A 57236-nucleotide genomic window follows, 5' to 3' on the forward strand; every position below is an offset into this window, starting at 1 on the left:
CTCCGCTGGATCGCTTCATTCAAAAGTCGCTTTCGACAAGCGTGAAGATGATGACGATGACATGGGCAATACGGTTTCGAGCTGGAAAGAACAATTTCAGATCCGAGCCGAGTTCATCCACCTTCGCGGGTCTGAAGCGGTTATGGCCGGTCGCCTTCAGGGCAAGCACACACAGGTTATCCGCGTTCGTGTATCCAGCAATACGAGGCTGATCACAACCGATTTCCGGCTTCGCGACACTCGCAGGAACATCGCTTTCAACATTCGCGATATTGAATGGGAAACCAACCGCCAGTTCATATCGCTCACATGCGAAAGCGGCGTAGCTACGGGGTGATGTCATGGTTGAAGGATTAGATCGCCTTAAGCGAAAGCTGACAAAAACTATTCCGCAGGCTGTGTTCGACGTGACGATTAAGGCCATGGAACAGGGCGCTAGTGATGTTGTCGCGATGATGCGCCGTCTTGCACCAAAAGACAGTGGTGCGCTTGCACAGTCCATCAACTGGACGTGGGGAGATGCGCCGAAGGGTGCAATGGTACTCGGTAAGTCATCCCCAACGCGTGACGGATTGATCATCACAATCTACGCAGGTGATCAAACCACGATGGTTGGTGAACGCGAGCAGTTTCAGCTTGCCAGACTGCAAGAGTTTGGAACCCAGCACATGCAAGCTCATCCGTACTTTTTCCCATCTTGGAGAACTTTGCGGAAGAGGGTGCGCAGCCGGGTCACAAGACAAATGCGAAAAGCTGTGAGGGATGCCGCAAAGTGAATGTTTCTGAAGAGCTCCAGCGATTTCTATATGCTCAACTTCGAACGGTCCCAGAGGTCGCGACGCTTGCTGAGGGGCGGGTTTACGACCGGGTGCCCAGTCAAAACGGGCGGGTTACGGCACAATTTCCATATGTTTCATTTGGGCCCGTGAATGTGATTGACGACTTCGCCGATTGTATTGATGGCGAAACTCACACGATTCAACTTGATGTGTGGTCGCGAGAAGTCGGACAGGTTGAGTGCAAAAACATAGTTGATGGTATCCGTAAAGCTTTGAACCGCTCACAGCCTGAATTGGCTGAAAGCGCGGTTGTTGCCGTGAATATACCGATCTGCCAGATCGTCCGCGATCCAGACGGACTGACAACGCATGGCATCATTCAAGTTGAAATTATGGTCGAGGTGGCGTGATGGCTTGGGCAATATTTAAAGTGGAATGCAACTGGTCGCGTCCGCGCAGCCGCTATTCGTTCAACGCCAAGGCATCGGCAGAACCGCAAGAGCGTCCTCAAGACTTCATTGATTACTGCGTATCAAAGGGCTGGGCCGAAGCGGTCACAAGCCCGACACGCGACGAGAAACGCGCCCTCAAGGGCCGTAAACGGGCGATCTAGCCCAATCACCTGAAACCGGGCCTAAAGCCCTATTAAGGCTGGCGCATTGCTGGCCCGTTTTCTCATGGAGAATTATCATGGCCGTTAAGCCTACTACCGCCGAGTTCCAGCATCTGGTTGTTGAAATTGAAACAGATACGCCGGGAACTTTTTCGAAGATTTGCGGCATCACACAGCGCGGTATCAATCGTCAGCACAACATGCAGACCACTGAAGTCCCTGCCGATTGTGAGGATGAAAGCCTACCAGCAGTTGTTGAACGTGCTGTGCAGTCATCTGAAGTCACGATATCGGGCACTGGCGTATGGGCCAGCCAGAGCCACGAAATGATGCTTGACTGGTGGTATTCCGGGTCGAAAAAGACGATCCGCGTTGAGCACGTCAATGCTGCTGTCGGGGATACGGGATATGAAACCGGGTCAGCTATCCTCGTGAACCTCAACAACGCTGTTGAAAAAGGCCAGAAGGTATCGGCTGAAATCGAAATCCAGTTCGACGGCCTGCCAACGCGTACCGCTAAGGCCGCTTAATGGCAAAGGCTCTCACATGGGCTGGCGGAGAACATGATTTTGAACTCCGCCTTGAACACCTTCGCGCCCTGCAAGATAAATGCGATGCAGGGCCGCAATGGATCCTGATGCGGCTCACATCTAAGCAATGGTTCATTGATGATGTGATCCAGCCTATCCGCCTCGGCCTTGAAGGTGGAGGCATGGAAAAGGAAGCCGCCCGCAAGCTTGTCCAGAAATTCGTTGAGGATCGTCCACTTACATTGTCGGTGCTGACTGCGCAGGCCGTGTTGATGGTTGCACTCTTTGGCGATGAGGATGATCAGCCGGGGGAGCGACAGGCGGGGGCGAAGAAGACCCGAACCCGCTCCCGCGTGGCAAATGGAAATTCAACCGCTTCTACCAATGGGCTGGAATAATCAATCGCGACATCGGCAAGATGACGGTTTGGGAATTCCGCTGTGCGGTTGAAGGCTTCAAAGCCGCCAATGCGACCGAAGAAAAAGCCGCTCCGGGTATGAGCGACGATCAACTTGCAGAACTTGGAATTGAGGGATTCTGATGGCAACTGACGTTGAACGCCTTGTCGTGGCTATGGAAGCCCGGACTGCGGCTTTTGAGAAGGCGCTCAACCGCTCTTACAGTCAGGCGGCAAAGCAATCTAATCAGATTGAACGTCGCTTTCGCGATATGAATAAGAATATCGAAAGCGTGTTCTCTCGCGGCGGCATTAGTTCTGCGATCAAGAAAGACCTTGAAGCGTCCGTTGCGGCTGTATCGACGGCTGAAGCAAAGCTTAGCCAGTCCACAACATCCATGAAAGGGATGATGACCGGACTGGCTGGCATATTTGCAGCCCGCGAACTGCTCACAATGGCTGATAGTTGGTCTGACGTTTCCGCCCGTGTCGGTATCGCCGTGGGCGAAATGTCAGAAGCTCCAGCGGTTATGGAGCGTTTGTATAATCTTGCGCAGGACACCTATTCAGGTTTTCAGCAGACAGCAGAAAGCTTCATTGCCAACAGCACAGCTCTCAAAGAGCTTGGCTACAACACCAATCAGCAGCTTGATTACACCGAAGCGCTTAACAACGCCCTTGTTGTGTCGGGTGCAAAGGGTGATCGTGCAACCAGTGTTACAAACGCGCTGTCAAAGGCTATGGCGGCTGGCAAGCTGTCAGGTGATGGCCTCAATACCATCATCGAAACAGGCGGTCGTGTAGCTGAGGTTCTGGCGGCTGAGCTTGGCGTTGGTGTTAATGCGCTGCGCGATGTCGGTGCGCAGGGCAAGATTACCTCGCAGGTCATTTACAGTGCACTGACAAAACGAATGGAGCAGCTTGCCGATCAGGCTGGCTCTATGCCCGCAACAATTGGAGATGCATTACAGCAGATCCAGAACGCGGCGCTAAAGTCTGTCGGTGCACTCGATCAGACTGGAAAGGTATCAGAAAAGCTCTCAGGTCTGCTGGGTGGAGTTGCCAAGAATATGGACACCGTTGCCGTCGCAGGTGTCGTAATGGCAGCGGCTTTCGGTGCACGTCAGATTGGGAATGCATCAACAGATCTTACTAAGTATGCAAAATCCTCTATCGATGCAGCCAAGGCTTCACGCATTGCAGCGCTTGAAGCGGCGCAGTCAGCACGTGACGTTGCATTGCAGGAACATGCAGTTGCTACAGCGCGGTTGCGAAGCGCGGAAGCCGCAATGGCCGGCATTCGTACAAATGGGCTTGTTACCGCATCTTATCGAAACGTCAGCCGTGAATTGTTGGCAGCTCGCATGACCATGAGCGCTGCGAATGCACAGTTGTCCGTCGCTGATAGTTCGCTCGTAAAGAACGTTGCATCAATTACGCCTGCGGCTACCGCAGCTAACGCAGCAATTCGCGGGCTTTCAGGGGCAATGACTGCGCTTGGTGGCCCGGTTGGGGTTGGGCTACTGGCCTTGACTGGCATCATGTATGCGATTTCTACGCGCTCACAGGAAGCTGAGGACCGCGCAAATCGTTATGCTGAAGCCATCCGCAAGGCTGGTGAAGATACAGATTATGCCGGACTTGGTATCGAAAAGACCGCTGAAAAGCTCTTCGCGCTATCAAACAGCCTTACTGAAGCTCAGAAGGCAATTCGTGTTGATGAGGCAACCGCAAACGTCGAAAAGTCTGTTGCGGCGCTGGAAGAGGCTTTCAACTCTGCCGGTCGCGGGATCGCAGGTCTAAGCACCTATCTCTCATCCGTTTATGGTGAAATGGGTGATCTGGTTGAGCGTTTCAAAGACGGCGAAATTTCAGTCGAGGATTTCAACTCTGAACTGGATCGTTTGTCTGGCATAGACCCGAATGTCACTGCTGTTGTCGCGCGTATGCAGCAAATTGCATCAGAAGCCGCTGCTGCGCGTGGCGAAGTCAATGCCCTTGGTCTGGCACTTTCCAGTCTCGGCGGCAAAGGTGGTCGCGTTGGGAAAGAAACCGATGCGGAACGCGAAGCGCGTGAAGCTGGTGTTCGTCAGTCACAGGTTAACTTCAATGAGCGCTTTGGTGATTTTGAGGAAACCAAGAAAAGCTTAGAAGCGCAGGCTAAGGCTATCGAAGATGCCGCGAAAAAAGCGGCTGGTGGCGGTAAGGGCCGCAAAGGTGGTGGCGGACGTTCAAAGAAAGATCGTCCAGATGATTTGCAGCGTGAAATCGAGCAGATCAAAGACCGCACAGCAGCTATTCAGGCTGAAACCGAAGCTCAGGCGGGTATTAATCCGCTCATTGATGATTACGATTATGCAATCACCAAAGCCCGTGCCACGCAAGAACTGCTCAATGCTGCCAAGAAAGCCGGGATTGAAATCACTCCAGCCTTGAAAGAGCAAATCGAAGGTCTGGCAGAAGGTTATGCCAACGCCACGGTTCAAGCCAATAAGCTCGCGGAAAGTCAGGATCAGGCGCGAGAGGCCGCTGACTTCTTCAAAGGCTCAATAATGGATGCTTTTCAGTCGATGATACCGGCGATTGAAACCGGCAATTCGGCGCTTGATAAGTTCCTGAATACGCTGATTGAGGCTGTATTGCAGGCAACCTTGCTTGGCAAAGGTCCACTGGCTGGCATCTTTGGCGGCGGTGGGTCGGGGATATTTGGCGGTATCGGCAAGCTGCTTGGCTTCGACAAAGGCGGCTACACTGGTTCTGGTGGCAAATACGAACCGGCTGGCGTTGTTCATAAGGGCGAATATGTCTTTGACCAAGATGCTGTTCGTGCAGCTGGTGGACCTGCCGCTCTCGATGCAATGCGACGTGGTCTGAAAGGCTATGCCAACGGTGGTTATGTCGGGCCACTGCCGACTTCAAACGCACCGATAGCACCCGGCATTAAGGGTATGCGAGGGCAGGGTTCGAATGAGACTATTCGCATAATGCTTCAAGACGATAGTGGAAGAATGGCGTCAATTGCCGATCAGCGGATTAAAACAGCGTCGGGTGCAATTGTTCAGGTTTCGGTTCAGCAAAGCACTCGGACCGTTCAGCAGGCCTTGCCGTCAATGATGGCTGATGCACAAGCGAGAAAAATGTAATGGCACCAATTCTATGGCCGCGCTCTGTGCTTAAGCCTAAGCGCGATCCTTTTAATATTGCGCCGCGCACATTGGCCGGACCTGCGAGCGTATCAGGTGTGTCGCAGGTCTCAGCGTCGGATGCAGGCATCTGGAAGGCAACTTTTGCAGATATCATCATAAAGCGCGGAACGGCTTCAATCTTAGCGTTTCGCGCTATTTCCACCATGCTAGAGGGCAGGTTGCATCCCATTCTTGTTCCAAGGTGCTGCGCCTATCAGCCTTTCGATCCAGACTGGAAAGACTTGCTTAATAGGGTTCCTCATTCGGATACCAGCCCGTTTAGTGATGGTGGCTTGTATCGATCTCGCGCAATCGACATTCGCCTGACAAGCAACATCCCGCTGCGAGGAACAACCGCAAACATTGCCATTGTTGCGGCGGGTCAATTGCAGCCTGGACAAGATTTCTCAGTCGGTGAGCGCATGTACCGTATTCGCACCGTGCAGATGACCGGACCGAATACAGCAACCATCACTTTTCGACCTCCAGCGCGTGAAGCTGTGAGCGCAGGAACGGAAATGGAATTTGACCGCCCTGTCTGTCGCATGCGCCTTGCAACTGATGCTGAGATGGATCTGGACTTAGACCTTGTTGCGCCGTGGTCTTACCCGACTGTGAATTTCATTGAGGATGTATGATGTCTTTTTTCACGTCACAGCAATTGGCTGAGTTCTCAAAAAGTGAGGTTCGGCTTGATATGCTTGTCGAGTTCCGCTTTGCGTCTGAGACAATGCGGGTATGGAACGGCAATACTAAACTGCCAGCTGGCGGCAATATCTATGAGCCGATGTATGGCTATGGTTCGATTGATGGTATCGGCATGGGGTCATCAACAGCCGCAGAAAGCGTGTCGTTTCAATTAAGTGGCTTGCCGGATGCGACACTGAACTTTCTCGCCATGGCGCTCGACGCCAACGATGAGGTTGATCAGCGGATTGTTGTGGTTTCTATCCAGTTGTTCGATACCGAATGGCAACCACTTGGTAACCCTGCGCCGATCTGGTGGGGCTTCATGCAGCCGCCGCGCATTAGCCGTTCAGAAATGCAGGGAATTGAAGGCGCAATTCAGTCGATCTCAATGACCGCAGAGAATGCATTCTTCAATCGGTCACGGCCTGCTTATGGCCGGTACACTGACCGGGATCAACAAGCCAGATCGAACGGGGATAAGTTCTTTCAGTTCGTCGGTTCGTTGCTGTTCAAAAGCTTCAAATATCCCGATTATTAGGGCCAGTTCATGCAGATTGCAGAGTTTGTAGCAGCCGAGGCGCAAAAGCCTTTCCGGTGGGGTGAGACTGACTGCGCTTCAACGGCAGATAGATGGATTAGCCTAAAGATGGGGAAATCACCCTTGGCGCAGGCTGGGTTGGTTTACCGCGATGAATACGACGCCACATCCCTTCTGATCGAGCGTGGCAGTTTCCCCGTTGTCGTGAACCGGGCGATGAGGGTGGTCGGCCTTGAAAAGAGCGAAGAACCAAAGACCGGCGATGTCGGTCTCATCATTCATAACAGAAAATTATGCCTCGCCATTCATGCTGAAACATTCTGGTTCTCGCGGGATGAGAGCGGGCTGATCGGCGCACCACTTGATGCAATCTGGAAAGCTTGGAGAATTGAATGCCCGTAGCTCTTTCCGGTTTGATTGCAACAATAGTTGGAACTGGCGCAGTTGGTGCCGCTTTGCAAACTGGTCTCGCGGCACTGACTATGTTCGCATCAACCACATTAGGCGGCTTGGCGCTCTCTCTCGGTCTGTCCTATCTCGCTTCATCGCTGTTCCGCCCATCGCAGCCGAAGCCTGAAGATGTTCAACAGCAGGTGCGCCAGCCGACAGCGCCGCGCATTCGACATTACGGTCGCGTGAAAATGTCTGGCACTTGGGCATTTGCGGAAACCAAGAGCGGCAATTTTTATAAGGTGTTAGCGTTAGGGCAGGGGCCGTTTGATGCAATTGAAGAGTTTTGGATTGATGACGTAAAGCTTGATCTTCGTCCAGACGGTACGCCTGTTCCACCAAACAAATACCGTGAAGGGACGACAGGTAAGGCACTATTACGGGTTGAAGGGCGCTTAGGCTTTAGCACTGAAACTGCGTATCCTGAATTGGTTTCTCAGTTCCCGGAATGGACGGCTCAGCATCGTGGCGACAACGTAGCTTCAATGTTAGCCGTTCAATATGCTGTGGGACAAGAATACTACCTGAACCTATTCCCAAACGGCATAAATACAAATTACCGCGTTGTTGCACGAACATCGCGGGTGAAAAACCCTGAAACTGGGGTAACCGAATGGAATGATCGAGCTGCTGCGGTCATCAGGGACTACATGATGCACCGTGATGGTATGCGTTTGCCCGAAAGCCTTTTAAGCACACCATTAGCTCAAGCTGGATGGGTAACGGCCTACTATCGTTCGAGTGAGCCAATAGCTATAGCCGCAGGCGGGACAGAGCCTCGTTATCGTCTGTGGGGTTCATATCAGCTCAATGAGCGTCCAGCGGACGTTTTGGGGCGGATGCTTGCATGCTGTGACGGTAGATTGGTTCCAACACCAGACGGCGGCTTAACGCTTGATATTGGCGCATGGTCTGAGCCTTCAGTAGTCTTGAATGCTGATGCTATTACTGGCTTTTCCGAGGTTGGCCGTGGTCGTGATGTGATGACATCAGCCAACACGATCCGCGCAACATTCCTTGATCCAAGTCAAGATTACCAGTCCACTGATGCCGATCCATGGGCTGATGAGGGTGACGTTTCCGAGCGCGGCGAGGAAGCCAAAGACGTTCAGTTCAATATGGCCCCGTCGCACAGTCAAGCACGGCGTTTGATGAAACTAGAATGGTTTCGAGCAAATCCGAATTGGGTTGGCACATTCAACACAAACCTGATGGGCCTTGCTGCATTTGGGGAACGATTTGTCCGCATACAGTACCCATTTTTTGGCATCAACAGCGTGTTTGAAGTCCTTGATTTCAAGTTTATTCTTGGTGAGGGCGGTATTCTCCAAGGCGCGACCATACAAGTACAGTCTATGCCACAGACAGCTTATCAGTGGGATACCTCGCAGGAAGGAACCGCGCCTGTATCGGACAGTAGTAATGTTGGAGACGATCTCCCCGTCCCAGCCGCACCAGCTGTCATCATTCAATCTGGACCCGTTGCAGAACTTAGCTTCCCGCCATCCAGCAATCTTATCTTAAGCTATATGGTTCGGTGGAAAAAGACGTCAGACGCTGATTGGACCGTAGTGGGGCCGCTCGACAATAACGCCGAGAGTTACACCACGCCAACTCTTTCAGCAGCAACCGAATATCAATTCCAGTTAGCGATGCGTACCGAAAAGGGACGTGTAGGCGCTTATTCGCCAAGCACAGTCCGAACAACGCCCTGATCAATCAAACAATCTAGATAATTTCCCCTGCTCTGGCGGGGTTATTTGCCATGGAGCAAACGCATGACCGTTCGTACAATTGATGACATTTTCCGCGATTTCACTATTGATGGCGTCCCGTCTTCCGGCCCTTTCAACCCATACAAACCAGACATCCGCGACACGCTCAAGGCTTTGCTAGAGGGTGTAAGCACCTTTCCTGATAACCGTGTTATTCGCTTGAACAATGCTAATTCGGGTACGCCTAATAACATTGTTGTAACGGCATCCGTTGCTATCCCAGCAGCAGCATATCAAGTTCTTTACATCCTGAATGTGACGCAAGAGAACACTGGAGCCGTTACGGTTTCAGGCGCGATCAATAAAACGCTCGTTACCAACACGAGCAGGCCAATCGAACCCGGTTATTTGCAGCCCGGAATGGCGCTGCTTTGCATAGACACAGGCACAGATTTACGTCTTCTGTCGTATGGTGATGCAGAGGCAATACTTGCTGCCGCCGAGGACGCTGCGGAAAGAGCAGAAGCAGCTGCTGCGGGTCTTAATCTTCCCGTCATTCAGCCTGGAGATGCTGGAAAGTCTCTTATCGTCAATGATGATGAAAATGGGTATGAGCTGGGTGCCGCAACTGCCGGTTATTATGACAGCAAACTAGCCGTTGAAGGCTCAAATATTCCAGACGGAACGAACTTCATTCATACTGCTGGGTACTACTCAGCTGGTGATGGCGGTCCCGCCTTGTATGTAAGGGCGGCTTCTGAGCCAGCGCACGAGGGTAAAGTTCAATCAGTAGATGGCGCTTGGTGGGCATTGGCTACTGAATATGTCACGCCGAACATGTTTGGCGCACGATGTAATGGGGTGGATGATGATGCACCTGCCATAAATGCAGCGTGGGCATATGCTACAGCCCTAGGACTTGTAGGCGCGCCTCTCCAGCTTGTGTCCAAAAAGGTGTACTACGCTGGGACTTCCATTCAATTAGGCCCGATAAGCGAAAAGCAGCGTATTCTTGAAGGTAACGGTGCAGAAATTAAGTGCCTATCCAATTTCGTCGGCTATCTGTTCGACAGTGATAATTCAGATGGAGTATGGGCCTGGCGTGTTGAATTGCGTAATTTTACTGCCGATGGCATCTACGCAAGCAGTTCGCCTAACTTCATGCGCCTTCGTCACGTAAACGGCCTGTGTCTTGATCACGTCTACATTCAGTCCTTTAATCTCGGAATAGCTGTTAATTCAAGCTATGCGGTAGCACTTCGCAATGTAACATTCAGATACATGAAGCAGCATGTTCTATGGATTTCGTCGTCAAGTATGCAATTGAAACTTATCGATGTGAGGGCTTATTCGACACAGGATGGGGCTGATACTCCAGCCAATCCCGCCATAATTCTTACGGCTAGCAATGCGAATATCATAATGATCGGCTGCGACTTTGAGGGTGGTAAAGGACCTTTCCTCTACAGCAATCAAACGATAAGGCAGCTTTCAATAACAGACAGCTATATAGAAGGATTTGTTGGCAATCCTCTGGATTTTCAAGCGGATGTTACAGCGTTTACATTTGAGGGTAATTGGCTCGGGTATAATACCGGCACTCAAAATTGGACCAATATCAAGTCAGGTCGCATTTCGGGTAATGTTTTTGCGCAGCAGCAGTTTTCAATCGGTGGCGGGAATAGAGATGTATTCGAAGGCAATAACGCTTTCATAGATGGTTCAAATATATTTTCGTTCCGAGTATGGGGGGCCAGCTTGGCAAGCGGGGCAACACCTCTTGACCTGCCCGGTTATAAGCGGACGCCTGAAGGTGTAACCTATTTATCAGGAAGAATATCAAGAACTGCAAGCGGCAACTTGTTTACCTTGCCTGATGGGTACCGTCCAAAGGTAGACACATCGATCCCCACATATGTCGAGGGTGGATTTGCGCAAGCCGTAATAGATGTGTCGTCAACAACAGGTGTGGTGTCCGTACGATATTCATCTGGCGGCGGAAATCTCCGCTTAGACGGCATGTCTTTCTTAAGCTGATGGTCTAGACCTTCGTTCCACCCGGTGTGGGCGGGGGGCACCGTCACATACAACTCACCAGCAATAATATTGTTACAACACGCGCAGTTAGCAACTAAATCAGACTAATGACTCTTGCATGCAACATGGTTATTTCATCTTTAATTAACGATAGTTCAGTCTGTACCTCTATTGGAAACTGAGCCGTTCTTAGGTATTCTGGGTGGCTTGAGCCCGTTTGTCTCAGATGTTGAATTTTTTTGGCTAATTCATCATATGCAATTTGTATCGCTTCTATCGTGAAGGGACGGGTGGTATATTCCATAATTGATCCTTGAGGGCGTACGCAATAAACGTATCCTAACGCCACAGATCGAATCAAACAAGTGTCTGTTATCCAACGCAAAGCTCCGTGCCGTCAGACTGGGGTGTGTTTTTATTAAAGGTCAGATATGCCCGCAGAAAAGTTTATAATGCCGTTGCCTGGACAGTTTGATAAGCGTCATTATGACAATTATAATCAATCGCATCCCTATGTGTGTACTCCTCAGTGGAATTTTGGGGTAAACGCGGAAGCTCGGATCATCAATGACATTTTCAATGATGGACTGACATCCGACATTATATGGCAGCCGGATACATACCATTCAGCTAAAGCATATGCGGATGCCATAGACGCAAAGCGCGTCATCGATATCGGGTGTGGCAGCGCCCTTAAACTCAAAAGTCTGTTTTCCGACACCGATTCTGAAGTGTTTGCGGTGGATTTCAAAGGATCACTGGCTGCGGCCATTCAAAATTACGCGGAAGCATCTCATGTCGAGTGCGATCTTACGTCATGGAGTGAAGTTCTTAATGTTGCGAAGAAATTTCGTGATGATGTTCCAACAGTCATAATTTGTGCGGACGTTATTGAGCATATACCAGACCCTAGACCGCTTCTGGCCTTTATAAGACTATTACTGTCCGGGAACCTTAAGAGCAGGTGCTATTTGTCGACGCCCGACAGATCCCGCTTGGGGTATCAATCGTTGTCAGCTAAGCCGGCCAATCCGGCACATGTCAGAGAATGGACTGTCGGAGAACTTCGCAATCTCTTGATGGCGTCCGGTTTTCACGTTGAAAATATCGGAAATATTAGCGCGAATGAACATGACGGGGTGGCCAGAACTATACTTGCGGACATTTCATTTGACGCGAAATTCTATGCTGGGACACTAGCGCGCTATGGGATTAATTCCGTCGATGTAACGTCTGTGATGATCACAACGGAGTATCCTGGTCTGGTAGCTAGCGGAGGGATAGGCACCTTTGTGGCGGATTGGCATCGTTCAACCAAGGGTTCTGCTGTTCTAGCGTCTTTTGACTTCGAGAAGGAAAAAACTCAGAACGGCGACGTCGTTTTGAGCCCGTCTGATGTCATCGACATATCAGAGATTGGAGAAATAGATACTGCTGATGTGTTGCTGCAGGCCGCCACCCAATTTCTGTTTCTGTGCCCAGATCTGAGAGAGATACACTTTCAAGAATACTTGGGTATAGGGATGCGTATCGCGCAAGCCAAACGCGCGGGAATACTTCCTGATACACTTACAATCGTCGCGCATTGTCACGGCAATCAACATTATCTCGAAAATGCCAATCAAACATGGATGGGGGCTGATTCTCAGATATATGCGGTAAGGGAAAAAATTAGCATTGAACTTGCTGATTTTGTCGTATTCCCTTCGGAGTTTTTGAGGACATTTTACGTTCAGTCTGGCATCCAGATTGACGATAGCAAAATTATAATCTGCCCCTATCGATATACGAATATCAATGTTGATAGTTCTCCGTTCGACAATGTGAAGCGCATTGTATTCGTCGGAAAGTTTACCCCGATGAAGGGGTTCGATTTATTTTGTGCATCTTTGGATGATAGTTTCTGCAAGGAACTAAAGGCAAAGGGCATTGAAGAAATAACTCTAATTGGACGCGGCCCCGATACGGGATATGAGAACGAGGGGGACCTCAAGCGCCATTTCGTGCTGAGGGTTCATACTGACTTTGATCATGCGCAATTGGTTTCCTACATTCAGGAGCACCGATCCGACAGTTTGTTTGTTCAACCTTATCGCGGTGATAATTTCCCACTCGCTGTTTATGATGTCGTTGGTAATGGCGGTGTGCTTCTGGCCGGGAACGCAGGAGGCATCCCGGAGATGTTCCAAGATAAAGACTGGCGCGAGTGTCTGGCAGACCTCTCACCGGATTCGCTTCGCTACAAACTTCGAGAAATTTTGGATTGGGACAACAAAAAGAAAGCGCGAATCCGCGATGCACTCATAGAAGATTTGAGGCGCGGGAACCTCATCTCCGAAAATAAACGATATACACAGATTGCCGGTAAACCTGTTGACCTCCTTAGTTCAACGGTGATGATCCCATTCTATAACACCGAGATTTCTGAATTCATCGAATTGCTGAAGGCTCTCAATCAACAGTCACTTCGCCCGAGCGAGGTGATCATCGTCAATGATGCGTCTAATTATAAGAGCCAAACCGATATGGCAGAAGCCGTCGAGAGGCATCTCGATATTCCGTTCAGGATTATTGATCACGCGTATAATTGCGGCTTGGCAGGGGCGAGAAATACCGCATTGTCCGCTTGCACAACCGATTTGATATTGAATGCTGATTCCGACGATATTCCCCTCAACGATTGGGTGAAGACAATCGTTACAGCAATGAGCAGTAACCCTCATGCTGCAGCAGCTGTACCCTATCTGGCTGCCTTTGACGCTGGGACGGATTTCAACAAATCGCTGTTTAAAGGACAATATATCTATCGGCCAATGGGCGACGGTTTCGTGACATCGCAAACCCAAAATGATCTTGGCCACGCAAATTCTGGTTATAGGGTCAGTCATGCACGAGGGATGGGCGGCTGGAACGCTGGTTCGAAGGCAAAGTATGAGGATTGGGCGTTCTTTCTCAATATTTTGGCAAACGGTCTACGAATAGCAATTATTCCGACCGTCACCTGCCTATATCGCGTCCGCAAAAATTCCATGGCGCGAACATATTCAGAATGGCCTGGACAGGTACGTCTTTATCAGACTACCAACGGATTATCTCGTTTCGAAACACTCCAACTTCAGAGATATTGTCGATCTGAATCCAGTTTCGGTGGCGTCCGGTCAAGCGTAGGTATCGAACGCGTAATGGAATTGCAGAAAAAAATCGAAGCCTTCGAGCGCCGAAAAGTAATTCGTATTGTGAATGCGATGTCTGCGCGAGTACAGAGATTACCCATTCTACATAAGCTTCTACGCAGATTAAGACGTCTGATAGGCTCGCTGCGGTTTTGATGTTGGCTCTAGCTGCGCCGTTAATCTTGACGGCGCAGCTTCAAGTGTCAACGACAGACACACGTCGCTCTTAGTGACTCACTGTGCTGTTAACCCCGTAGTTGATACATTTTAAAGCATTGATGATAGCTTCTCGGACTCGCGAGTACGCAAATCGCTAACACTGGTATTCAGTTGTCCATCAATTCTCACTGCCGCCTCGCCATAAAGCAGCGGCAGTCATCTAATAGGTCCATCCAATGTTTGGAGAAAGAACCAGAACAAGATTTCTGTCTATGATTGTGGTTACAGGAATTTCTTGGCGCGCATGTAAATCAGTTTCAATTTTTTTGCAGAGATCTTGATCGCATGCGCGAGTATATAATCCGAATTGTTTGTACAAGTAGTTCCTAAGGTGCCTATTACTGTGTAGGAACTTTGTGATGTGGTTCTCTGTGTAGTCACCAAAAACGATAATATTATCGTATGAACCATTATTCGCAGCCGCTGCTTGCACCAAAGTTTCGCCAAGCGAATTAGCATAAGGAAAAGTACGGTATATATCCTCCAGGCGAGCTGAACGAGAATTAACGGCTAGTAACAAAACAGAGAACGCCAAAGCATACGATAGAAAAATGAACCGTTTTGAACGGATGATGAAAAGCACAGGTGTGATTAGTGAGACCCATAACCAAAGCGAGGTTCTAGAAGGTAAGTCCAATCCTTGCAGGATAGAGGCGGACGCCTCCATAGCTATTACCAACGCTGATAATAACAATACGTATAGGCATTTCCGTACATTTATTTTAGAAAACAAGCATATTGCATATGCTATGATGGAAATTAATATTACTGGCCAGTATTTTAGTGAGTCATTCCAGAATTTTACATATCGAGTGATATTTTGGTGCAGATTGCCATCTGGGTAAAGAGGGGTGGGATGACGCCAGCCAGCGACGTTGATACCAAAATTATCATGAAAGTACCAGTTCAGAGTGAATATAATGAATATTCCGAGCGTATAAGAAGATACATATACTATAACTGTATATAAAAATTCTTTTTTATTATTTATTAGATTTGCACCAAATGCGATTAAAATCATTGGTGCATAGGCTGGATATGTAAGGAGGGAAGCTATAACAGCCCCGCCGAGAACAATGTAACGGGCGCTGTTATGATGTAAAAAATAAAGTACAGCGGCGCAGGCTGCCGTTATCAATATGCTGCTGCTTTGCGTTACAGGCCAGAGCGAAAGTTCCCCGGCAGGAGGCGAGAAAAAAAACATCAAAGCGGCTATTAAGGAAAGACGTCCCATATATAGTCGAGATATGGATGCACACATCCAGATCGTAAGTGCAACAAACAAATAGTAAGCTGAATTTATGTTCAGATGAACGGTTAGCAACGACCACGGGTAGTTCAGCCATCTCCCCTCAGTAGATGCCTTACTCCAAGGGCTTTCGAAGCCTTGGTCGAAATTCGACGGAATTAGCCAATCGAAGTCATCGTGAGAGATAAAAGGTTCCGAGAACTGGCCAAAAACGGCGAAGAACCCGCATACAATTAGGGCAAAGATCAGTAAGCGCGCGGCTGTTTCGGATTGAATGGTTTTAATCTCGGTGATCTGCGTATGCATCAGAGGAGTTTGCCTGTATAATTATCAAATAAGTTCAGCGTCTGAAAATGAAAATCAGCCCAGCGACGACGACGACAGATATCACTAATGCTGATCCTATCGAAAAGATCACCCACGGATGGAATGCGTCAGAAAAATCGAGCATCGTATCCAGCAAAAAGTGCTTCCTACTTACACACGTTCAGGAAGAACTTGCGCGATTTTAAAAATCCAATCAGCCCGAACGAAATAACAGCGATGCCAAATATTGATATAGCAACATTGAACAAAAACATATCCCTACCCCATTGTTGACGCGAGCTAATTAACCCGAACCGCTAAGGTATTTCAAGTCGCCGCCCACTGAGGCCGATTTTAATGCCGAAAGGCTAAAAGAAAACCCCGGAAGACGGTAGGTCAGGCCGGGGTAATGCGCACCGGATGACGAGCGGGGGGGGCGGTGCGCAATAAAAAGTTAGCGGATCATCAGAATATGTGAAGCCGCTTTGTCATAACAATATCTTAAAAGAGGAAACACAATGGACAGAACCGTACCAGCTGGCGCGGCGCTTCTGCTTGATTTCGTGCGTCTCATCGAGACCGGCAAAACCGACCGCTCCTCTTACGATGTGATCTACGGTCACAACGAAGGAAAAATATCGAAGAAAGTCACTTCGATGTCGATTGATGAGCTTATCGGAATCCAGCCGACCTTTACAAAACGATTCAAGTCATCGGCTGCTGGTGGGTATCAGTTCATGCGCAATACTCTGCGCGACCTGAAGGCGGAATTGCGATTGCGCGGCGGGCAGATCATGGATCCCGACCTGCAGGATCGTCTCGGTTATCATCTGGCTATTCGTCGCGGCTACAATGATTTCATCTCAGGCAATATCAGTCGTACTGAGTTCGGGCGGAGGCTCGCGCAGGAATGGGCTTCATTTCCTGTCCTTGCTCCGACGAAGGGCGCGCATCGTGCATTGGAGCGTGGTGAAACCTTCTATTCTGGCGACAAGCTCAATAAGGCACTTGTTACGCCTCAGCGCATGGAAGCAATTCTTGATCAGGTAAAGTCTGCTGCCAATTCGACGTCAGCAAGTGATGCCGTTGTCGTTGTAGAAAAAGTGCCAATCGTTGCGGATCCGGGTGAGCTTGGCTCGCCGCCCACAAAATCTAAAACGGTTATCGGCAATGCATTGACCGCCATAGGCATGGCAGTAACGGGTATTGGCGCTTTCCTTGGCGGTCTGGATTGGCGTGTACAGCTGTTCATCTGCGCTTTGGTTGGTGGCTTTGCTGTTTATGCAATCAAGCGCCGCTTCGATCTCTTTAAGGCTGTCAAAGATCTTTCCAATGAGTTTGCCTGATGGTGACAATCTGGAAGGTCATTCCTGCCTGGCTAAAATACCTTATCGCCGGAATCGCCGCAGCCTGCATCGTTGCGGGTGGCGGCTACCTGTTCGGTAAGCGTGAAGGTCGGCACGAAATCAAAATCGAGCAACTGCAATCTGACATCAATGCTGAACGTGAAAGGACGAAGGACGATGCGAAGCTCCGTTCTCTGTCGAACTATGATTTTTGTGTCTTGTCTCTTCGGCGTCGCGGCATGCAACCCACAGACTGTGAGCCACTGCGCGGGGTGGCGGCAGAATAATCTCAGTGCGGCCGGATTGGTTGCTCTTACCACGGTGGATCGGGCAGGGGCCGAACGCGTCGAGGGCAATGATGAAAACGGAAAACAGCGGGGGTGCTGGAAGTGAGCTCAACCATGCCTGAGACAGATGCTGATCTTCGTGCCCGTGTAGTAGGGCTTGAACAAGCAACCCAAACAAATAATCAGCGACTGGCCACGCTTGAAACTTGGCAGCGCCAGCGTGAGATTGACAGCGCTCGAAATGATGAAAAATGGGTCGCAATGGAAGCTCGTATTGATACGCGCTTTTCCGGGCTGGAAGGATCCGTGCAAAGCATTATGTCTTCGCTGTCTCGTATTAATTGGATGATTATTGGCGGGTTGGTTGCGGCTTTTGTCGCATTTGTGGTTGGCGGCGGCTTGAAGTCACTCTGACCTACAAATTTCCAATCTGCGATTAATCGCAAACTCTCAAATCGACCCCGCTTCGGCGGGGTTTTTTGTTATCCGCAGTTGGGCAAATATATTAAAAAGCATAATCAAATCATGTGGGCCATTTCTGTCCCACTTTTCTGCAAGCGTTTGAATTGGCTCGCTTTCCGTAGAACCTCCGGGACTCCGAACCTTTCGCATTATTCGTCGGGATCTGTTCCGGTGTAGCCAAGATACATCCCAGCCGAAACAGCCTTGATTGCCTTCGCTGTTTCTTCTGCTGACCAGCCAGATGCAACCGCGTCATCGATGAGATCGCGTATGCCTGGTACGCCGGTGTCAGCTATAGCTGCGGCAGCATCTGCCTCAGATGTACCTGATAGTGCTGCTTGCTCGATCAAGTCCGCGATGCCCTGCGAGACTGCTTCCTGACAATCCAGATCCCGATCTGGATAGTTGCCGGACTGTTTCGGTTTCAACATGATGCTCTCCCTTTTAAGGAGAGCAGTTAGCGCGCTCTTAACCTTCGTCCAGCCATGGCGTCTACGCCCTCTTGTCGATGCTCAAGGCAAAACCAAAGTTGCCCGTATTTCGTTTTAAAGCCATACGTTCCCCATGCCTTGCAGTCCTTAGCATCGCACCAATGCTCCCACTTGCCCACGGGCTTGGAAAAGCGGCCATTATCTGTTCCGTATCCGCTCATGCTAAACCACCGACAAAGCCGCTCATTTCTTTAAGACGCACCATGGATAGGCGCATATTGCCTTTACAGCCGCGTCCTTTGCAGCGTGCCATGCTCTCAATCTGATCGAGATAGAGTTGCGAGCGATCAACTGTCTCGCAGAGCAATAATTTATCGGTGTAGGCCAGCCGGTTACATTTTCGGCAAATCAGTTCCAGCTTTTGATCTTCTGCCAGATCACCGACTTTGATGTGGGTTTTCCAGTTTCCCATCACCAGAAGTCCTCGGCTGATGGAATGCGGGTATAGCTGATCTTTCCGCCAACGTTTCCACCTGCTGGTGGTTTCCATTCCCCCATGCTGACGATTGTGCCTGAATATTTGCTGTTGAGCTTGTCGACAGCGCCGTTTGCGCGTTCCCACTTCTGACGAAGCTTGTCATCATTGTTGAGCAAATCGATCTGGCGCTCGTCAGATGGCGATAAATCATACAGTGTGACGCCAACACGGAAGATTGTTGTTCCGCGCGGAAACTCTAGGCGGACACGATTCCAAAGTGCGTTAAGGCCCGCCAGAATTGCTTGATCGTCATTAACGACGGATAGCCCTTGTTTGCCAAGCCATGAACCGTCATGGATCGATAGCCAGAGCCACAAACCTCCGGCATAAAAGTTTTCGCGGCGCAGGCGGCGTGCGGCTTTTGTCAACAAGAGACGGGAAATTTCGTATGCGCCATCAATCTTGCGGGATTCTGGCGGCAGCACGCGCCCGTGGCCAAACATGCCTCGTTGTTGCTCTGGCGCTTGGATGTCATATCCATGCAGAGCATACCAAAGCCGCTCACCGTTCACGTTGTTCCAGATCTTGCGCATATGCTTCGGTTGAAGGGCATATAGCTGCTCTGTGGTGTAGACGCGGTTTTTATAAAGCCGCTGCGCCAAGCTCGATCCGATGCCGGGAATATCTTCCATCTGGATTTTCAGGAGCGGCGCTGGCATCAATGCGGGATGCCAGATCGCAAGGCCGTTGCCATAGCTGCCATGACGCTTGCTTTCGTCTTTCCCAGCCTTGCACGCGATCTTGGCCAGCTGGCGGTTCGCGGCAAATCCTATTGAGCTGGTGATATATGGCCCGATGTTGTCAGCAATAGCCGCTTTAATGCGCTTGGACAGCAATTCAGGATCTCGCTTGCCGCTATCATCCAGCACGCACGTCAGTTCATCAATGCTCTTAGCCGTATCAATCGCGATGACGGTCTCTATCTCGCAGAGCAAGGCGTTGTGTGCGCGTCGGTAAAGATCTGGGTTCTGGGGCACGAGAATGAGATCCGGACAAACCCGCAGCGCGTCCTTAATTGGCATCACATTCTTCACGCCCATCGCTTTCGCCTCTTTTGAGCAGGCAATCACGGCAGTTCTATTGGTGCCTTCAAATGGAACAACACCGACTGGCCGACCTCGCAGACGCTTGTCGCACTGTTGCTCGACTGACGCAAAAAAGCCGTCAAAGTCGAGGTACAGCCGTTCTATAGTCTCAGGCAGGCGCATTTCAAACTCCAGAAAACAGGGCGCACGAAACCTGTCCTGAGTACATAGATACTAAGGAACATATTCCGCGCTGTAGGGGAATGTTCCTAAAATGTTCTCATTCGAAGAAAGAGTCAATCCAGCTTTTTCTGACGGTGAAAATGCGGTGGAAATCCAGTTGATAAGCTGTGGAGCATGCCCCGCCGTGACGAGATTTATGCTGGGGTGAAAAATTTTAACTATGCGCCATTTGGAACCCTATCGGGGCTGCTTAAAGTTGGAACCTTCATCGCAAATTCAGTAAATCTTACAGCCTTCTAAGCCGGTGCTTGACGATTCTTTGCAATTCCTGACCGTATATCGCGTGGGTTGGGCTTTAAAACGCATTAAAAGCGCCACTTAACGGGTGACTATTTGTGATACACAGATAACGATTTATACGGCTAACTAATTGAAAAGACTATGTCAGAATATGGTGCGGTTGCACGCCGACCGCACCACCATTCTTATCAGTATAAACCTTTGAGTATAAACATTACAGTTTTACTCATGTTTTGGGTTTCAAGCTTGTTTGCAGCGTTAAAGCCATGTAGCCATGCGCAAATACCGCAGGAAATGCAGAAAGCTGAACGCAGAAAGCTGAACAATGACCGCCTTCGTTAAAGCCGTAGCTCAAGCTGAAAGTGCAATGCGTGCGCTCTTTCCAGAGACACCTTTGCAGCTCAATGACTATCTTTCGCGAAAGTACGGCGCGGAAATTTGGCTCAAGCGCGAAGACCTCACCCCAGTCCGTTCCTATAAGATACGCGGAGCCTTCAACTTCATTTCACGTGCCGTAAAGACCGCTGATGAACATGCTGTGTTCGTATGCGCCTCAGCTGGCAATCACGCACAAGGTTTTGCCTTTGCCTGCCGCCATTTTGGCCGCAAGGGCGTGGTCTTCATGCCTGTCACGACACCGCAGCAGAAAATCGATAAAACGCGCGCCTTCGGTGCAGAGTTTATTGAGATCAAACTCATCGGTGACATTTTTGATGTTTGTTACGCGGCATCTAAAGAGTTTGCTGAAGCCCAGAAAGGTGTGATGGTTCCACCTTTCGACCATTCGGGAATCATCGAAGGGCAGGCGACTGTTGCCCTCGAAATCGAGCGGCAGTTGCCCGATGGTAAGAAACCTGATTTTGTTTTCCTGCCTGTTGGCGGCGGCGGCCTATCGGCGGGCGTAACCCAGTATTTTACAGCCCTTGGCTGGAAGACTGCTTATCGCTTTGTTGAACCACAGGGGGCTGCAAGTCTGAAAGGCAGTCTTGAAGCAGGTAAAAGGATCAAGCTTTCTCAGGTCGATAACTTTGTCGATGGCGCAGCCGTTGCAGAGCTTGGGAAGGAAAACTTTAAGATTCTCAAAGACTTCGATAAAAACGTTGTCATCACAGTTCCGGAAAATCGTCTGTGCTCAACGATTATCGAGATGCTCAACATCGAGGGTGTTGTTCTGGAGCCTGCCGGTGCGCTTGGCATTGATGCATTGAAGGATTTCAAGAAAAGCGAGATCAAAGGCAAACGTATTGTCATCGTCGTATCGGGTGGTAACTTTGATTTTGAACGCCTGCCAGACGTTAAGGAACGGGCACTTCGCTATGAAGGCTTGAAGAAATACTTCATTTTCCGTTTCCCTCAGCGTCCTGGCGCTTTGCGGTCTTTCCTTGATCTTCTTGGACCTGAAGATGACGTTGCACGGTTTGAGTATCTGAAAAAGTCGGCACGCAATTTTGGTTCCGTGCTGATCGGCATTGAAACCAAGGATGCGGGCAACTTCAAGATTCTGGAAAAGAAGTTTGTGGAAGCAGGCTGGGCCTATCAGGATATCACTGACAATCAGGTGCTTGCTGATTTCATCATCTGATACGCCACTGCGACATAATTCATTTGCTTTTTTGGGAAAAACACCCCATATGGCGGCCTAGGCGCATGGGCTGATCTATTTCAGCCTTCCCGGAATCGGACTCGTTGCGTCTCGCCTCTTGCAATCAGAATGGTCTGAGAGCAGGGGAGACCCGGCTGGTTTCGGGCACGGCAGCGCAAGTCGACCGGTTTTTTTCCGGCGTCCCGTCGTATCATCCCAAGATTACCCTTCGGCAAGTTGCGCTTGTCCGAAATTTTAAAGCGGACTGCTGTTAAGCGGTGCCGCCGAAAGAGATTGAATTGACTATCGAAACTATTGGCGAAAACACTGGCGGCTTTGCCGCTTTGGGTGTCACTGGCGTATTGCTCAAGGGCGTTGAAGCTGCTGGCATGACCGAACCAAAGCCTATTCAGACACAGGCTATTCCGCATCAGCTGGAAGGCCGTGATATTCTGGGTATTGCACAGACTGGCTCTGGCAAAACCGCAGCATTCAGCCTGCCTATCCTTCAGAAGATCATTGCACTTGGCGACAAGCGCAAAGGCAAAACAGCACGCGCACTGATCCTTGCGCCAACCCGTGAATTGGCTGTGCAGATCGAAGAAACGATCCGCGTCGTGGCCAAGCAAGCACATATTTCGACAGCGCTTGTTCTCGGCGGCGTGTCGCGTTTGAGCCAGATCAAGCGGATGCAGGGCGGCGTTGACGTTCTCATCGCAACGCCAGGTCGTTTGACTGATCTCGTGCGCGAAAACTGCATTGACCTCTCGGAAACCCGCTGGCTGGTTCTCGATGAAGCCGACCGTATGCTCGACATGGGCTTCATCAATGATGTGAAGCGCATTGCCAAGGGCACACACAAGAACCGTCAGACCGCACTTTTCTCGGCAACAATGCCAAAGGAAATCGCAACGCTCGCACAGAGCCTGCTGCGCGATCCTATCAGGGTAGAAGTTGCCCCACAGGGCACAACGGCTGCTGAAATTACGCAGGTTGTGCATCCGGTACCAACCAAAGACAAGCGTCGTCTTCTCTCTGGCCTGTTGTCGGATCAGACTCTGAAGTCGGTCATCGTCTTCACACGTACGAAGCATGGCGCAGATGCGGTTGTTCGCCATCTGGAACGCGATGGTTTTAACGTAGCAGCCATCCATGGCAACAAATCGCAGAATGCCCGCCAGCGTGCGCTGAATGGCTTCCGCGACGGTACATTGCGCATTCTGGTTGCAACCGACATTGCAGCACGCGGTATCGACGTTCCGGGCATCAGCCATGTCGTCAATTACGACCTGCCAGACGAACCGGAAACCTATGTGCACCGTATTGGCCGTACTGGCCGTAATGGCGCGAGCGGTGCTTCGATCACCCTCTATGATCAGGCGACGGAAGATACAAAGCTGCGGGCAGTCGAACGCGTCACACGCACGAAGCTGACGATCAAGGAAGCTCCCGTTAAACTTGCACCAGCACCGGTTGCAAAGTTCGATGATGCAGACAAGCCTCGGTCAGACCGCAAGCCCGGTTCGCACGGTGTACCTCAGAAGCATCGCCGTCCAGCAAATAAGATGGCGAAGTCTGGCGAAAACCGCTCAAATTCGGCCCCGAAATCTGCGGGGGAAGAAGGCGCTGCACAACCAAAGCGTCCATTCCATCGCAACAAGCGTCGCCCCGGTAGCAATGGCGGCGGTCAGCGCGCAGCATAATAAGCTTTCCGCACTATGTTTCTTTAAAACCGCCCTTAACGGGGCGGTTTTTTCGTTATGGACCTCGTTAAGGGTTTGTAATTGCAAAACCAGATGGAAAATTATTTCAGACTTGCTTGAAGATAAGCATGCTTCCTCATAGTTTTCTCTCAACAAAGAGGAATGGAAGCCATGTTCAATTCGGTACTCGACGCTATCGGTCATACACCGCTGATCCGTTTGAAGAAGGCCTCAGAGCTCACAGGCTGCGAAATTTACGGCAAAGCTGAATTTCTTAATCCCGGTCAGTCAGTTAAGGACCGTGCAGCTCTTTACATCATCCGTGATGCTGAAAAGCGCGGACTGTTAAAACCCGGTGGCGTCATCGTTGAGGGAACAGCCGGTAATACTGGTATTGGCCTTACAATGGTTGCCAAAGCGCTGGGTTATCGAACCGTGATCGTCATCCCGGAAACACAAAGCCAGGAAAAGAAAGACGCGTTGCGCCTTTTAGGTGCGGAACTGATCGAAGTTCCAGCTGCTCCTTATCGCAATCCGAACAATTATGTGCGCCTCTCCGGGCGCCTTGCAGAGCAACTCGCAAAAACTGAACCAAATGGCGCAATATGGGCCAATCAGTTCGACAACATTGCCAATCGTCTGGCGCATGTTGAAACCACCGCACAGGAAATATGGCTCGACACAGAAGGTAAAGTCGACGGCTTTGTTTCTGCAGTCGGCTCAGGTGGTACGCTCGCAGGCACGGCTTTCGGGCTTAAAGAAAAGAATGCAAGTATCAAGATAGCGCTTGCTGATCCTTACGGCGCGGCACTTCATTCGTTTTACACAATCGGTGAGCTGAAATCTGAAGGTGATTCCATCACTGAAGGCATCGGGCAGGGGCGCATCACAGCCAATCTTGAAGGCTTCACACCAGACTTTTCCTATCGCCTTCCTGATGCGGAAGCTCTCGATATTTTGTTCGATCTCGTCGAGGATGAGGGGCTTTGCCTCGGTGGGTCCTCAGGCATCAATATTGCTGGTGCAATCCGACTTGCAAAAGATCTCGGGCCGGGCCACACCATCGTGACCGTGCTTTGCGACTATGGTAATCGTTACCAGTCCAAGCTGTTCAATCCGACTTTCCTGCGTGGCAAAGATTTGCCGGTACCGGGCTGGCTGGAAACGAAAACTGAGATAGATATACCGTACGAGGGATAATCATGGCATATGAGACTGAAGCTCTGTTCCGCGAAGATGCATATCTTAAAACTGCGGAGGGTTCAGTCATTGCCCTGACCGAAACGGGCGGGATTATTCTCGATCAAACCAATTTCTATGCGACTTCTGGTGGCCAGCCGGGAGATACCGGCTTTTTTGAACGCGCCGATGGCTCCCGTATAGAAATCGCTATGACCGTTACTGGCGAAAACAAGAGCGAAATCATCCATGTTCCCGCCGAAGAGCAGGTTATGCCAGATATTGGCGAGAAGCTGGTTTTGCACATTAACTGGGAGCGCCGCTTTAAGCTGATGCGCATGCATACGGCTTGTCATCTGCTCTCAGTTGCTTGCCCATTCCCTATAACCGGTGCAGCAGTTGGCGAAGAAGAAAGCCGTGTCGATTTTGATCTGCCCGATGCGAGCTATACGAAAGAGTTCGTCACCGAAAAACTGATGGAAATGGTCAAAGCCAATGATGCAGTCAGTTTGCGCTGGATCAGCGACGAAGAATTTCTGGCCAATCCCGATATCGTCAAATCAAAGAACGTGCGCCCACCAGTAGGCGCAGGACGTCTTCGTCTGGTTGTTATCGGGGAAAATGGCAGTGTCGACTCGCAACCTTGCGGTGGCACACACGTTTCTGAAACGCAGGAAGTCGGTGAAATCCACATCGGCAAGATTGAGAAGAAGGGCAAAGAAAACCGCCGCTTCCGTATTCGATTTGGTGCTTTGCCAGAAGCGTAATGCATTTCCCGCAAAAGTGCGAAGCGGTTCTGCGCCGGATAATGCGTAAAAACAAATAGATAGAGCGTTTCTAACGATTCAGTCCCAATTGAACCGCTCTAAGAAATTCAGGAGCAATCATGTCCGATAAAAGCGCATTTGTTATTTCCCGCGACGACCTGAAAGCCAGATTGGGTGAACCGGGCCTCGCGATTGTTGATGCCTCCTGGTATTTACCCGCAGCAGGTCGCACCGGGCGAGACGAATATGATGCAGCGCACATTCCGGGTGCTGTTTTCTTTGATCAGGATTTGATTGCCGACAAGGATTCCGGGCTGCCTCACACATTGCCATCGCCGGAGCTTTTTGCGCGACATGTCGGCTCCATGGGCATAACAGCCGATGAAACCGTGGTCGTCTATGACGGTCCGGGCATGTTTTCGGCACCGCGGGTGTGGTGGATGTTCCGAGTCATGGGTGTAGCGAATGTTCTCGTTCTCGATGGTGGTTTTGACGGCTGGAAAGCCGCAAACTTCCCCATAACCGACGATGTGACAAAGATTGCCCCAACGCTCTTTACACCGTCATTCAATGCGGAAAAGGTCGTCACTTTTGCTGAAATGAGCAATATCGTTGACGACCGCAGTTCTCAGATTGCCGATGCCCGTGCTGCTGGACGCTTCACAGGCCGCGACGCAGAGCCTCGTGAAGGTATGCGCTCGGGACATATGCCTGGCGCGCGTAATGTGCCGGTAGGCACTCTGTCGGAAAATGGTGCGCTGAAAAGCCTCGATAGCCTGCGCGAAATTTTCACTAATGCTGGTGTAGATCTTCAAAAGCCTGTCGTCACAAGCTGCGGATCGGGTGTGACGGCAGCAGTCATCACGCTTGCGCTGACTTCCCTTGGTCATGAAGACAATCGGCTCTATGATGGTTCATGGAGCGAGTGGGGCAGCAGGAAAGATACGCCTGTTGTGACTGGCGAAGCAGAATAAGAATGTCAGAAAAACTAACTGCCAGAGTGACTCATCTGGAAATGACAGCGCGTCCGGCTCTGTCGGTTCCAGTTCCCTCAGGCTTGCGTCTGGCAATCATGCGTTCGACCGAAATGCCAGTGCACTTCTATCGTTACCTCTATGAGAGGGTGGGGCGTCAACATCACTGGATGATGCGGCGCGTGCAAAGTGATGCAGAAGTGGCTGAAGCCATTCATGCGGAAACCACTGAGATCCATGTTCTCTATGCAGATGGCAATCCAGCAGGCCTCTTAGAGCTTAACCTTGCTGCTTTGCCCGAAACAGCCGAAGTTCTCTATTTTGGGCTGGTTCCTGATTATCAGGGACGCGGATTGGGAAAGTTCTTCCTCAGCGAAGCCATTTCGACAGCCTGGTCACATAGTCCGCAGAAAGTGGCCATTCATACCAACACGCTCGATAGCCCTCGCGCGCTGCAGCTTTATCAAAAAATGGGTTTTATGCCTGTCGGCTGGTCTGAGGAAGAAGTCACACCCTGGCAATAAACAGGGCATGTGGCATCATCCTCTTGCCACTTCGCGGCCATTGGTGATTGAGACCACGGAAGCGCTGGTGATGCGCCCACTTTCTTCATCGAAAACGACACAGTTTCGGCCACGCTGTTTTGCCATATAAAGGCAACGGTCGGCACGGCTCAGAACCTGTGAATTGGTTTCATTCTTCGGAGCAGAAGCAACGCCGATGCTGATCGTCAGCGGATAAATTTGATACTCCGTGGCATGGAATGGAGTGTTTTCTACTTCTGCGCGTATCCTTTGTGCAACCCGCATTCCTGTTTCACCGGTAGCGCCAGGAAGAAAAACGCAGAACTCCTCACCGCCAATGCGTCCGACGAGATCGCCTTTGCGCGTCACGTTCTGGAGTGCAAAAGCTATCAACTTGAGTGCACGATCGCCGACACTGTGCCCAAACGTATCATTGATCGCTTTGAAGTGATCAGCATCGACGACAAGAAGGGTTCCGCTTTCAATGCGCGAGCGGCTGATTTTCATAGCATCAAACAGAGCTTCACGGTTGAGTAGCCCGGTCATATGGTCAACTCGTGAACGGGCCTGTAACTCAGTGTGAGCTTTCTCGAGCTGCGTATATGCATCGCTGAGCTTGCTGTGCTGCAAGAAAATATAGAGAAGCGAAGGGAAGGCCGTCACTATCGGAATTCCGGCACTGAGACCAATGGCTATAATCCCCGGCATGCCGCCAGAAAAGAATCCGACGGCCAGGCTGGTCCCTATGGAAAACAGAACTACAGACAACGTTATCAACGCTGCCTTCCATAAAGCCGTCTTCATACCGAACTCCCCAACCCCGACGAAGATATTTTAAGTGCCTGTCTCTGAACCCTCTATGAACAGACCTGATCTTTGTGGGCCTTATAAGAGGAATGCTTTGGCGAAGAAAGATACGACTCCGCACGGATGCAATTTTTTATATATGCGTGCCATTATTGACACAATCTAAAGTAGAGCGCTGCGATTATCTTACCCATAGATTAGCTGAACGACAACTATCTTTAAAAGAAATAACACCGATTGAAATTTTTAACATGTTACTAATTTACAATGTTAGAACGTAACAACGCATAAACAATTAAAGGACGCCTTTTGAGCGTCCTTCAATGTTCAAAACCCATATCGTCAGGCGATTAGAAGACTGCCAGATATTTCAGAAGCGATATGATACCGATGATGATAACAATCACTTGAGCAATCTGTTTCACTTTCGCATCCAGTGGCAGCATATTGATGAGATAGAGAACGAGAAAGATAACCAGAATTGTTATCAGCAGACTGATGAGGATGGACATAGGCAGTCGGACCTTTCCCGGAACGGCTTTTATATAATCATTCGGCGGCTGTTCCTTCGCGGCACCGAATTGAACTTGTTAAGTCATGGGAAGCGTGGATGAATTCTCATTCCTGCAACACCCGTGATCTCAATCATCTTCTTTTCAAAAATGATGTGCCAGTTAACGTTCCAATGAGAATAAGGTTCCAATAATTTGCAAAGCAAAGCGGTGGCTCTCGCCACCGTTCACTGTATTTCAGATGAGCAATTATCTGCTATTTCAACATCGATCCTGTTTGTTGACGTCGGCTATGCCAGCTGAATGCTTCTTCCAGAAGGTGAGGGGTGTGACCGCCACGGTTGCAGGCACGATCAAAATAGTCATTGAGCTGTTCACGGTAATCGGGATGGGCGCAATTATTAATAATCAGCTTTGCCCGTTCACGAGGCGCCAGGCCACGCAGATCGGCAAGCCCCTGTTCTGTCACCAGAATATCGACATCGTGTTCAGTATGATCGACATGCGTCACCATTGGAACAATCGATGATATCGCGCCGTTTTTGGCTTCCGATTTGCTGACAAAGATCGAAATAAAAGCATTGCGCGCAAAATCACCAGAGCCGCCGATGCCATTCATCATGTGCGTTCCATCCACATGAGTTGAATTCACATTGCCGTAAATATCGAACTCAAGAGCGGTATTGATGCCGATGATACCAAGGCGGCGAATGACCTCAGGATGATTGCTGATCTCTTGTGGACGCAAGATCAGCTTGTCACGATAGCGGTCAATATTGTTGAAGACCCGTTCGCCACAGGCCGGGCTCAATGTGATCGACGAACCGGATGCGTAATCGAGTTTATCTGCATCAAACAGATCGAAAGTGCTGTCCTGCAAGACTTCACTATACATCCGCAGATTATGGAACGGGCTATCTGCAAAGCCGTTTAAAACCGCGTTCGCAATTGTGCCAATCCCGGCCTGCAACGGATTAAGTGTCAGATCGAGCCTGCCAGCCTCGACTTCATTCAATAGGAACTTGATCAGGTGCGAAGCAATCGCGATTGTCTCACCATCGGCAGGCTCTACAGTTGAAGCGCTGTCATTCTCCTGCGTGATAACGATGCCGGCAATTTTCTCCGGCGGAATAGGTATATATGGAAGGCCAACACGGCTGTCGCAGGCAGTGACTGGAATTGGATCGCGGGAAGGGCGCTTGGTCGGAATATAGATGTCATGCAATCCCTCAAGAGCCAACGGTTGGTTCAGATTGACTTCAACAATCACTTTTTCTGCAAGAATCGCGAAGCTGGCCGAATTACCAATCGACGTCGTCGGGATAATCCCACCGTTTTCGGTGATAGCCAGCGCTTCGACTACAGCGTAGTCGATGGGTCCAATCTGATTTGAACGCAGCTGTTCAACAGTTTCAGACAGGTGCTGATCAATGAACATGACTTCGCCGCGATTAATGGCTGCGCGCAATGTACGATCCACCTGAAAAGGCATACGGCGAGCAAGAACATGTGCTTCAGTCAGCAGCTTGTCGACATCATGCCCCAGCGAGGCACCTGTGATAAGGGTAATCTGAAAGGGATCATTCGCGGCGCGTGCAGCCATTGCCAATGGAACTGCCTTAGCGTCACCTGCGCGCGTAAATCCACTCATGCCGACAATCATGCCATCTTTGATCAGGCTTGCTGCTTGTTCCGCAGTGATGATCTTGTCACGCAGAGACGCGTTCCTGATACGTGCTTCCAACATGTAATCTACCTTCCTTGCAGACCGGCTATGAGCCGGAAACAACGCTCTCTGGTACACGCGTAACTAATATAGAGCATGCAGCCGGAGTCAGCGCATGCAGGTAATAGCGCATGCTGACTACGATTACACGCATGCTTTGGTCTTAGATCGGCATTCTGGAATTACCTCGAGAGGCGCTTCCGGGGAAATGATTTCAATCAAAGGGAACCACCGTTACGACGTGATTTGTTGTCCTGCAGAAACATAGCTGCTGCTATTCACAACATGACGATTTCAAGTTAAATCTAACATTGTTGGCACCGTCCTTCTCATACAAACACTGAAGTGCAATTCTATCAGCAGCACCGTCTGGCTGAGGGTTTTTCCTTCGCAAACGAGAGGTTACGCGATGAACGATATCGCTAATCAGAGTGTCGGTTTCGGACGAATTGCTGCCATGATCCCTGTCAAAGACATGAATGTGGCATGCCAATTTTACAGCGGCGTACTGGGCTTTGAAAAAGCCTTCGAGAACGGAAATCCAGTGGGTTTCATGATCTTGAAGCGTGAGGAAGGTGAATTGCACCTCACATTGCAAAGGGACCACAAAGCTACGAATTTCAACATCGCTCACATGCTGGTGAAAGATGTCGATACTATGCACGCAATTTGCAAGCGGCACGGCATGAGGATCATAAAAAGTCTGCAAGACAAGGATTACGGCTTGCGCGCTTTTGTTTTCGAAGATCCCGATGGAAATCGTATCGATGTGGGGCAAGTGATCTAAAAATCACAGACTGAAACCGGGTGATTATAAAATCATTCGGTTACAGTTCATTCGCAGGTCTTTTGAGAACAGGTGTGTTTTGGAGAAGCTACCCCAAGTGCATCATGCCGTTAGTGAGATTATCTGATTATGCTGCTTCCTGCAAAAGAGAGGCGAAGACCTCTGCGGGTGTCTTAAATCCCAGACACTTGCGCGGGGTTGCATTGAGATTATGGGCGAGGGCAGTCAACTGCGCCTGGTTGACCTGTGCCAGATCGGTGTTGCCTGGTAAATATCGTCGAATGCGCTTGTTAATGTTCTCAACAGCACCTTTCTGCCATGGTGAGTTCGGATCGCAAAACCAGCTTCTTGCCCCCATTCCATCCTCCAAAGCCCGATAGCCCATAAACTCGGAACCGCGATCAAAGGTAAAACTGCGGCGTGCATGATAAGGCAGCGCTGCAAAGGTCTGAATGATTTTATTCATGATAGGTCGCGAATGCCGACTGCTATTTTTAATGATGACGCAATAGCGGCTTTTGCGTTCGACGAGCGTCATGACATTGGCTTCTCCAAGGTCACGATAAAAGATGATTAGATCACCTTCCCAGTTGCCAAATTGCTGACGACTACTAATAAAATCAGGACGTTGATGAATGCGAAACTCTTCAGGAATACGTGAACCACGCGATTTTCTGGTACCTCTGGGGCAGCGCTTTGGTCGCTTCTCGGGCAAGTTTTTATACAGCTTCAGACCATACTCTTCCTTCGAATAGATGAAGCGATAAATCGTTTCCGTACACAGACGCAGGGTGCTCAGACCGTGACTAATCAGTCGGCCACAAATCTGTTCCGGCGACCAATGTGCCTCCAATTGCTCAATGACGAGGTTGCGCAACTCTGGATGACGTCTGAGCTTGCGCAACCGTGTTCTGCGTTCCTTACTGATGTTGTCGGCAACCACACTGTAGTAGCCGTTGTATTCGGGTAGCTCAGTGTCACGAAAGCTGTTTCGCTTGATCTCGCGATAAATTGTCGAGCGATGACGACCCATCAGTCGTGCAATATCGCCGAGAGGGACTTTCAGCTGCTTTAGCTCAAATAGCCTGCGACGTTCGGCCAAAGTGATTTGTGAATAGCAATTTGACATCCAATTTCCTCCATGGTTAACCTCATGAATTCATTGGCATGTTGCACTTTAATATAGAATGTACCCCATCTACAAACGTAAGTCGCATAAGATAGATTATGGAACTAAATTGTCAGTATCCACGAACGAACCAATAGCGAATGTCAGCGACGCTGAGCGATATATAGGTGTCCCGGCACTGGAGATCCTTGTTCACTTCGCACGATAATGTCTGTGCAGCCTATGCAATCCATTCCATGCGCTGAGAGCAACGAACGCACATAAGACTGTGCATGTGCAAAGCGCTGGAAACCACCAACCATGAAATCCCGTCCGGCAAAGCGCTCATCGGACTGTGTTTCGCTTGAAAAGCCGAAATGCCCACCCGTTCGCAGATGCTCTGCAACACCCGCGAAAAACCTATCAAGCTCGCCCATGTAAGGCAGCACGTCGGTCGCAACAATCAGATCCCAAGCGTCTTCTTCTGTGGTTTCCAGAAAACGGACGGCTTCGCCCACAAAAAGTGCATCGTAATCACCTTTTTCATAAGCCACTTCGATCATGTTTTCAGATATGTCTACGCCTGTCTTATGATCGGCCATATCGTCCAGCGCATCGGCAGAAAGTCCGGTACCGCAGCCAAGATCGAGCATACGCTCGGCCTGAAACTCTTCATTGAGTTCAAGAAGGATTTCACGCAATTGCAGCGGTACGTCATAACCAAGTTGATCGACAAGAATTGTATCGAACATCTCGGCATGCTGATCAAAGAGCGTAGCAACATAAGCGTCTGGAGCTTTTGGCGGAACGATTCCGCGTCCCATGCTCGCCAGACGTACGGCAGCGCCACCATGGTCATCCGGATCAATTTCAAGAACGGCTTTATAGGCTTCAGCAGCGGCATCCAGATCACCGGACTTTTCCAACGCAAGCGCATGATTATAAGCTTCGGCCAGAGCCTCATGATCAAGAGAATCTGTATTGTTGGATTTGCCGTTCTGCTTGGACATCTGCATTGCCTTTTGTTGAGCCATCAGAGAACTGAAAAGACCGGTAGAGAGCGAGAAACCAGGTTAAGCCATTTCATCGATAAACAGGGAGAGGCGAAACCATTTGCCTGCCCTCCTACCCCCTTATGAAGATGACAGCAAGAACCCGTTCTATTCCGCAGCAGCGGGCGCTGTGGTCGAAGCCGGCTTATGATCGGCAAGTTTGCGTGCAATGACTGCACAAGCCATCAACTGGATTTGGTGGAACAGCATCAGCGGCAGCACGACACTACCGACATTGGCACCCGCAAAGATCGCGCTGGCCATGGGCGCGCCACTGGCAAGACTCTTCTTCGAACCGCAGAACATGATGGTAATTCGGTCAGCATGATTAAAGCCAAGCCACTTGCTTCCATACCAGGTCGCCAGCATGACGATCACCAGAAGCAGGATATTCACACCGATCATCACGCCCAGATCATTCCATGAAACCGTGTGCCATAAGCCTTCAACGATGGCCTCGCTGAAAGCGAGATAGACGACCATCAGAATAGAGCCACGATCAACAAAGCCAAGCGACTTGCTGTGCCTGCGCATGAAATTGCCAATCCATGGCTGTAATATCTGTCCCAGGACAAATGGCACAAGCAATTGCAGCAGGATGGCTTCGAGTGCGTCAACGGAAATCCCACCGCCGCCTTTGACCGCAAACAGCAGTCCGACAAGCAATGGCGTCAGAAACATGCCGAAAATGTTCGATGCAGATGCCGAAACAATAGCCGCAGAGACATTGCCGCCCGCCATGGAGGTAAAAGCAATTGAAGATTGTACCGTCGACGGCAAAACACAGAGGTATAGGATTCCGAGGTAAAACGGCGATTGTGCCAATCCCGGAATAGTCCAGCCAGCAGTCAAACCCAAAATCGGAAACAGAACAAATGTCGAGCAGACAACTGCAAGATGTAGCCGCCAGTGAGTGACACCTGCAACAACAGCCTCGCGCGACAGTCGTGCACCGTGCAAGAAGAACAAAAGTCCGACAGCGATCTTGGTTGCTATCCCGAACCATTCAGCAAACTCACCCTGCACAGGAAGAAATGATGCAAGCAGAATGGTTGCAATCAACATGCAGGTGAATTTATCGGGTAGAAAACGCATTATCTCGCTAGTCCTTCAGTAAGTCATTCTTGAATTTTTTCCGCACGACAGGAATGGCTCGGAGAAAACTTTGAACTAATCCTCATCCCTAGTGGATTGAATTTGACGTTTGAATCCCGACCGACACAAATGCTGTTTCAAACGTCAAGCTCGAAAAATCCATTAGATTCATAAACTTGCTAGTGATCCGTTTGATTCCGACATTTGTCCAACGCCTGTAACCGCGGGAAGAAAATGTCGGAATCAAACCACTAGTTTGTAATAGTCCAACTGAAACCTGTACAATACTAAAGGAGAGGATCAGTTGCTGGCCGGTTCACATTTCCGGGAATATCAGACGGAAATGCTCCCTCGGACTTTAATCCACTGCATATCCGTTTGGATTTTTCGACTGCCAGTTCCACATATCCTGACACATTTCACGGAGATTCTTCTCAGCGGTCCAGCCAAGGAAATCACGGGCGAAAGCAGGGTCAGCGTAGCACTCGGCCACATCGCCAGGACGCCGCGGAGAGATCTCATAATTGATTGTTCGATTTGAAACATGTTCAAAGGCCTTGATCACATCCAGAACGCTGTAACCCTGCCCTGTGCCCAGATTGACTGAAAAACACCCTGGTTCATCAAGCTTCTTAAGTGCCTTGAGATGCCCGGCCGCCAGATCGACAACATGAATATAGTCGCGAACGCCAGTTCCATCCGGCGTCGCATAATCATTGCCCCAGACATTGAGCTTTTCACGGCGGCCAGTTGCTACCTGGGCAATAATTGGCATCAAATTGTTTGGAATTCCCTTAGGGTCTTCGCCAATCAGGCCGCTCTCATGTGCGCCGACCGGATTGAAATAGCGCAGGATCGCAATCTTCCAGCTATTATCGCTGTTATAAAGATCGCGCAGCATATCTTCGATGATCAGCTTTGTGCGCCCATAGGGATTGGTTGCAGAAAGCGGTTGATCTTCGGTGATCGGCAACTTTTCAGGATCACCATAAACGGTTGCAGATGAGCTGAAAACAAGTGTCTTAACGCCCGTGGCTTCCATCGCCTGCAACAGGCGCAATGTTCCAAGCACATTGCAGTCATAATAATGCAGTGGCTTCTCGCTCGATTCACCAACTGCTTTCAAACCAGCAAAATGAATGACCGCCGTACATTTATGACGGGTAATGATCTGCTCTAAAAGTGTGCGATCACGAATATCGCCGGGCTCACGGATTGGTGCGCGGCCGGCAATCTTCTCCACCCGGTGGAGAGCTTCCGGATTGCTGTTATCGAAATTATCAACCACAACAACATCATGGCCTGCCTCAATCAACTGTACGCATGTATGCGAACCGATATATCCGGCACCACCAGTCACAAGAATCGTCATTCTTTAAATACCTGCTTGTTGAACATGTTGCCCCAATGTGCGATCCCGATGGGCATTTGTTGGCTGACTATGCAAAAACTACGGCGTACTGCAACCCAAACTCATCGATTCTTGCAGTTTGCCTCAAGAATGCGACATCAATTCTAACGGAGCGAAGATGGAACCCTCCCGTAATATCGACCGTCTTCTGGAAATCATGGTCGCCCTGCGCGACCCAAAAACGGGTTGCCCCTGGGACGTAGAACAGACCTCCAAGTCAATCGCTCCGTATACTCTTGAGGAAGTCTATGAAGTCCTCGACGCCATCGAGCGCGACGACGTGGATGATTTTAGGGAAGAACTCGGCGATCTGTTACTGCAGGTGGTATTTCATTCCCGCATGTCCGAAGAGCAGGGAAAATTCGGCTTTGGCGATGTTGTTGAAGCAATCACCCACAAGATGATCCGCCGCCATCCGCACGTCTTTGGTGATGATGAAGCCAGAAGCGCAGGCATGGCAAAAGGATCGTGGAATCGTATCAAGGCAGAAGAAAAGGCAGAGCGTGCCGAACGCCGCGCGAAACTGGGACTCGATACAGCCGAAAAGAACGGCTATCTCGACGACATCCCGAATGCTTTCCCTGCCCTGCTGCGCGCCTTGAAGCTACAGCAGAAGGCCGCCAAGGTCGGCTTCGACTGGTCTGAAGCTGCTCCCATACTGGACAAGATTGCAGAGGAAACGGCCGAACTCAAAGAAGCGATGGCTTCAACTGATAAGGCTCATATTCAGGAAGAATACGGCGATCTGCTTTTCGCGATGGTCAATCTTGGCAGACATCTGGAAATCGATGCGGAAACAGCATTGATTGCTGCAAACGACAAGTTCAAACGCCGTTTCGATTTTATCGAAACATCGCTGAAGGAATCCGGCAGCAATCTCGAATCAGCTCAGCTTGACGACATGGAAGCGATCTGGATTGAAGCAAAGAAAAAAGGGCTGTGATCCAGCCCTTTAATTCAACTTTGGTCTTCCCATTTCGGGCGGAACATTTGATAGACTTGTTCGGTCGTCGCGTAATCCATATAGCCGAGCCGTGTCACGGGTTTGGCTTTTTTAATGTCTAACAGTCCATCCGTCAGAACACGCTCATCAATGTGAACGCCGACCACTTCGCCAATCACCATATAATTGTCAGTCGGCCTGCCCTCTTTGTCCTGCAAACGCCTCACTTCAACAGCGACACATTCGAGTGCTGCATAAGCCTCTTTTACAAACGGTGCTGCAATCAGCTTACTCGGTGCGGCGGTGAGCCCGGCATAAGAAAATTCGCTGGTGCCGCGTGGGGCATTTACGGAGGAAGCATTCATCTGTTCTTTGAGATGATCGCTCACCAGATTGGCCGTAAATTCACCAGTCTCTTCAATAAATGAAACGCTGTCTTTAAAACCGCTCGATGAGAACATCACCATTGGCGGTGTGTCACATATCGCATTGAAGAATGAATATGGAGCGAGATTGACTGCGCCGTTTTTTGAACGGGTCCCGATCCAGCCAATCGGACGCGGTGCGACAATCGCCTTGAATGGATTGTGAGGTAAGTTATGACCAGATGACGGTTCATAAAACATCATATTTTCCATCAGTTAGAGGTTTTATCTCGTTCTTCTTATCAAGTAGACCATGGCCCACTATACTCAGAAACAATCTTTTCCATATCTGCCCTTGGACGTTCCGGCATTTTGTTTTGCGCTGTGCCGATATGCACAAAACCAGCAACGCGCTCATGCGGTGCGAGACCAAGGAATGCCAATGCTGGCGCATCATTCGAATACCAGTTGGTAATCCAGTTTGTTGCGTAGCCAAGTGCATTTGCAGCCGTGCAGAGATTCATTGCGACAGCGCCCGCCGAAAGAAACTGTTCCCATTCAGGAATACGTTCGTGTGCCACTGGCGAAGAAACAATGCCGATGACCAAGGGTGCGCGAGTAAAACGCGCACGCTCCTGATCTTTACGACTATCAGGCAAAGGTCCTTCGCGTTCTTCCGCACGCTCGGCGAGATACTCTCCAACCTTGTGACGCACGTCACCGCGGTAAAGAATAAAGCGCCATGGTGTAAGACGTCCATGATCAGGCACGCGCGCAGCCACTTTCAGCAATTCGTCCAGCTCTGCACCCTGTGGTGCTGGCTCCGAAATGGCGGAAATAGGCGTGGAGCTGCGCTGAGCCAGAAAATCAAACACCGAATGCGTCACGGAAATCCCTCATCACTGAAATCTGCATGTATGACTCCACTTAAACAAGGAGCGACTTCTTCTCGCGCGACATCATCAAGGTGTAAAGCCAAAAATCTGTGACAATACAAATCGAACATATTTAAATTTGCCATGATAACGGTCGATTTGGCCTTGAATTCGACACCCGCTTGGGTTCAAAACATCATCATGTCAGATATTCTGGGTCTGTTTCGAGCAAGCAGTGCAAAATCATCGCGCAGCAAGTCATTTGTGGCGACGCTTTCGTTTGTCCTGATCGCTTCATCCGCGCTCGCACAAGGCCCTGGTGGACCTGGTGGGCCCGGCGGCGGAATGGGCGGTGGCTTTGGCGGAGGTCCGCAAGGCAACCCGGGTAGTGGTTTCAAACTGCCCAGTTTTCAGCTTGAACTACCTGCACCTGCCCCCGTACAAGCACCTTCCAATAGCAATGGCGCGGTACAGACAAACAGCATAAATGGTCTGCCGGACTTTCCGGAGCCAAAGCTGAACTTGCCGGCGCTCAGCCCCTATGCGAGCCCAACAAGCCCTGAGAATAATCCACTGATCAAAACGAGCGAGCTGGATCTGAAAGCGCGTCTCAATCAAGATGGACCGGATATTTCAACCGGACTGGTTTGGCGCGTCTTTGCGCCTGAAGTCGGCCCGGACGGGCAGTTGGCACTGATCGCGTCTTCAAAAGGTGGCAGTGCGGTGTTCAATCTGCCAGAAGGCAGCTATCTCGTCCATGCAGCTTATGGACGGGCTGGTGCAACCAAACGCATCACCCTCACCCAAGCCAGCCGTCATGAAGTTATGACACTGGATGCAGGCGGCATGAAATTGAGCGCTGTTTTACCAGATGAAGGTAAAATCAAAGGCGATCTTGTTCGCTTTTCGATTTATGCTGACGAGGACAATAATGACCGGTCTCTCATCGTACCCGACGTCAAGCCGGATACGATCATCAGACTGAACAGTGGCATCTATCACGTCGTATCAAATTACGGCACGGCAAATGCCACCATCCGCGCAGACATTCGCGTTGAAGCTGGCAAACTGACCGAAGCTACGGTTCAACACCGCGCTGCTGACATTCTTTTGAAGCTGGTACGCGAAAAAGGCGGCGAAGCGCTCGCCGACACGTCATGGTCAATTCTCAATGCTTCCGGTGACGTTGTTCGGGAAAGCGCAGGCGCCTATTCCTCAATGGTTCTGATTGAAGGCGACTATGTTGCAGTCGCCAAGAACAAGGATCGGATTTATCAGCGCGACTTCAAAGTGACTTCCGGAGCGAATGACGAAGTTGAAGTCGTTGCCAATCGCGAATCCGAGGCGTCTGACAGTGGTTTCTCGTCGCAAGATTGATACGAAATTATTTTGAAAAAAAGGCCCGCTTTCGCGGGCCTTTTTCTTATTTTGCATCGTTCTTCAAACGCACCAGATCGGGCGGTGTTGCTTCTTCCGAAAGCCGGGCAATTGCTTCATCAAGCGTCATCGACTCCTGGGCCTGAGACCCGAGACGACGCATATTGACCGTCTTTTCTTCCGCTTCACGCATACCGCAAACGAGGATGACCGGAACCTTCTGCAGCGAATGTTCGCGAACCTTGTAGTTGATCTTCTCGTTGCGTGCATCTGTTACGACCTGCAAACCAGCTGCCTTGAGCTTCGCGGCAACTTCTGCTGCATAACCGTCTGCTTCGGAGGTAATCGTCGCAACGACGACCTGAATTGGAGCAAACCAAAGCGGCATGTGTCCAGCAAAGTTCTCGATCAGAATACCGAGGAAACGCTCCATCGAGCCGCAGATTGCGCGATGGATCATGACCGGCTGGGTCTTTTCCGAATTGCTGTCGATGTAGAATGCACCGAAACGCTCTGGCAGATTGAAGTCCACCTGCGTGGTACCGCACTGCCATTCACGACCGATCGCGTCTTTCAGCGTATACTCAAATTTCGGACCGTAGAAGGCACCCTCACCCGGTAAAATACCAGTCTTGATGTCTTCAGACTGTTCCTTAATTTGCTCGAGAACCGTCATCATCACGCTTTCAGCGCGATCCCACAATTCATCCGAACCAACGCGCTTTTCAGGACGTGTCGAAAGCTTGATCGTGATCCCTTTAAAGCCAAAGTCCTTATAGACCGACAGAATAAGATCATTGATCCGCAAGCATTCCGAAGCCATCTGCTCTTCTGTGCAGAACACATGCGCGTCATCCTGCGTGAAGCCGCGAACCCGCATCAAGCCGTGCAAAGCACCCGATGGTTCATAGCGATGCACATTGCCAAATTCTGCAAGCTTTATAGGCAGATCGCGGTAAGACTTAAGACCATGCTTAAATATCTGAACGTGACCCGGGCAATTCATTGGCTTCAGCGCAAACACGCGATCATCGTCGGTGTCGTCACCGGCAACGGTCACCTTGAACATGTTATCGCGATACCAACCCCAGTGACCTGAAGTCTCCCAAAGCGACTTATCCAACACCTGTGGCGCATTCACTTCCTGATAGCCATGGCTATCGAGGCGGCGGCGCATATAGCTGACAAGCGTCTGGAACATGCGCCATCCCTTGGCGTGCCAGAACACAACGCCCGGGCCTTCTTCCTGAAAATGGAACAAGTCCATTTCGCGGCCAAGGCGGCGGTGATCACGCTTTTCGGCTTCTTCAAGCATATGAAGATAGGCCTGAAGATCATTGTCGTTGGCAAATGCTGTACCGTAGATCCGTGTCAGCATCGGGTTATTGGCATCGCCGCGCCAATATGCGCCCGCAACCTTCATCAGCTTAAACGAATTGCCAATCTGGCCAGTGGACGCCATATGCGGACCACGGCAAAGATCGAACCATTCACCCTGATTATAAATCTTGAGGTCCTGACCTTCGGGAATCGCGTCGACGAGCTCAACCTTGTAGCTCTCGCCCTTATCAGCAAAAACCTGCTTGGCCTTCTCACGCGACCAGACCTGCTTGGTGAAAGGCTTGTTGCGCTGAATGATTTCGCGCATCTTCTTTTCGATCACAGGCAGATCATCTGGCGTGAACGGTTCATTACGCGCAAAATCGTAATAAAAGCCATTCTCGATGACTGGACCAATCGTTACCTGTGTTCCGGGGAAAAGTTCCTGCACGGCTTCAGCCAGAACGTGAGCCGTGTCATGACGGATCAGTTCCAGTGCACGCGGGTCTTCGCGGGTCAGAATTTCGATAGCACCGGAAGCGCCAAGCGGATCGGAAAGATCACGCACGGTGCCGTCTACGGCATAAGCCACGGCTTTCTTTGCAAGCGATTTGGAGATTGATTCTGCAAGTTCGGCACCGGTTGTGGCGGCATCATATTCGCGCACCGAGCCATCGGGAAATTGCATGGAAACATTCGACATCATATTCTTCCTTTATCCAGTCCCGCCAACGATTGCGGGTGGTTTACGCACGAAGCAGCTCAGCATCAATATAAGTACAGAACTGCCCATTTGCTGCTCTACATTTCGATAAAATGCTTGTGCAACTCTGAATGAAGACTGGCTATTAATCTTTTTTCGCCTGTCCGTAAAGCAAAAGCGCCGTGGCAAACTGCATCACGGCGCTGTCGAAATTCCTGAAACTGGATTGATTCAGTTACGGATTGCTAGACAGGGAACGCCCTGCTGCTTGAGCTTCATGCAGGTCTTCTCAGCCGCTTCCGAATCCTTGAACCCTGTGAAACGTACGCGATAAACCTTACGACCGCGCGGAGCTGTCGAAATCTCAGCCTTCGTGCCAGGAACCAGACGATCTACAATCGGCAGATACTTGGCCTGCAATTCATCTGCACCTTTTCGCGACGGCGTCACACCAACCTGAACGCGCCATGCAGACATTGCGGATTTCACCAGAAAGCCACCATCGCCCTGCTCAATCTTGGAATCGTCGATCATGTCGGCGACAGCATCGACCTTCGGCTTCTGAGGCTTAAGCGGCGAGATAACCGGCAATGGCGTCTGAACTGCCGCAACAACTTCTTCTGTAGCGGTCCCTGAGCCTTCAGTTCCAAAGCGGGTTAGCAGTTTTGCCATCCGATCATCACGCTCACGCGACGAACCGGCACCAAGCACGACGCCAACGAGATGCTTGTCGTTGATGATTGCGGATGAAACGAGATTGTAACCCGAAACATCAGTATAGCCGGTCTTGATCCCGTCAACGCCCTGATAGCGGTACATCAGGTTGTTGTGGCCATTGAAAGGGCGGCCCTTATAGGTAAACGAACGCTGTGAAAACAAGGCGTATTCCTGCGGGAAATCACGGCGGAGCGACATACCAAGCACGGCCATGTCGCGTGCGGTCGTCAACTGGGTCATCTTTGCGGTCAAGCCCGATGGATTGGCGAAATAAGTGCTTTTCATGCCAAGGTTTCGGGCTCTCTGCGTCATGAGACGACCAAAACCTGCTTCCGATCCACCCAGATATTCGCCAACAACGGTAGCAGCATCATTTGCTGAAACGATGACCATGCCGCTGACAGCATCGCGAACAGAAATAGTCTCGCCCGCTTTAAGATACAGCTTCATTCTGACTTTAGCCGCTGCATTCTTGGAAATGGGCAATTCATCATCCCAATTCAGTCGGCCGGTCTTGAGCGCTTCAAAAGTAAGGTAAAGCGTCATCATTTTGGCCAATGACGCAGGAGCATGCTGCTCAGTTGCATCGTCTTGTCCCAGAACGATACCGGTATCGGCATCGAAAACCACCCATGAAACATTCGCCATGGCGTTGGTGGAGCATATAATGCTGGCACCAAGCGCAACACCGGCTACGAGCAGGGAGGTGCGGGACGACAATTTTCGCATATTGACTCACAAGAAAAGAAAGCTGGATGCAAATGAAGGTCAATTGCGGCGTCAAAAAGACGCCCGATCAACCCGATTTCCTTTTCCGCATAAAACCGATTTATTATTAACGAACTCTAATCAAGCATGATTAACTTAACAGTTTTTTATCTGCCTGATAAAAATACTGCATCAGTTTTTGGGTGAGGAAACTCGCCAGTAACGCCACGGCAGATACCATCGGTAATAGACAGGTAAGTCTTTTGGCACTGGGTCAAAGCCGTGTGTACCCATCGGCCCGCAGCGCATAATCCGAAATAGCCCCATCCAGCTACCATTCCACAACCCATACCGAGCAACGGATTCGTAGGTATATTCCGAACAGGTCGGCATATGGCGGCAGGAATTACCGATGAATGAGGAAAGTGTGAGCTGATAAAGTCTTATCAGGCTTGTTCCAAGCACTCTGCCCGGTGTTTTCCGCCACGGATCGGTAAAGTTGCGGGTCTGACGCTTCTTGGCTATCGCAGCGTTGCCTGAGTGATCTTTCCCGCAGCTGCACATATTAGGGCCTGTAGGGAATTAGGTTTCGGGCGTGGCGTGCACCGGATTTTGTTTCTGAATAGGAGAGCAAACCGCCTTGGAGTGTATCTCCACAAGGTCTGCTCGACGTATTGAGGGAGAAAATCCGCCACGTCCTGAAAGGATATGTTGAAAATAGCCCAGCCTGGCGTCGCAAAACCTCGATGGAGAACCACTCCACCTTCAGTTCTCCTCCTAAATCTGTGCAATTTTCATCCATACCACGCTCCAAAACTAATGCCCCGCAGCCCCTAGGCGGCTTGCACCTTTTCTTCTATCTGGCGAATGCAATCGACAACCGCATCGAACGTCAAAAGCGTCGAGGCATGGCGTGCCCTGTACTCGCGCACTGGCTCAAAATATTTCAGATCCTCAAACCGGCCTTCTGGTGCCGGGCCATTTTCTTTGAGCATTTTATACATGGCATCGCGAGCGGCCCTCAGTTCTTCTGATGAACAACCGATAATATTCCGTGCCATAACCGATGATGACGCCTGCCCCAATGCGCAAGCCTTCACCTCGTGTGCGAAGTCTGTGACAACATCATCAGCCATCTTGAGATAGACGGTGACCGTCGATCCGCACAATTTCGAGTGAACGGTTGCAACCGCATCAGGGGCTGCAAGTCGCCCTATGCGCTCGATATTCCCTGCAAATTCAAGGATACGTTTGTTGTAAACATCGTCGATCATTTAGACAAACCTTCCGTCATGCCGGATAAAAACGAAAATTTGTCGCCCGGTAACGGTTTGAAGTTGCATTTTCCTGTCTATATAATAGGCAAGTCGTGACTGCGCCATGGACAGATTATCACATGGTTATGAGCAGCCGCACGATTATCCGTCCGGCAGCTTGGTGTTGCCGGATCAATACATCGCCCGCTCGCAAAGCGCATCGTTGTATTGTCCGTTTAACTCGTCTCCTCCCCGAAGGAGACTACTGGAGAATACTGATGGACGCTCGCATCCTTAAAATCGATGACGAATCCAATCTGCCCGCAGATTTGCCAAAGCCAACACAGGCCGAAGCAGAAGCTGCTGTGCGCACACTTCTTCGCTGGGCAGGAGATAATCCTGACCGTGAAGGGCTTCTCGACACACCAAAGCGCGTCGCCAAATCCTACAGCGAACTTTTCGGCGGTTATGCTGAAAACCCTGAGGATGTTCTTGGCACCACTTTTGAGGAAGTGTCGGGTTATGATGACATGGTGCTTGTGAAGGACATTTCCTTCTTCTCGCATTGTGAACATCATATGGTGCCGATCATTGGGAAGGCACATGTCGCCTATCTGCCCGATGGCAAGGTGCTTGGCCTGTCGAAGATTGCTCGCGTCGTTGATATTTTTGCCCGTCGACTGCAAACGCAGGAAAGCATCACTGCACAGATCGCCAACAGCATTCAGCGCATCCTCAAGCCGCGCGGTGTTGCGGTCATGATCGACGCTGAGCACATGTGCATGGCAATGCGTGGTATTCGTAAGCAAGGTTCGAGCACGATTACAACGACCTTCACTGGCACTTTCAAAGAGGAAGTGAACGAACAGGTTCGTTTCATGAGCCTTATTCGCAAGTAAGACAAATAATCAGGCGCAACAATGAGCATTTTTCCTGCCCAGCCCTCAGACAAGAACGCGATTGAAGAAGGCGCGGTTTTTATGCCGCGCTTCGACGCATCCGGCCTCATCACTGCAGTTGTAACCGATGCACGTGACGGCGAATTGCTGATGGTCGCGCATATGAACGAGGAAGCGTTGCGCCTGACACTCGATACAGGCATCGCCCATTACTGGTCTCGCTCACGCAGCACCCTTTGGAAAAAGGGCGAAACCTCTGGCAATCTGCAAAGCGTGATCGAGCTCCGTACCGATTGTGATCAGGACGCACTCTGGCTCAAAGTCAGTGTTGCTGGTGACGGCCCCACCTGCCACACAGGCAGACGCTCCTGCTTTTACCGTCAGGTTCAGTCTGAAGATGGCAAGGTCAGCCTCTCGATTAAAGACTCCTGTGACCACGAGCACTGATCCTCTGTCACGATCTATAAACTCACTCAAATCGATGTGATGGCGCGATTTTCTCTCGCGCCTTCATTTTGCAGCATTTATTGTTTCGATACAGTGTTTTGATAAATTAAAGCGGCGTGCGCCCCATTGGACGTACAAAGGCCGCTCTAACAGATCAAATCCGCTGCATAATTCCTTGAACTAATTCAAGTTGAAGGAATTATGCAGCAGGCGAAACTAGAGGTGCTCAGTCGATATGCTCGCATGGGGTCAAAGGCGCAAGGCAGCGAATACGCAACCCTTGAAGCCCGAAGAAGAAATCATCGACCTGCCGCAAGTACGGCACGAACCACGTCGCATTGCACTTGCTTTGGGCGGAGGTGCTGCTCGTGGCTGGGCGCATATTGGCGTCTTGCGTGCACTCGACGAAGCTGGCATCGAAATTGAAATGATCGCCGGCACGTCGATCGGCGCGCTTGTCGGCGGCTGCTATCTGGCAGGCAAGCTTGACCAACTTGAAGAATTCGCACGCAGCCTGACGCGGCGACGTATGTTCAATCTTCTCGACATTACATTTCGTGAAAGTGGTTTGTTCGGCGGCATGAAGCTCGACGGGCGCATGCGCGAGCATCTCGACGGTCTGCGTCTTGAAGATCTGGACCGCCCATTCGTCGCTGTTTGCACCGAATTGCGTACTGGCCACGAAATATGGCTGTCCACGGGGCCTCTCGTCGAAGCCATGCGCGCGTCCTATGCCCTGCCCGGCGTGTTTGAACCAGTACGTTGGCAGGAACGCGTGCTGGTCGATGGCGCACTGGTTAACCCTGTGCCTGTTTCGGTTTGTCGTGCCTATGAACAGCGGCTCGTCCTTGCCGTAAACCTCCACTACGACCAGTTCGGCCGCGCAGCTGTTATCAAACATGCGCAGGCACGACAGGACACGCTTAGTGAAACCATCCATGGAGAGAAAGAAAGCCGTCTCGGCATTACCGGCGTAATGATGGAGGCTTTCAACATCATTCAGGACCGTATTTCGCGTGCCCGTCTGGCTGGTGATCCGCCAGACGTGTCACTGATGCCGACAGTCGGTCAGATTGGTTTAGCGGATTTCCACCGCGCTTCTGAAGCCATAGATATCGGCTATGCCGAGACGATGAAGCGTCTGGAAGACATCAAACGTCTTCAGGGCATAAGTGGCTAGGCTCAGCAACAGATTCGCCTGGCTAGTCCACGAGTATGCGGAAGTTGAGTTTTTATGAAGTTTTCAGAAAACGCACCACTCTGAGAACTTATTGGCGGCCTCGGAAAAGAGGGCTCTTTTCGCCGAACAATTTCGATATTTCGGCTTTTTCCCATGCTTTTTCAAAAAGATTGGCAGAAGTCCAAGAATAGGCTTGTGCCTGTCGGATCGATTTGCTAGATGCCTCCTCGCTGACATTGTTCAGCTCTACCACGTGCGGTCGTGGCGGAATTGGTAGACGCGCAGCGTTGAGGTCGCTGTGGGGCAACCCGTGGAAGTTCGAGTCTTCTCGACCGCACCATTCTCTTCCCAAATTTATGAATATGCTTATGACGAAGCTCTGCGATCTGGTTTATATGCCAGAGAATGCGGAGCTTTTTGCGTTTTAAAATCATACATTTAAGCACATCATAAATTTATTTCATTCTATTGTGCTGAAGTGAAAGAATGGCCTTGTGTAGTCGAAACCGATTTGCTACATCGCCACTCGCTGACATTGTTCAGCTCTACCACGTGCGGTCGTGGCGGAATTGGTAGACGCGCAGCGTTGAGGTCGCTGTGGGGCAACCCGTGGAAGTTCGAGTCTTCTCGACCGCACCATTCTCTTCCCGAGAACAATCAGAATTTTGTGCTGTAGCTATGAATAGCTTCTCCATTTGAAGCTGTTATGTTGGCTGTCCAAATACTGTATTACGTCGAGCAGATGTTAATCTAGGATGGGAAGTTAATATGAAAATCAGCGCTCGAAACCGCCTTAAGGGCACAATTGTCGATGTCACCAAGGGTGCAACCACGGCTCACGTCCGAATCGACATTGGAAATGGTGTCGTTGTCACCTCATCCATTACGAATGAAGCCGTAGACGAACTTGATCTCAAGGTTGGTAAGACGGCTTATGCAGTCGTCAAAGCGTCGGACGTGATGGTTGCAACCGACGACTGATTAAATACAAATAACCCCGCACGAAGCGGGGTTTATTGTTTCAAAAGTTCAATCACACTTCGCTACTATGCTCGCCAAGGTTGGGCGAGCGCTTGTCCAACTTTAATTCAGCATCTGAGAATCGAATTGGTGTGCGCAGACCCGGCACACCATCAGGATCGATTTTCATGTTGCGCGCGATGAATTGCGGATCGGCAAAGACATCCGCTACCGTATTAATTGGCCCAGCTGGCACGCCAGCCTTTGCAAGCGCTGCGAGAAGATCGCCCCGTAACCATTGCTTTGTACGCTCTTCCAATAAAGCGGTGAGCGTATCGCGGTTTGCCACACGCGAAGAATTGCTGAGAAAACGAGAATCGCTCGCAAGCTCGCCAATCCCCAGCAAAGCTGTAAGTTTTGCAAACTGCCCGTCATTGCCACAGGCTATGATGAAATAACCGTCCGACACCGGCAGCGTCTGATAAGGCGCAATATTGGGATGAGCATTGCCCATCCGCTTTGGCGAAATGCCGGAGGCAAGATAATTCATCGCCTGATTGGCGAGAACTGCCGACATGCAGTCAAACAACGACATATCGATATGCTGACCCTTGCCAGTGCGCTCGCGCATGATCAGGGCCGACTGAATACCAATGACGCTGTAGAGGCCGGTGAATATGTCTGCAAAGGCCACGCCAATCTTCTGCGGTTCACGGTCCGGCTCTCCGGTCAGGTCCATAATGCCGCCCATGCCCTGGATCATGAAGTCATAACCCGCGCGTTCAGCATAAGGTCCGGTATGGCCAAATCCGGTAATCGAGCAATAGATTAGTCGTGGATTGTTGGCCTTCAGGCTCTCATAATCGAGGCCGTATTTATCAAGACCACCGAGTTTGAAGTTCTCAATCACCACATCCGCATCGGCAACAAGCTTACGCACAAGCTCCCTGCCCTCATCGGAGCGAAAATCAGCCAGAATCGACCGCTTGCCCCGATTGCAGGCGTGAAAATAGGCAGCTGACTTTTCGCCTTCCACGTCAATAAATGGCGGTCCCCATTTGCGTGTGTCGTCACCTTCGGGACTTTCCACCTTTATAACGTCGGCGCCAAGGTCGGACAGCGTCTGCCCGACCCAGGGACCAGCCAGAATGCGGGCCAGCTCAATGACTTTCAGACCCGCAAGCGGTGTATTCTGCATTTCTAAAAACCTTCTTGAACTGAAAAACGATCTTAAAAAGAACGATCAAAAGAAGGCCTGAATGCCTGTCTGCGCCCGTCCAAGGATCAGCGCGTGAACGTCGTGCGTGCCCTCATAGGTATTAACGGTTTCAAGATTCTGCGAATGGCGCATGACGTGATATTCGATCTGAATGCCGTTTCCGCCATGCATGTCGCGAGCCTGACGCGCAATATCGAGCGCCTTGCCGCAATTGTTGCGTTTAACGATGGAAATCATCTCAGGTGCCATCTTGCCTTCGTCAAACAGACGGCCAACGCGGAGCGAAGCTTGCAAACCAAGCGCGATTTCGGTCTGCATATCTGCGAGCTTCTTTTGGTAAAGCTGCGTTCCAGCCAGTGGCTTATCGAACTGCTTACGATCAAGGCCATACTGGCGCGCACGGAACCAGCAGTCTTCTGCAGCACCCAATACCCCCCATGAAATGCCATAACGAGCGCGGTTGAGGCAGCCAAACGGGCCCTTCAGGCCCGAAACATTTGGCAGGAGAGCATCTTCAGATACTTCCACGCCTTCCATAACGATTTCACCTGTAACGGACGCACGCAATGAAAGCTTGCCGCCGATCTTCGGAGCAGAAAGACCCTTCATACCCTTTTCGAGCACAAACCCACGGATCGCATTGTCATGTGCGGACGACTTGGCCCAGACCACAAACACGTCAGCAATCGGCGAATTGGAAATCCACATCTTGGAACCGCTGATGCGGTAGCCGCCATCAATCTTGTCGGCACGGGTTTTCATGCCAGCAGGGTCAGAACCTGCATCCGGTTCGGTCAAACCAAAGCAGCCGATCAGCTCACCAGACACCAGACCTGGCAAATATTTCTTACGCTGCTCATCAGAGCCGTAAGCGTAGATCGGATACATGACGAGCGACGACTGCACGCTCATCATTGAGCGGTAGCCAGAATCAATACGCTCAACTTCGCGTGCAACCAGACCGTATGAAACATAGCCCGCATTGGCGGCACCATATTCTTCTGGAAGTGTGACACCGAGAAGACCGGCCTGCCCCATCAAGCGAAACAGATCCGGGTCAGTTGTTTCGTCGAGATAAGCTTTTTCAATGCGCGGCAACAGAACGTCGCTCGCAAAAGCCTGAGCCGAGTCGCGGATCATGCGCTCATCTTCGGTCAATTGCTCATCAAGCAGAAACGGATCTTCCCAGTTAAATACGGCACGCGACATGAATAATCTCCTCGAATTCAGTTGCACCGACTATGACGCGGCATTTTCTGACATGCAACGAACGTTTACTCATCAATCTATTCCGTTTAGTAATAGATGATGACTTCACTATCGAGACGCCTTCTACCTTCGACGAGCGCGCTTTCTGCATTTGATGCGGTCGCGCGACATGAGAGCTTTTCTGCTGCTGCAGAGGAGCTTTCACTGACGCAAGGTGCAGTCAGTCGCCAGATTGCCACGTTGGAAGAACAACTTGGCGCGGCCTTGTTTGATCGCACCAGTCGCCATGTCGTTTTAACCGATGCCGGGCGCGCCTATCTGAATGCTATAAGCCCTGCCCTTGCTTCTATTCGTGGAGCTTCGCTGCAGGTCATGTCGCATATGCGGGGCGCGACGCTCAATCTGGCATTCTTGCCCACATTTGGAACCCGCTGGTTGATCCCACGCATTCCACGTTTTGTAGCGCAATACCCTGATATTATTTTGAATTTTGCAACGCGTATCGGTCAGTTTGATTTTGAACGAGAGGGACTGGACGCGGCGATACATATCGGTCTGCCGGATTGGCCCAATGCCGATTGCACGTTTTTAATGGAAGAAATGGTCGCGCCTGTGTGCAGCCCGGCTTTTCTGAAGCATCATCCGGTTATCGCACCCGCGGACTTATTGCGCCTGCCGCTTTTCAACATGGCATCACGACCGGGCGCGTGGAACCACTGGTTCAAAAGCCTTGAGATAGCAGCACCAGTCACGAGCGGAATGCGCTTCGAGCAGTTCTCGAATGTCTCTCAGGCGTGTGTCGCTGGTCTTGGAATTGCGCTTATGCCACTCTTTCTGATAAATGCTGAAATTGAGAGCGGACAGCTTGTTGTAGCCTTTGATCACACTGTCAAAAGCCCAAGCAGCTATTACTTTGTGACGCCGCAGGCGCGCGCAAACACGCCTGCTGTCAAAGCATTTCGCGACTGGCTTCTGACCGAAATCAATCGCGAGTTTGATCCTCACGCAATCGAATTGCTGACAATCTCATAGGATCGAAGACGCTTCTGATGGTCAAAGATCATGCCCGTCACCATCAACTCGTCAGCACCTGTGCGTTCGGCAAATTCGCGAATGCCCTTCTCGACGGTTTCTGGACCACCCACGACACGGCATGAAAGCATCTGGCGAACCAATGCTTGCGCGGCTGGATCGAGCTGCTCCTGATAACCTTCAACAGGCGCAGGCAGCTTACCCGGACGGCCGCTGCGCAGATTCACGAAAGCCTGAAGCTGCGACGTAAAAAGATGATGCGCTTCTTCATCCGTATCGGCAGCGATAACATTCAGTCCCAGCATCACGTAAGGCTTTTGCAGATATTCCGATGGCTCGAAACGATCGCGATAGAGTTCGACGGCACGCTCCATATCAGCAGGGGCGAAATGAGACGCAAAACCGTATGGAAGCCCGAGCATCGCAGCCAGTTGCGCGCCGAACAGGCTGGAACCGAGAATCCAGACCGGGACATTCAGTCCGGCGCCGGGAACAGCTTGCACGCGCTGTGCCGGATCGACCGGCTTGAAATAATTGAGAAGTTCCACGACATCACGCGGAAAATCATTAGCGCTGCTTTCAAGATTGCGGCGCAGCGCATGCGCGGTAAGCTGATCGGTCCCCGGAGCGCGACCGAGTCCCAGATCAATACGCCCCGGAAAGAGCGAAGCCAGCGTACCGAACTGTTCGGCAATAACCAATGGCGAATGGTTCGGCAGCATGATGCCGCCCGCACCCACGCGAATCGTGGACGTACCCGCAGCCACATGGCCGATAACGACCGATGTCGCGGCACTGGCAATCCCGGGCATGTTGTGATGCTCGGCCAGCCAGTAACGCGTGAAACCGAGCCTTTCGGCCTGTTGTGCCAGTTCCAACGTGTTGCGCAACGACTGACCGGCATCGCTGCCTTCAGGGACGGGTGAAAGATCGAGAACGGATAAAGGTATCATGCTTGCTCATATGGTGTGGAACAGTTGGGATGCAAACTCATCCCAACAAAAAGGGCGGCCCACATGTGGCCGCCCTTAATCTGATTATTCAATACAAGTTTCAGTGATGTTGCGCAGGCACCGGTTGAGCCCCATCTTCCTGCGCCGGCACGAACTCGCCTTCCACATCCTTCTTGGCGATGAATGTATAAAACATCGGAACCACGAACAGAGTGAAGACCGTACCGATGGTGATTCCGGTGAAGATCACCAGACCCATTGAATAACGAGCCGCAGCACCAGCACCGCTTGCTATGATCAACGGAACAACACCGAGTGCCATCGCAGCCGTCGTCATCAGAATAGGACGCAGACGCGTTTCTGCAGAGAGGATGATGGCTTCACGACGTGAATGACCATGCAGACGGCGTTGCTGATTGGCGAACTCCACCATCAGAATGCCGTGCTTGGTTATCAGCCCCACGAGTGTAATGAGACCGACCTGCGTGTAGATGTTGAGCGTTCCAAGGCCGAGATTCAGCGGAACGATAGCACCGAAGATCGAAAGCGGAACCGACATCATGATGATGAACGGGTCACGGAAGCTTTCAAACTGCGCAGCCAGCACGAGATAGATCACGATAACGGCGAGGCCGAAAGCGATCAGGATCGTGTTGCCTTGCTCGACTTCAAGACGTGACTGTCCGGAATAGTCGAGGAAGAAACCTTCAGGCATCTTCTGCTGGGCCAGATTGACGAGCGTCTGCAGGCCCTGACCCGTTGTCACGCTTGGCATTGGAAGCGCAGAAATCGTCGCCGAATTGAGCTGGTTGAACTGCTCAATGGCCGCAGGTGAAGCATTCTGCTTGATCTGAATAACCGACGACAGAGGCACCATCGCACCCGAAACACTGCGAACATAGAATTCGCCGAGCTTTTCCGGGTTGGAACGATAGATATCCGGCACCTGGGTGATGATGTCATAGCTGTTCGAATCGCGGTCGAACTGGGCAATCTTTGCACCACCGGTCAGAAGACCAAGCGTCGAGCCAATATCGCTGACCTGAACACCAAGCGTTGCAGCACGATCGCGGTCGATTGTGATCGTCGTCTGCGGTGCATTATAGGACATCGAGTTCTGGACAATAATGAACTGACCCGTTGCCTGTGCCTCGTTCTTGATTTCCTCAGCAAGCTCGAAAACCTGATCCGAAGGACCTGTCGACTGAAGCGCAATCGAAATCGGCAGACCGCCGCCAGTGCCCGGCAGGGATGGCGGTGAGAAGATGAACGCTTCAACACCGGCGACTTTGCTAAGCCGACCCGTCAAATCCTGCTGGATTTCCTTCTGCGAGCGCGAACGTTCCGACCAGTCCTTCAACACCCAGAGCGCAATACCCGAATTCGTACCGCCATCCATGCCAACGATCTGGAAGCGTGTATCCAGTTCTGGCAGATCCTTGGTCAGACCATCAATCTGCTCGGCATAGAGATTGGTATATGCAGAAGTCGCATATTGCGGAGCCTGGAACATCGAGAACAGCGCGCCGGAATCTTCTTCAGGTGCCAGTTCTGTCGATGTGTTCACAAACAGGAAGCCTGTAAGGCCAACCAGAGCAATAACAATCATCAGAGTGATCGGGCGATAATTAAGCGAGCCCGACACCATGCGATGATACCACTTCTCGAATCTCGAGAAGGTGCTGTCGATGAACTTCTGGAACCGCGATGCTTCGCCATGTTTGAGCATGCGCGCGCACATCATCGGTGAAATTGTCAACGCTGCTACACCTGAGATGATAACAGCGCCAGCCAGCGTGAAGGCAAACTCACGGAACAGAGAACCGGTCAATCCGCCTGTAAAACCGAGAGGTGCGAACACCGCAGCGAGCGTGATTGTCATTGCGATAATAGAGCCGGTAATTTCCTTCATACCCTTGAAGGCCGCATCCATCGGACGCAATCCTTCCTCGATATGTCGGTGAATATTCTCCAACACCACAATCGCGTCATCGACCACCAGACCAATCGCCAGAACCATCGCGAGAAGAGACAGAAGGTTGATGGAAAAGCCGAGGATATAAAGGAAAAAGCAGACGCCGATCAGCGAAATCGGGATCGTTACGATTGGAATAAGCACCGCACGGAACGAACCGAGGAAGACAATGATGACCAGAATAACGATGGCCACGGCTTCGCCGATCGTCGTGAACACTTCCTTGATCGAAGAGCTGATCTGCTCGGTCGCGTCATAGACGAGATCAAGCTTCATGCCTTCTGGCAGTGAAGACTGGATTGACGGCAATTCCTTACGAACAGCATTCGCCATATCGATCGGGTTTGCAGCAGGCGTCGGATAGACACCCAAGAACGTACCCGCAGCACCGTTGAACGCAACGATTGTATCGGTGCTTTTTGCCGCCAATTCTACTTTTGCAACATCGCGAAGACGAACGACCTCATCACCCGACACCTTGATCGGCATTGCACCGAACGCCTCAGGCGTCTGCAAGGTCGATTCCAATGTGATCGAAGACGATACAAACTTGTTTTTGGTCGTGCCCGGTGCTGACAGGAAGTTAGAGGCATTGATTGCGGCCAGAACTTCTGGTGCAGTGATTTGGCGTGCCGCCAGCTGGATTGGATCAATCCAAACACGCATCGAATAGACCTGACCGCCGAGAATTTCAGCCTTGGCGACGCCCTGAATAGTGGACATGCGAGGCTGAATAACGCGTTCCAGATACTCTGTGATCTGTTCGCTCGTCATATTCGGGTTCTGCGCCGCCAGATACATGGTAGCGAAACTCTGGCCAGTACCCTTAACGATAACAGGATCATCAGATTCAGTCGGCAGATTGCCACGAACCTGATTGACCTTTGCAATCACTTCGGTGAGTGCAGCATCAGGGTTTGCGCCAAGCTTCATCTGAACCGTCACCGTGCTCGACGATGGGCGGCTGGATGAAGTGACATAATCAATGTCTTCAGTTGTCGCCACCGATTCAGCGATTGGCGATGTGATAAAGCCCTGAATAAGCTCAGCACTTGCACCAGCATAAGCCGTAGTGACTGTAATAACGGTTTCATCGACTTTCGGGTATTCGCGCACTGTAAGCTGCGCTATCCCCTGAAGCCCAAGAAGAATGATCATGAGAGCAACCACAGTAGCAAGTACGGGTCGCCGGATGAAGATATCGGAAAAGCTCATCTTGCTCGCCTATTACTTGTCAGCCGGTGTAACCGGATTGACTGTGTTGTCGACCGTTACAGCAGCACCTGGCGCAAGCCGGTTCTGACCCGCACTGATCACGATATCGCCAGCCTTCAAGCCATCAGTAATTTCTACAACGCCGCCATAACGACGACCGAGTTTGACGAAGACCTGCTGTGCGACAAGCTTTTCAGCCTGCCCTTCAGGAGCCTTTTCGCCCTCCTTCGGCTGTTCTGGACGAACAGCATAAGCGTAATCACCATAAAGGCTGGTCACGATTGCAGTCTGAGGCAATGCGAGAACATTGTCTTCCTGTGGAAGTTCGATGCGGACCTGAACGAACTGGCCGGGTGTCAGGCGCGGTTCATCGTTCTGCACCTCTGCACGGACCGAAACAAGGCGGCTCGCTGGGTCGATCTTTGGGTCAATACCAACAATCGTTCCATTGTAATTAAGTTTATCCGTGCTTGGACCAACCTTCACAGACTGACCAAGTTTGAGTGAGGTCAACGACTGTTCAGGCACAGTGAAATCAATGCGCATCTTGTCAGTTTCCTGCAAGGTGCCGATCACTGTCCCCGGCGTCAGATACTGACCAAGATCGATTTTTGAAATACCAATCACACCATCAAAGGGAGCCGTAACGGTCTTTTGGTCAAGAACGGCCTGCATTTTTGCGACGGCCGCCTGCTTGGCGCTTGCGGCCGCAGCAGTTGTATCGACATCGGAAACTGCACCAACGCCACGCGTGCGCAGTGTTTCAGCGCGCTTCAGGTTCTGATCGGCAAGAACGGCTTCTGCCTGTGCAGCGACCAGATCAGCCCGTTCGATGCTGTTTTCCAGCTCAAGAAGCACATCGCCCTTTTTGACTTCTTTGTTTGCGGTGAAATTGATCTTCTCCACAATGCCATTGACCTGTACAGTAAGATCAACCCCGTTGATCGCATTGGCCGAACCAATGGCTTCAATACCGGGTGTCCATACACTAGGCGCAAGCGTAACGGTTGAAACCGTCTTTGCAGGCTGCTGCATATTAGCGAAGAAATCCTTGATCGCTTGTGTTCTGAACAGGTTAAACCCAACAAGCCCTCCCACGACGATCACGAGGAAAATTATTGCCAGAATAAGGCGTTTGATCATTGCGGATGCACTCCAGGGTGTCGTTGGCGTGCTTCCTTTATGTTCCTCACAATTTGGTCGCACGTATTTTACTTGAATATAAGATGGAAATAACTGTACCGTCTGGACGGTATTGTCAACTATCGAACTGTCAGGAGACCCAAGGAATTGCACACAAAGAATAAGGTCTCTTCGCGAGAGCGCATTTTACGCGCAGCCGTTGAACTCGCCCAGGAGGTTGGACCAGCCCATATATCGCTTGATGCGGTGGCCGCCCGCGCAGGCCTCTCCAAAGGAGGGTTGCTTTATTCATTCCCGAATAAGGCAAAACTGCTTGAGGGTGTGGTTGAAGAATATATGAAAGAGCATGAACGCGCGATGGAGGTGCAGGAAAGCCTCCAGACCGGCGGTAAAAACAGAATTGCCCGCGCCTTTTTTGACGTCTATCGCATTCAGGCCGATGATGAACCACCAGCCAGCGGAATTCTGGCGGCACTCGTCGAGAACCCGGACTTCATGATTCCGGTCCGGCATTATCATCGATCTGTTCTGGACCGCATGCTGAAAGATGCGACAGACCCCAACCTTGTTTTGATTACCTATCTGGCTCTTTCGGGTCTGGAATGTAGCCGCTTACTTGATTGTGACATTGTCAGTGATGAAGAGCGGCATTCGGTCATCTGCCGGCTTGAGCAGATACTGGAAGCTGGCTAAGACCGACATTAGCCAATAGTCATTACAAAAAACGCGCCTTTGAAGGCGCGTTTTGTTTTCAGTCACAAATACTGAATCAGAGGGCGGGTATGTCGCCCCTCTCCCATCCGGCAGTCGTTTCAGCCGCGAAATCTTCAAAACGCCCTTCGGCGATGGCAGCACGAATGCCTTGCATCAGATACTGATAATAGGCGAGATTGTTCCATGTCAGCAGCATTCCACCCAGCGCTTCACCCGCCTTCACGAGATGATGCAGATAAGCGCGGCTGTAATCACGCGTTGCCGGGCAATTTGATTCTGGATCAAGCGGACGATGATCATCGGCATGACGCGCATTGCGCAGATTGACCTTGCCAAAGCGTGTGAA

53 protein-coding genes, 2 tRNA genes and 2 pseudogenes (2 of these 57 cut by a window edge) are annotated in these 57236 nt (G+C 50.8%); 34 read left to right on the top strand and 23 right to left on the bottom strand.

Annotated elements, in window-relative coordinates; genetic code table 11:
- From CEV32_RS11570 to CEV32_RS11635, 14 genes and pseudogenes are all read left to right on the top strand, one after another.
- Positions 1-337: the 3' portion of a phage head closure protein gene (locus tag CEV32_RS11570; protein ID WP_094577264.1), read on the top strand. The gene continues 14 nt to the left of window position 1, outside the view; the window shows 337 of its 351 coding nt (coding positions 15-351); its start codon lies off the left edge, out of view; its stop codon occupies positions 335-337.
- A 4-nt stretch (positions 338-341) separates the two neighbouring features.
- Entirely contained in the window at positions 342-776 is a 435-nt protein-coding gene (locus CEV32_RS11575; protein WP_094577265.1) for an HK97-gp10 family putative phage morphogenesis protein, read from the top strand.
- Positions 773-1189 (top strand): DUF3168 domain-containing protein, encoded by a 417-nt coding sequence (locus tag CEV32_RS11580; protein ID WP_094577266.1) that lies wholly within the window; start codon positions 773-775, stop codon positions 1187-1189. The genes CEV32_RS11575 and CEV32_RS11580 overlap by 4 nt, the downstream gene beginning before the upstream one ends.
- Positions 1189-1392 carry a hypothetical protein gene (locus CEV32_RS11585; protein WP_094577267.1) on the top strand — a complete coding sequence of 68 codons (204 nt, stop codon included), beginning with the start codon at positions 1189-1191 and terminating at the stop codon, positions 1390-1392. The genes CEV32_RS11580 and CEV32_RS11585 overlap by 1 nt, the downstream gene beginning before the upstream one ends.
- A gap of 77 nt (positions 1393-1469) precedes the next feature.
- The gene (locus CEV32_RS11590) at positions 1470-1922 is read left to right on the top strand and encodes a phage tail tube protein (protein WP_094577268.1); all 453 of its coding nucleotides are present in this window, start codon (positions 1470-1472) and stop codon (positions 1920-1922) included.
- A complete protein-coding gene (locus tag CEV32_RS11595) occupies positions 1922-2320 on the top strand; it encodes a gene transfer agent family protein (protein ID WP_094577269.1) in 399 nt (132 codons plus the stop codon). The genes CEV32_RS11590 and CEV32_RS11595 overlap by 1 nt, the downstream gene beginning before the upstream one ends.
- Before the next feature lie 20 nt (positions 2321-2340).
- Positions 2341-2463: a hypothetical protein gene (locus CEV32_RS23990; RefSeq protein ID WP_268876688.1), complete on the top strand. Its 123-nt coding sequence runs from the start codon at positions 2341-2343 to the stop codon at positions 2461-2463.
- Positions 2463-5462 (top strand): tape measure protein, encoded by a 3000-nt coding sequence (locus CEV32_RS11600; protein ID WP_094577270.1) that lies wholly within the window; start codon positions 2463-2465, stop codon positions 5460-5462. The genes CEV32_RS23990 and CEV32_RS11600 overlap by 1 nt, the downstream gene beginning before the upstream one ends.
- Positions 5462-6142, top strand: a complete 681-nt coding sequence (locus CEV32_RS11605) for a hypothetical protein (RefSeq protein WP_094577271.1) — start codon at positions 5462-5464, stop codon at positions 6140-6142. The genes CEV32_RS11600 and CEV32_RS11605 overlap by 1 nt, the downstream gene beginning before the upstream one ends.
- Entirely contained in the window at positions 6139-6732 is a 594-nt protein-coding gene (locus tag CEV32_RS11610) for a hypothetical protein (protein WP_167382792.1), read from the top strand. Before CEV32_RS11605 ends, CEV32_RS11610 begins: the two co-directional genes overlap by 4 nt.
- 9 nt (positions 6733-6741) lie before the next feature.
- Positions 6742-7134 (top strand): DUF6950 family protein, encoded by a 393-nt coding sequence (locus tag CEV32_RS11615; protein ID WP_094577273.1) that lies wholly within the window; start codon positions 6742-6744, stop codon positions 7132-7134.
- The gene (locus tag CEV32_RS23700) at positions 7125-8897 is read left to right on the top strand and encodes a fibronectin type III domain-containing protein (RefSeq protein WP_094577274.1); all 1773 of its coding nucleotides are present in this window, start codon (positions 7125-7127) and stop codon (positions 8895-8897) included. Before CEV32_RS11615 ends, CEV32_RS23700 begins: the two co-directional genes overlap by 10 nt.
- Positions 8898-8960: 63 nt before the next feature.
- Positions 8961-9519 (top strand): annotated as a pseudogene (locus CEV32_RS11625) (hypothetical protein); the annotation flags it as partial.
- Between the two features lie 1846 nt (positions 9520-11365).
- A complete protein-coding gene (locus CEV32_RS11635; protein WP_094577276.1) occupies positions 11366-14263 on the top strand; it encodes a glycosyltransferase in 2898 nt (965 codons plus the stop codon).
- Positions 14264-14486: 223 nt separating this feature from the next.
- On the opposite strand, the gene CEV32_RS11640 is transcribed toward CEV32_RS11635, so the two are convergent.
- Positions 14487-15881, bottom strand: coding sequence for a hypothetical protein (locus CEV32_RS11640; RefSeq protein ID WP_094577277.1), 1395 nt, complete (start codon positions 15879-15881; stop codon positions 14487-14489).
- A gap of 518 nt (positions 15882-16399) precedes the next feature.
- On the opposite strand from CEV32_RS11640, the gene CEV32_RS11645 reads away from it, so the two are divergent.
- The 3 genes from CEV32_RS11645 to CEV32_RS11655 all read left to right on the top strand — a co-directional run bounded on the left by CEV32_RS11645 (position 16400) and on the right by CEV32_RS11655 (position 17928).
- Positions 16400-17227 carry a lysozyme family protein gene (locus CEV32_RS11645; RefSeq protein WP_094577278.1) on the top strand — a complete coding sequence of 276 codons (828 nt, stop codon included), beginning with the start codon at positions 16400-16402 and terminating at the stop codon, positions 17225-17227.
- The gene (locus tag CEV32_RS11650; protein WP_094577279.1) at positions 17227-17514 is read left to right on the top strand and encodes a hypothetical protein; all 288 of its coding nucleotides are present in this window, start codon (positions 17227-17229) and stop codon (positions 17512-17514) included. Before CEV32_RS11645 ends, CEV32_RS11650 begins: the two co-directional genes overlap by 1 nt.
- Positions 17515-17628: 114 nt before the next feature.
- Positions 17629-17928, top strand: coding sequence for a hypothetical protein (locus CEV32_RS11655; protein ID WP_143128821.1), 300 nt, complete (start codon positions 17629-17631; stop codon positions 17926-17928).
- A gap of 197 nt (positions 17929-18125) precedes the next feature.
- Here CEV32_RS11655 and CEV32_RS11660 read toward each other — a convergent pair whose 3' ends face one another.
- The 3 genes from CEV32_RS11660 to CEV32_RS11675 all read right to left on the bottom strand — a co-directional run bounded on the left by CEV32_RS11660 (position 18126) and on the right by CEV32_RS11675 (position 20153).
- A complete protein-coding gene (locus CEV32_RS11660; RefSeq protein ID WP_094577281.1) occupies positions 18126-18407 on the bottom strand; it encodes a hypothetical protein in 282 nt (93 codons plus the stop codon).
- A 217-nt stretch (positions 18408-18624) separates the two neighbouring features.
- Positions 18625-18879 (bottom strand): hypothetical protein, encoded by a 255-nt coding sequence (locus tag CEV32_RS11670; RefSeq protein ID WP_094577283.1) that lies wholly within the window; start codon positions 18877-18879, stop codon positions 18625-18627.
- Positions 18879-20153, bottom strand: a complete 1275-nt coding sequence (locus CEV32_RS11675) for a Y-family DNA polymerase (RefSeq protein WP_094577284.1) — start codon at positions 20151-20153, stop codon at positions 18879-18881. The genes CEV32_RS11670 and CEV32_RS11675 overlap by 1 nt, the downstream gene beginning before the upstream one ends.
- 625 nt (positions 20154-20778) lie before the next feature.
- Here CEV32_RS11675 and ilvA point away from each other — a divergent pair.
- The 6 genes and pseudogenes from ilvA to CEV32_RS11705 all read left to right on the top strand — a co-directional run bounded on the left by ilvA (position 20779) and on the right by CEV32_RS11705 (position 27182).
- Positions 20779-22035 (top strand): threonine ammonia-lyase IlvA, encoded by a 1257-nt coding sequence (ilvA, locus tag CEV32_RS11680; RefSeq protein WP_094577285.1) that lies wholly within the window; start codon positions 20779-20781, stop codon positions 22033-22035.
- A gap of 70 nt (positions 22036-22105) precedes the next feature.
- Positions 22106-23738: pseudogene (locus tag CEV32_RS11685) on the top strand (DEAD/DEAH box helicase).
- A gap of 171 nt (positions 23739-23909) precedes the next feature.
- Entirely contained in the window at positions 23910-24938 is a 1029-nt protein-coding gene (locus CEV32_RS11690) for a cysteine synthase A (protein WP_094577483.1), read from the top strand.
- A 2-nt stretch (positions 24939-24940) separates the two neighbouring features.
- Complete coding sequence (locus tag CEV32_RS11695; RefSeq protein ID WP_094577287.1) at positions 24941-25684, top strand: alanyl-tRNA editing protein; 744 nt, start codon at positions 24941-24943, stop codon at positions 25682-25684.
- Positions 25685-25803: 119 nt separating this feature from the next.
- The gene (sseA, locus tag CEV32_RS11700; protein ID WP_094577288.1) at positions 25804-26658 is read left to right on the top strand and encodes a 3-mercaptopyruvate sulfurtransferase; all 855 of its coding nucleotides are present in this window, start codon (positions 25804-25806) and stop codon (positions 26656-26658) included.
- 2 nt (positions 26659-26660) lie between these two features.
- Complete coding sequence (locus CEV32_RS11705; RefSeq protein ID WP_094577289.1) at positions 26661-27182, top strand: GNAT family N-acetyltransferase; 522 nt, start codon at positions 26661-26663, stop codon at positions 27180-27182.
- 15 nt (positions 27183-27197) lie between these two features.
- Here the strand turns inward: CEV32_RS11705 and CEV32_RS11710 are convergent, their stop codons facing one another.
- The 3 genes from CEV32_RS11710 to CEV32_RS11720 form a co-directional block, all read right to left on the bottom strand.
- A complete protein-coding gene (locus tag CEV32_RS11710; protein ID WP_094577290.1) occupies positions 27198-27986 on the bottom strand; it encodes a GGDEF domain-containing protein in 789 nt (262 codons plus the stop codon).
- Positions 27987-28339: 353 nt separating this feature from the next.
- A complete protein-coding gene (locus CEV32_RS11715; protein WP_010660091.1) occupies positions 28340-28501 on the bottom strand; it encodes a Thivi_2564 family membrane protein in 162 nt (53 codons plus the stop codon).
- Positions 28502-28757: 256 nt separating this feature from the next.
- Complete coding sequence (locus tag CEV32_RS11720) at positions 28758-30248, bottom strand: acetyl-CoA hydrolase/transferase family protein (protein WP_094577291.1); 1491 nt, start codon at positions 30246-30248, stop codon at positions 28758-28760.
- Positions 30249-30636: 388 nt separating this feature from the next.
- On the opposite strand from CEV32_RS11720, the gene CEV32_RS11725 reads away from it, so the two are divergent.
- Positions 30637-31014 carry a VOC family protein gene (locus CEV32_RS11725; RefSeq protein WP_094577292.1) on the top strand — a complete coding sequence of 126 codons (378 nt, stop codon included), beginning with the start codon at positions 30637-30639 and terminating at the stop codon, positions 31012-31014.
- Between the two features lie 127 nt (positions 31015-31141).
- On the opposite strand, the gene CEV32_RS11730 is transcribed toward CEV32_RS11725, so the two are convergent.
- From CEV32_RS11730 to galE, 4 genes are all read right to left on the bottom strand, one after another.
- On the bottom strand, positions 31142-32143 hold the full coding sequence (locus CEV32_RS11730) for an IS30 family transposase (protein WP_094577293.1): 1002 nt from the start codon (positions 32141-32143) through the stop codon (positions 31142-31144).
- 143 nt (positions 32144-32286) lie between these two features.
- Positions 32287-33132 carry a class I SAM-dependent DNA methyltransferase gene (locus CEV32_RS11735; RefSeq protein WP_094577484.1) on the bottom strand — a complete coding sequence of 282 codons (846 nt, stop codon included), beginning with the start codon at positions 33130-33132 and terminating at the stop codon, positions 32287-32289.
- A 150-nt stretch (positions 33133-33282) separates the two neighbouring features.
- Positions 33283-34269: a bile acid:sodium symporter family protein gene (locus CEV32_RS11740; protein ID WP_094577294.1), complete on the bottom strand. Its 987-nt coding sequence runs from the start codon at positions 34267-34269 to the stop codon at positions 33283-33285.
- A gap of 358 nt (positions 34270-34627) precedes the next feature.
- Positions 34628-35641: a UDP-glucose 4-epimerase GalE gene (gene galE / locus CEV32_RS11745; RefSeq protein ID WP_094577295.1), complete on the bottom strand. Its 1014-nt coding sequence runs from the start codon at positions 35639-35641 to the stop codon at positions 34628-34630.
- Positions 35642-35798: 157 nt separating this feature from the next.
- Here galE and mazG point away from each other — a divergent pair, with 157 nt between their 5' ends.
- Positions 35799-36623, top strand: a complete 825-nt coding sequence (gene mazG, locus CEV32_RS11750; protein WP_094577296.1) for a nucleoside triphosphate pyrophosphohydrolase — start codon at positions 35799-35801, stop codon at positions 36621-36623.
- A gap of 14 nt (positions 36624-36637) precedes the next feature.
- Here mazG and CEV32_RS11755 read toward each other — a convergent pair whose 3' ends face one another.
- Positions 36638-37249, bottom strand: coding sequence for a flavin reductase family protein (locus tag CEV32_RS11755; protein WP_094577297.1), 612 nt, complete (start codon positions 37247-37249; stop codon positions 36638-36640).
- A 41-nt stretch (positions 37250-37290) separates the two neighbouring features.
- Positions 37291-37875, bottom strand: a complete 585-nt coding sequence (locus CEV32_RS11760) for a nitroreductase family protein (protein ID WP_094577298.1) — start codon at positions 37873-37875, stop codon at positions 37291-37293.
- Between the two features lie 333 nt (positions 37876-38208).
- Here CEV32_RS11760 and CEV32_RS11765 point away from each other — a divergent pair, with 333 nt between their 5' ends.
- Entirely contained in the window at positions 38209-39240 is a 1032-nt protein-coding gene (locus CEV32_RS11765; RefSeq protein WP_374882585.1) for a hypothetical protein, read from the top strand.
- 46 nt (positions 39241-39286) lie between these two features.
- Here CEV32_RS11765 and thrS read toward each other — a convergent pair whose 3' ends face one another.
- The 4 genes from thrS to CEV32_RS11785 all read right to left on the bottom strand — a co-directional run bounded on the left by thrS (position 39287) and on the right by CEV32_RS11785 (position 43962).
- Positions 39287-41266, bottom strand: coding sequence for a threonine--tRNA ligase (thrS, locus tag CEV32_RS11770; protein WP_094577299.1), 1980 nt, complete (start codon positions 41264-41266; stop codon positions 39287-39289).
- Positions 41267-41494: 228 nt separating this feature from the next.
- The gene (locus tag CEV32_RS11775; protein ID WP_094577300.1) at positions 41495-42709 is read right to left on the bottom strand and encodes a D-alanyl-D-alanine carboxypeptidase; all 1215 of its coding nucleotides are present in this window, start codon (positions 42707-42709) and stop codon (positions 41495-41497) included.
- Between the two features lie 171 nt (positions 42710-42880).
- A complete protein-coding gene (yidD, locus tag CEV32_RS11780; protein WP_094577301.1) occupies positions 42881-43252 on the bottom strand; it encodes a membrane protein insertion efficiency factor YidD in 372 nt (123 codons plus the stop codon).
- Positions 43253-43521: 269 nt separating this feature from the next.
- A complete protein-coding gene (locus tag CEV32_RS11785) occupies positions 43522-43962 on the bottom strand; it encodes an iron-sulfur cluster assembly scaffold protein (RefSeq protein WP_094577302.1) in 441 nt (146 codons plus the stop codon).
- Positions 43963-44222: 260 nt separating this feature from the next.
- Between CEV32_RS11785 and folE the strand changes: the two genes are divergently transcribed.
- The 6 genes from folE (at position 44223) to CEV32_RS11815 (ending at position 47451) form a co-directional block, all read left to right on the top strand.
- The gene (gene folE / locus CEV32_RS11790; RefSeq protein WP_094577303.1) at positions 44223-44843 is read left to right on the top strand and encodes a GTP cyclohydrolase I FolE; all 621 of its coding nucleotides are present in this window, start codon (positions 44223-44225) and stop codon (positions 44841-44843) included.
- Positions 44844-44864: 21 nt separating this feature from the next.
- Positions 44865-45290 (top strand): phosphoribosyl-AMP cyclohydrolase, encoded by a 426-nt coding sequence (gene hisI / locus CEV32_RS11795; RefSeq protein WP_094577304.1) that lies wholly within the window; start codon positions 44865-44867, stop codon positions 45288-45290.
- Positions 45291-45525: 235 nt separating this feature from the next.
- Complete coding sequence (locus CEV32_RS11800) at positions 45526-46470, top strand: patatin-like phospholipase family protein (protein ID WP_094577305.1); 945 nt, start codon at positions 45526-45528, stop codon at positions 46468-46470.
- A 255-nt stretch (positions 46471-46725) separates the two neighbouring features.
- Positions 46726-46810 (top strand) — tRNA-Leu (locus CEV32_RS11805).
- Positions 46811-47024: 214 nt separating this feature from the next.
- Positions 47025-47109, top strand: a tRNA-Leu gene (locus CEV32_RS11810).
- A gap of 129 nt (positions 47110-47238) precedes the next feature.
- A complete protein-coding gene (locus tag CEV32_RS11815; RefSeq protein WP_094577306.1) occupies positions 47239-47451 on the top strand; it encodes a TOBE domain-containing protein in 213 nt (70 codons plus the stop codon).
- A gap of 52 nt (positions 47452-47503) precedes the next feature.
- On the opposite strand, the gene CEV32_RS11820 is transcribed toward CEV32_RS11815, so the two are convergent.
- Together CEV32_RS11820 and CEV32_RS11825 are read right to left on the bottom strand one after the other, a co-directional pair.
- A complete protein-coding gene (locus tag CEV32_RS11820) occupies positions 47504-48628 on the bottom strand; it encodes a CaiB/BaiF CoA transferase family protein (RefSeq protein WP_094577307.1) in 1125 nt (374 codons plus the stop codon).
- A gap of 45 nt (positions 48629-48673) precedes the next feature.
- Positions 48674-49858, bottom strand: coding sequence for an acyl-CoA dehydrogenase (locus CEV32_RS11825; protein ID WP_094577308.1), 1185 nt, complete (start codon positions 49856-49858; stop codon positions 48674-48676).
- 99 nt (positions 49859-49957) lie between these two features.
- On the opposite strand from CEV32_RS11825, the gene CEV32_RS11830 reads away from it, so the two are divergent.
- On the top strand, positions 49958-50890 hold the full coding sequence (locus tag CEV32_RS11830) for a LysR family transcriptional regulator (RefSeq protein ID WP_094577485.1): 933 nt from the start codon (positions 49958-49960) through the stop codon (positions 50888-50890).
- Here the strand turns inward: CEV32_RS11830 and CEV32_RS11835 are convergent.
- The 3 genes from CEV32_RS11835 to CEV32_RS11845 form a co-directional block, all read right to left on the bottom strand.
- A complete protein-coding gene (locus CEV32_RS11835; protein WP_094577309.1) occupies positions 50860-51843 on the bottom strand; it encodes an LLM class flavin-dependent oxidoreductase in 984 nt (327 codons plus the stop codon). The two genes, CEV32_RS11830 and CEV32_RS11835, sit on opposite strands and share 31 nt — an antisense overlap.
- Positions 51844-51943: 100 nt before the next feature.
- On the bottom strand, positions 51944-55033 hold the full coding sequence (locus CEV32_RS11840) for an efflux RND transporter permease subunit (RefSeq protein WP_094577310.1): 3090 nt from the start codon (positions 55031-55033) through the stop codon (positions 51944-51946).
- A gap of 12 nt (positions 55034-55045) precedes the next feature.
- On the bottom strand, positions 55046-56176 hold the full coding sequence (locus CEV32_RS11845) for an efflux RND transporter periplasmic adaptor subunit (RefSeq protein WP_094577311.1): 1131 nt from the start codon (positions 56174-56176) through the stop codon (positions 55046-55048).
- 147 nt (positions 56177-56323) lie between these two features.
- Between CEV32_RS11845 and CEV32_RS11850 the strand changes: the two genes are divergently transcribed.
- Complete coding sequence (locus CEV32_RS11850; RefSeq protein WP_094577312.1) at positions 56324-56869, top strand: TetR/AcrR family transcriptional regulator; 546 nt, start codon at positions 56324-56326, stop codon at positions 56867-56869.
- Between the two features lie 76 nt (positions 56870-56945).
- Here the strand turns inward: CEV32_RS11850 and tgt are convergent, their stop codons facing one another.
- A protein-coding gene (gene tgt, locus CEV32_RS11855; protein WP_094577313.1) for a tRNA guanosine(34) transglycosylase Tgt crosses the window boundary here: on the bottom strand, positions 56946-57236 show its end. It continues 843 nt past the right edge of the window; the window shows 291 of its 1134 coding nt (coding positions 844-1134); its start codon lies beyond the right edge, outside the window; the stop codon is at positions 56946-56948.

It is taken from the genome of Brucella rhizosphaerae, assembly GCF_002252475.1.
In the GTDB taxonomy this organism is placed as follows: domain Bacteria; phylum Pseudomonadota; class Alphaproteobacteria; order Rhizobiales; family Rhizobiaceae; genus Brucella; species Brucella rhizosphaerae.

Excerpts from the sequence above, each read along its gene's own strand:
- CEV32_RS11575 (WP_094577265.1), top strand. The coding sequence starts at position 342 with ATGGTTGAAGGATTAGATCGCCTTAAGCGAAAGCTGACAAAAACTATT.
- CEV32_RS11585 (WP_094577267.1), top strand. The coding sequence starts at position 1,189 with ATGGCTTGGGCAATATTTAAAGTGGAATGCAACTGGTCGCGTCCGCGC.
- CEV32_RS11590 (WP_094577268.1), top strand. The coding sequence starts at position 1,470 with ATGGCCGTTAAGCCTACTACCGCCGAGTTCCAGCATCTGGTTGTTGAA.
- CEV32_RS11595 (WP_094577269.1), top strand. The coding sequence starts at position 1,922 with ATGGCAAAGGCTCTCACATGGGCTGGCGGAGAACATGATTTTGAACTC.
- CEV32_RS23990 (WP_268876688.1), top strand. The coding sequence starts at position 2,341 with ATGACGGTTTGGGAATTCCGCTGTGCGGTTGAAGGCTTCAAAGCCGCC.
- CEV32_RS11600 (WP_094577270.1), top strand. The coding sequence starts at position 2,463 with ATGGCAACTGACGTTGAACGCCTTGTCGTGGCTATGGAAGCCCGGACT.
- CEV32_RS11605 (WP_094577271.1), top strand. The coding sequence starts at position 5,462 with ATGGCACCAATTCTATGGCCGCGCTCTGTGCTTAAGCCTAAGCGCGAT.
- CEV32_RS11610 (WP_167382792.1), top strand. The coding sequence starts at position 6,139 with ATGATGTCTTTTTTCACGTCACAGCAATTGGCTGAGTTCTCAAAAAGT.
- CEV32_RS11615 (WP_094577273.1), top strand. The coding sequence starts at position 6,742 with ATGCAGATTGCAGAGTTTGTAGCAGCCGAGGCGCAAAAGCCTTTCCGG.
- CEV32_RS23700 (WP_094577274.1), top strand. The coding sequence starts at position 7,125 with ATGCCCGTAGCTCTTTCCGGTTTGATTGCAACAATAGTTGGAACTGGC.
- CEV32_RS11635 (WP_094577276.1), top strand. The coding sequence starts at position 11,366 with ATGCCCGCAGAAAAGTTTATAATGCCGTTGCCTGGACAGTTTGATAAG.
- CEV32_RS11640 (WP_094577277.1), bottom strand. The coding sequence starts at position 15,881 with ATGCATACGCAGATCACCGAGATTAAAACCATTCAATCCGAAACAGCC.
- CEV32_RS11645 (WP_094577278.1), top strand. The coding sequence starts at position 16,400 with ATGGACAGAACCGTACCAGCTGGCGCGGCGCTTCTGCTTGATTTCGTG.
- CEV32_RS11650 (WP_094577279.1), top strand. The coding sequence starts at position 17,227 with ATGGTGACAATCTGGAAGGTCATTCCTGCCTGGCTAAAATACCTTATC.
- CEV32_RS11655 (WP_143128821.1), top strand. The coding sequence starts at position 17,629 with ATGCCTGAGACAGATGCTGATCTTCGTGCCCGTGTAGTAGGGCTTGAA.
- CEV32_RS11660 (WP_094577281.1), bottom strand. The coding sequence starts at position 18,407 with ATGTTGAAACCGAAACAGTCCGGCAACTATCCAGATCGGGATCTGGAT.
- CEV32_RS11670 (WP_094577283.1), bottom strand. The coding sequence starts at position 18,879 with ATGGGAAACTGGAAAACCCACATCAAAGTCGGTGATCTGGCAGAAGAT.
- CEV32_RS11675 (WP_094577284.1), bottom strand. The coding sequence starts at position 20,153 with ATGCGCCTGCCTGAGACTATAGAACGGCTGTACCTCGACTTTGACGGC.
- ilvA (WP_094577285.1), top strand. The coding sequence starts at position 20,779 with ATGACCGCCTTCGTTAAAGCCGTAGCTCAAGCTGAAAGTGCAATGCGT.
- CEV32_RS11690 (WP_094577483.1), top strand. The coding sequence starts at position 23,910 with ATGTTCAATTCGGTACTCGACGCTATCGGTCATACACCGCTGATCCGT.
- CEV32_RS11695 (WP_094577287.1), top strand. The coding sequence starts at position 24,941 with ATGGCATATGAGACTGAAGCTCTGTTCCGCGAAGATGCATATCTTAAA.
- sseA (WP_094577288.1), top strand. The coding sequence starts at position 25,804 with ATGTCCGATAAAAGCGCATTTGTTATTTCCCGCGACGACCTGAAAGCC.
- CEV32_RS11705 (WP_094577289.1), top strand. The coding sequence starts at position 26,661 with ATGTCAGAAAAACTAACTGCCAGAGTGACTCATCTGGAAATGACAGCG.
- CEV32_RS11710 (WP_094577290.1), bottom strand. The coding sequence starts at position 27,986 with ATGAAGACGGCTTTATGGAAGGCAGCGTTGATAACGTTGTCTGTAGTT.
- CEV32_RS11715 (WP_010660091.1), bottom strand. The coding sequence starts at position 28,501 with ATGTCCATCCTCATCAGTCTGCTGATAACAATTCTGGTTATCTTTCTC.
- CEV32_RS11720 (WP_094577291.1), bottom strand. The coding sequence starts at position 30,248 with ATGTTGGAAGCACGTATCAGGAACGCGTCTCTGCGTGACAAGATCATC.
- CEV32_RS11725 (WP_094577292.1), top strand. The coding sequence starts at position 30,637 with ATGAACGATATCGCTAATCAGAGTGTCGGTTTCGGACGAATTGCTGCC.
- CEV32_RS11730 (WP_094577293.1), bottom strand. The coding sequence starts at position 32,143 with ATGTCAAATTGCTATTCACAAATCACTTTGGCCGAACGTCGCAGGCTA.
- CEV32_RS11735 (WP_094577484.1), bottom strand. The coding sequence starts at position 33,132 with ATGTCCAAGCAGAACGGCAAATCCAACAATACAGATTCTCTTGATCAT.
- CEV32_RS11740 (WP_094577294.1), bottom strand. The coding sequence starts at position 34,269 with ATGCGTTTTCTACCCGATAAATTCACCTGCATGTTGATTGCAACCATT.
- galE (WP_094577295.1), bottom strand. The coding sequence starts at position 35,641 with ATGACGATTCTTGTGACTGGTGGTGCCGGATATATCGGTTCGCATACA.
- mazG (WP_094577296.1), top strand. The coding sequence starts at position 35,799 with ATGGAACCCTCCCGTAATATCGACCGTCTTCTGGAAATCATGGTCGCC.
- CEV32_RS11755 (WP_094577297.1), bottom strand. The coding sequence starts at position 37,249 with ATGTTTTATGAACCGTCATCTGGTCATAACTTACCTCACAATCCATTC.
- CEV32_RS11765 (WP_374882585.1), top strand. The coding sequence starts at position 38,209 with ATGGGCGGTGGCTTTGGCGGAGGTCCGCAAGGCAACCCGGGTAGTGGT.
- thrS (WP_094577299.1), bottom strand. The coding sequence starts at position 41,266 with ATGATGTCGAATGTTTCCATGCAATTTCCCGATGGCTCGGTGCGCGAA.
- CEV32_RS11775 (WP_094577300.1), bottom strand. The coding sequence starts at position 42,709 with ATGCGAAAATTGTCGTCCCGCACCTCCCTGCTCGTAGCCGGTGTTGCG.
- yidD (WP_094577301.1), bottom strand. The coding sequence starts at position 43,252 with ATGTGCAGCTGCGGGAAAGATCACTCAGGCAACGCTGCGATAGCCAAG.
- CEV32_RS11785 (WP_094577302.1), bottom strand. The coding sequence starts at position 43,962 with ATGATCGACGATGTTTACAACAAACGTATCCTTGAATTTGCAGGGAAT.
- folE (WP_094577303.1), top strand. The coding sequence starts at position 44,223 with ATGGACGCTCGCATCCTTAAAATCGATGACGAATCCAATCTGCCCGCA.
- hisI (WP_094577304.1), top strand. The coding sequence starts at position 44,865 with ATGAGCATTTTTCCTGCCCAGCCCTCAGACAAGAACGCGATTGAAGAA.
- CEV32_RS11800 (WP_094577305.1), top strand. The coding sequence starts at position 45,526 with ATGCTCGCATGGGGTCAAAGGCGCAAGGCAGCGAATACGCAACCCTTG.
- CEV32_RS11815 (WP_094577306.1), top strand. The coding sequence starts at position 47,239 with ATGAAAATCAGCGCTCGAAACCGCCTTAAGGGCACAATTGTCGATGTC.
- CEV32_RS11820 (WP_094577307.1), bottom strand. The coding sequence starts at position 48,628 with ATGCAGAATACACCGCTTGCGGGTCTGAAAGTCATTGAGCTGGCCCGC.
- CEV32_RS11825 (WP_094577308.1), bottom strand. The coding sequence starts at position 49,858 with ATGTCGCGTGCCGTATTTAACTGGGAAGATCCGTTTCTGCTTGATGAG.
- CEV32_RS11830 (WP_094577485.1), top strand. The coding sequence starts at position 49,958 with ATGACTTCACTATCGAGACGCCTTCTACCTTCGACGAGCGCGCTTTCT.
- CEV32_RS11835 (WP_094577309.1), bottom strand. The coding sequence starts at position 51,843 with ATGATACCTTTATCCGTTCTCGATCTTTCACCCGTCCCTGAAGGCAGC.
- CEV32_RS11840 (WP_094577310.1), bottom strand. The coding sequence starts at position 55,033 with ATGAGCTTTTCCGATATCTTCATCCGGCGACCCGTACTTGCTACTGTG.
- CEV32_RS11845 (WP_094577311.1), bottom strand. The coding sequence starts at position 56,176 with ATGATCAAACGCCTTATTCTGGCAATAATTTTCCTCGTGATCGTCGTG.